This is a genomic window from Arthrobacter sp. GQ119 (genome assembly GCF_059759125.1).
In genome coordinates, this window is sequence record NZ_JCAXEA010000025.1 from 1 (window position 1) to 57,671 (window position 57,671).

Annotated in this window: 44 protein-coding genes and 1 pseudogene (1 of these 45 running past the window's edge); 34 read left to right on the plus strand and 11 right to left on the minus strand. The window is 67.1% G+C overall.

The genetic code is table 11. The features are described 5' to 3' along the window. Nucleotides 1-214: 214 nt before the first annotated feature. Nucleotides 215-1,588, plus strand: a complete 1,374-nt coding sequence (gene glmM / locus AC6CH3_RS19570) for a phosphoglucosamine mutase (protein ID WP_498134007.1) — start codon at nt 215-217, stop codon at nt 1,586-1,588. 179 nt (nt 1,589-1,767) lie between these two features. Further along, on the plus strand, nt 1,768-2,673 hold the full coding sequence (locus AC6CH3_RS19575; RefSeq protein WP_498134008.1) for a hypothetical protein: 906 nt from the start codon (nt 1,768-1,770) through the stop codon (nt 2,671-2,673). A gap of 49 nt (nt 2,674-2,722) precedes the next feature. Here AC6CH3_RS19575 and mscL read toward each other — a convergent pair whose 3' ends face one another. From mscL to coaA, 3 genes are all read right to left on the minus strand, one after another. Further along, complete coding sequence (mscL, locus tag AC6CH3_RS19580) at nt 2,723-3,118, minus strand: large conductance mechanosensitive channel protein MscL (protein ID WP_498134009.1); 396 nt, start codon at nt 3,116-3,118, stop codon at nt 2,723-2,725. Nucleotides 3,119-3,209: 91 nt separating this feature from the next. Beyond that, entirely contained in the window at nt 3,210-4,160 is a 951-nt protein-coding gene (locus tag AC6CH3_RS19585) for a M15 family metallopeptidase (RefSeq protein WP_498134010.1), read from the minus strand. Nucleotides 4,161-4,165: 5 nt separating this feature from the next. Then, nucleotides 4,166-5,131 (minus strand): type I pantothenate kinase, encoded by a 966-nt coding sequence (gene coaA / locus AC6CH3_RS19590; protein ID WP_498134011.1) that lies wholly within the window; start codon nt 5,129-5,131, stop codon nt 4,166-4,168. A 180-nt stretch (nt 5,132-5,311) separates the two neighbouring features. Between coaA and glmS the strand changes: the two genes are divergently transcribed. From glmS to AC6CH3_RS19630, 8 genes are all read left to right on the plus strand, one after another. Further along, a complete protein-coding gene (gene glmS / locus AC6CH3_RS19595; RefSeq protein WP_498134012.1) occupies nt 5,312-7,204 on the plus strand; it encodes a glutamine--fructose-6-phosphate transaminase (isomerizing) in 1,893 nt (630 codons plus the stop codon). 4 nt (nt 7,205-7,208) lie between these two features. Then, on the plus strand, nt 7,209-7,556 hold the full coding sequence (locus AC6CH3_RS19600; protein ID WP_400580217.1) for a holo-ACP synthase: 348 nt from the start codon (nt 7,209-7,211) through the stop codon (nt 7,554-7,556). Between the two features lie 18 nt (nt 7,557-7,574). Beyond that, entirely contained in the window at nt 7,575-9,146 is a 1,572-nt protein-coding gene (locus tag AC6CH3_RS19605) for an NAD(P)H-hydrate epimerase (RefSeq protein ID WP_498134013.1), read from the plus strand. A gap of 72 nt (nt 9,147-9,218) precedes the next feature. After that, entirely contained in the window at nt 9,219-11,684 is a 2,466-nt protein-coding gene (gene glgX / locus AC6CH3_RS19610) for a glycogen debranching protein GlgX (protein ID WP_498134014.1), read from the plus strand. Further along, on the plus strand, nt 11,681-14,008 hold the full coding sequence (gene treY, locus AC6CH3_RS19615) for a malto-oligosyltrehalose synthase (protein ID WP_498134015.1): 2,328 nt from the start codon (nt 11,681-11,683) through the stop codon (nt 14,006-14,008). The genes glgX and treY overlap by 4 nt, the downstream gene beginning before the upstream one ends. Then, nucleotides 14,005-15,795 (plus strand): malto-oligosyltrehalose trehalohydrolase, encoded by a 1,791-nt coding sequence (gene treZ, locus AC6CH3_RS19620; protein ID WP_498134016.1) that lies wholly within the window; start codon nt 14,005-14,007, stop codon nt 15,793-15,795. Before treY ends, treZ begins: the two co-directional genes overlap by 4 nt. Nucleotides 15,796-15,896: 101 nt before the next feature. Then, nucleotides 15,897-16,937 carry an L-glyceraldehyde 3-phosphate reductase gene (mgrA, locus tag AC6CH3_RS19625; protein WP_498134017.1) on the plus strand — a complete coding sequence of 347 codons (1,041 nt, stop codon included), beginning with the start codon at nt 15,897-15,899 and terminating at the stop codon, nt 16,935-16,937. Nucleotides 16,938-17,107: 170 nt separating this feature from the next. After that, a complete protein-coding gene (locus AC6CH3_RS19630; RefSeq protein ID WP_498134018.1) occupies nt 17,108-18,193 on the plus strand; it encodes an inositol-3-phosphate synthase in 1,086 nt (361 codons plus the stop codon). Between the two features lie 56 nt (nt 18,194-18,249). Here the strand turns inward: AC6CH3_RS19630 and AC6CH3_RS19635 are convergent, their stop codons facing one another. Beyond that, nucleotides 18,250-18,903: a MerR family transcriptional regulator gene (locus AC6CH3_RS19635; RefSeq protein WP_498134019.1), complete on the minus strand. Its 654-nt coding sequence runs from the start codon at nt 18,901-18,903 to the stop codon at nt 18,250-18,252. Between the two features lie 89 nt (nt 18,904-18,992). On the opposite strand from AC6CH3_RS19635, the gene AC6CH3_RS19640 reads away from it, so the two are divergent. Beyond that, complete coding sequence (locus tag AC6CH3_RS19640) at nt 18,993-19,547, plus strand: DUF2306 domain-containing protein (protein ID WP_498134020.1); 555 nt, start codon at nt 18,993-18,995, stop codon at nt 19,545-19,547. A 110-nt stretch (nt 19,548-19,657) separates the two neighbouring features. On the opposite strand, the gene AC6CH3_RS19645 is transcribed toward AC6CH3_RS19640, so the two are convergent. From AC6CH3_RS19645 to AC6CH3_RS19660, 4 genes are all read right to left on the minus strand, one after another. After that, nucleotides 19,658-20,617, minus strand: coding sequence for a DUF559 domain-containing protein (locus AC6CH3_RS19645; protein WP_498134021.1), 960 nt, complete (start codon nt 20,615-20,617; stop codon nt 19,658-19,660). Between the two features lie 209 nt (nt 20,618-20,826). Next, nucleotides 20,827-22,506, minus strand: coding sequence for a formate--tetrahydrofolate ligase (locus tag AC6CH3_RS19650; protein WP_498134022.1), 1,680 nt, complete (start codon nt 22,504-22,506; stop codon nt 20,827-20,829). Between the two features lie 46 nt (nt 22,507-22,552). Further along, a complete protein-coding gene (gene mshA / locus AC6CH3_RS19655; RefSeq protein WP_498134023.1) occupies nt 22,553-23,830 on the minus strand; it encodes a D-inositol-3-phosphate glycosyltransferase in 1,278 nt (425 codons plus the stop codon). A 162-nt stretch (nt 23,831-23,992) separates the two neighbouring features. Then, entirely contained in the window at nt 23,993-24,865 is an 873-nt protein-coding gene (locus AC6CH3_RS19660; RefSeq protein ID WP_498134024.1) for an SDR family oxidoreductase, read from the minus strand. Between the two features lie 99 nt (nt 24,866-24,964). Here AC6CH3_RS19660 and AC6CH3_RS19665 point away from each other — a divergent pair, with 99 nt between their 5' ends. Next, nucleotides 24,965-25,363, plus strand: a complete 399-nt coding sequence (locus AC6CH3_RS19665) for a winged helix-turn-helix transcriptional regulator (RefSeq protein ID WP_498134025.1) — start codon at nt 24,965-24,967, stop codon at nt 25,361-25,363. Here the strand turns inward: AC6CH3_RS19665 and AC6CH3_RS19670 are convergent. Further along, on the minus strand, nt 25,360-26,865 hold the full coding sequence (locus AC6CH3_RS19670; RefSeq protein ID WP_498134026.1) for a family 4 glycosyl hydrolase: 1,506 nt from the start codon (nt 26,863-26,865) through the stop codon (nt 25,360-25,362). The genes AC6CH3_RS19665 and AC6CH3_RS19670 overlap by 4 nt on opposite strands. 141 nt (nt 26,866-27,006) lie before the next feature. Here AC6CH3_RS19670 and AC6CH3_RS19675 point away from each other — a divergent pair, with 141 nt between their 5' ends. The 7 genes and pseudogenes from AC6CH3_RS19675 to AC6CH3_RS19705 all read left to right on the plus strand — a co-directional run bounded on the left by AC6CH3_RS19675 (nt 27,007) and on the right by AC6CH3_RS19705 (nt 33,917). Beyond that, complete coding sequence (locus AC6CH3_RS19675; RefSeq protein WP_498134027.1) at nt 27,007-28,101, plus strand: PfkB family carbohydrate kinase; 1,095 nt, start codon at nt 27,007-27,009, stop codon at nt 28,099-28,101. A gap of 59 nt (nt 28,102-28,160) precedes the next feature. Beyond that, nucleotides 28,161-29,381 (plus strand): alanine racemase, encoded by a 1,221-nt coding sequence (gene alr, locus AC6CH3_RS19680; RefSeq protein WP_498134028.1) that lies wholly within the window; start codon nt 28,161-28,163, stop codon nt 29,379-29,381. Continuing rightward, complete coding sequence (tsaE, locus tag AC6CH3_RS19685) at nt 29,378-29,968, plus strand: tRNA (adenosine(37)-N6)-threonylcarbamoyltransferase complex ATPase subunit type 1 TsaE (protein ID WP_498134029.1); 591 nt, start codon at nt 29,378-29,380, stop codon at nt 29,966-29,968. Before alr ends, tsaE begins: the two co-directional genes overlap by 4 nt. Further along, on the plus strand, nt 29,968-30,639 hold the full coding sequence (tsaB, locus tag AC6CH3_RS19690) for a tRNA (adenosine(37)-N6)-threonylcarbamoyltransferase complex dimerization subunit type 1 TsaB (protein WP_400578894.1): 672 nt from the start codon (nt 29,968-29,970) through the stop codon (nt 30,637-30,639). Before tsaE ends, tsaB begins: the two co-directional genes overlap by 1 nt. A gap of 53 nt (nt 30,640-30,692) precedes the next feature. Beyond that, nucleotides 30,693-31,112: pseudogene (gene rimI, locus AC6CH3_RS19695) on the plus strand (ribosomal protein S18-alanine N-acetyltransferase); the annotation flags it as partial. 161 nt (nt 31,113-31,273) lie between these two features. Then, nucleotides 31,274-32,386 carry a tRNA (adenosine(37)-N6)-threonylcarbamoyltransferase complex transferase subunit TsaD gene (tsaD, locus tag AC6CH3_RS19700; RefSeq protein WP_498134030.1) on the plus strand — a complete coding sequence of 371 codons (1,113 nt, stop codon included), beginning with the start codon at nt 31,274-31,276 and terminating at the stop codon, nt 32,384-32,386. Nucleotides 32,387-32,504: 118 nt separating this feature from the next. Then, entirely contained in the window at nt 32,505-33,917 is a 1,413-nt protein-coding gene (locus AC6CH3_RS19705; protein WP_498134031.1) for an HNH endonuclease, read from the plus strand. A 52-nt stretch (nt 33,918-33,969) separates the two neighbouring features. Here AC6CH3_RS19705 and AC6CH3_RS19710 read toward each other — a convergent pair whose 3' ends face one another. Beyond that, nucleotides 33,970-35,121, minus strand: a complete 1,152-nt coding sequence (locus tag AC6CH3_RS19710) for a glutamate--cysteine ligase (RefSeq protein WP_498134032.1) — start codon at nt 35,119-35,121, stop codon at nt 33,970-33,972. Nucleotides 35,122-35,569: 448 nt separating this feature from the next. On the opposite strand from AC6CH3_RS19710, the gene AC6CH3_RS19715 reads away from it, so the two are divergent. Then, nucleotides 35,570-37,006: a glycoside hydrolase family 3 N-terminal domain-containing protein gene (locus tag AC6CH3_RS19715; RefSeq protein ID WP_498134060.1), complete on the plus strand. Its 1,437-nt coding sequence runs from the start codon at nt 35,570-35,572 to the stop codon at nt 37,004-37,006. A gap of 66 nt (nt 37,007-37,072) precedes the next feature. After that, nucleotides 37,073-37,891 (plus strand): shikimate 5-dehydrogenase, encoded by an 819-nt coding sequence (locus AC6CH3_RS19720; RefSeq protein WP_498134033.1) that lies wholly within the window; start codon nt 37,073-37,075, stop codon nt 37,889-37,891. A 17-nt stretch (nt 37,892-37,908) separates the two neighbouring features. Here AC6CH3_RS19720 and AC6CH3_RS19725 read toward each other — a convergent pair whose 3' ends face one another. Then, nucleotides 37,909-39,138, minus strand: coding sequence for a class I SAM-dependent methyltransferase (locus tag AC6CH3_RS19725; protein WP_498134034.1), 1,230 nt, complete (start codon nt 39,136-39,138; stop codon nt 37,909-37,911). A gap of 52 nt (nt 39,139-39,190) precedes the next feature. Between AC6CH3_RS19725 and AC6CH3_RS19730 the strand changes: the two genes are divergently transcribed. From AC6CH3_RS19730 to AC6CH3_RS19790, 13 genes are all read left to right on the plus strand, one after another. Then, a complete protein-coding gene (locus AC6CH3_RS19730) occupies nt 39,191-39,622 on the plus strand; it encodes a hypothetical protein (RefSeq protein WP_498134035.1) in 432 nt (143 codons plus the stop codon). A gap of 229 nt (nt 39,623-39,851) precedes the next feature. After that, the gene (gene groES / locus AC6CH3_RS19735; RefSeq protein WP_498134036.1) at nt 39,852-40,145 is read left to right on the plus strand and encodes a co-chaperone GroES; all 294 of its coding nucleotides are present in this window, start codon (nt 39,852-39,854) and stop codon (nt 40,143-40,145) included. Between the two features lie 85 nt (nt 40,146-40,230). Next, a complete protein-coding gene (groL, locus tag AC6CH3_RS19740; protein WP_498134037.1) occupies nt 40,231-41,841 on the plus strand; it encodes a chaperonin GroEL in 1,611 nt (536 codons plus the stop codon). Nucleotides 41,842-42,111: 270 nt separating this feature from the next. Beyond that, nucleotides 42,112-44,184, plus strand: coding sequence for an acyltransferase family protein (locus tag AC6CH3_RS19745; protein ID WP_498134061.1), 2,073 nt, complete (start codon nt 42,112-42,114; stop codon nt 44,182-44,184). 185 nt (nt 44,185-44,369) lie between these two features. Next, nucleotides 44,370-45,881, plus strand: a complete 1,512-nt coding sequence (gene guaB, locus AC6CH3_RS19750) for an IMP dehydrogenase (RefSeq protein ID WP_494034892.1) — start codon at nt 44,370-44,372, stop codon at nt 45,879-45,881. 40 nt (nt 45,882-45,921) lie between these two features. Next, entirely contained in the window at nt 45,922-47,808 is a 1,887-nt protein-coding gene (locus AC6CH3_RS19755) for an ABC transporter ATP-binding protein (protein WP_498134038.1), read from the plus strand. Continuing rightward, on the plus strand, nt 47,792-48,928 hold the full coding sequence (locus AC6CH3_RS19760) for a GuaB3 family IMP dehydrogenase-related protein (protein WP_498134039.1): 1,137 nt from the start codon (nt 47,792-47,794) through the stop codon (nt 48,926-48,928). Before AC6CH3_RS19755 ends, AC6CH3_RS19760 begins: the two co-directional genes overlap by 17 nt. Before the next feature lie 91 nt (nt 48,929-49,019). Next, nucleotides 49,020-50,771 (plus strand): glycerol-3-phosphate dehydrogenase/oxidase, encoded by a 1,752-nt coding sequence (locus AC6CH3_RS19765; protein ID WP_498134040.1) that lies wholly within the window; start codon nt 49,020-49,022, stop codon nt 50,769-50,771. A gap of 49 nt (nt 50,772-50,820) precedes the next feature. Next, the gene (locus AC6CH3_RS19770; protein ID WP_400578872.1) at nt 50,821-51,309 is read left to right on the plus strand and encodes a PTS sugar transporter subunit IIA; all 489 of its coding nucleotides are present in this window, start codon (nt 50,821-50,823) and stop codon (nt 51,307-51,309) included. 60 nt (nt 51,310-51,369) lie between these two features. Then, entirely contained in the window at nt 51,370-52,212 is an 843-nt protein-coding gene (locus AC6CH3_RS19775; RefSeq protein WP_498134041.1) for an SURF1 family protein, read from the plus strand. Next, entirely contained in the window at nt 52,209-52,712 is a 504-nt protein-coding gene (locus tag AC6CH3_RS19780) for a DUF3817 domain-containing protein (RefSeq protein WP_498134042.1), read from the plus strand. Before AC6CH3_RS19775 ends, AC6CH3_RS19780 begins: the two co-directional genes overlap by 4 nt. Nucleotides 52,713-52,790: 78 nt before the next feature. Further along, nucleotides 52,791-54,380: a glutamine-hydrolyzing GMP synthase gene (guaA, locus tag AC6CH3_RS19785; RefSeq protein WP_498134043.1), complete on the plus strand. Its 1,590-nt coding sequence runs from the start codon at nt 52,791-52,793 to the stop codon at nt 54,378-54,380. 195 nt (nt 54,381-54,575) lie between these two features. Next, a protein-coding gene (locus AC6CH3_RS19790) for an AAA family ATPase (RefSeq protein ID WP_498134044.1) crosses the window boundary here: on the plus strand, nt 54,576-57,671 show its 5' portion. Its footprint extends 930 nt past the window's final position; 3,096 of the gene's 4,026 nt are visible here — the first part of the coding sequence; it begins with the start codon at nt 54,576-54,578; the stop codon falls past the right edge of the window.

Here is a 57,671-nt window from a genome sequence, read left to right on the forward strand (position 1 = left end):
ATCCCGCTTACGAAGCGCTGCCGCTTCACAGAAGCCCGTCCCGCCATTGGTGGGGCGGGCTTCTGCCGTTAAGCCCTTGCAGCGAGCTCGGCTTTGGCTGCCGTCGCTCGGTGACCCTGCTGAAGAGCCCGTGGTCAGGTCAAACGCAACCAGGCGGCTCTCCGCGCGCTGGCCGATGCAGGGAGGCGCACCTGCGTCGTCTAAACTTGACCCGATGTCTACATTATTTGGAACAGACGGTGTCCGGGGCCTGGCGAACGGCCTGTTGACCGCCGAGCTCGCAATGCAGCTGGCCCAGGCCGCCGCCGTCGTGCTCGGCCATGAACGCACCACTGAAGGTGCGCGGCCGCGCGCCGTGGTGGCGAGGGACCCTCGCGCCAGCGGCGAGTTCATCGCCGCCGCCGTGGAGGCCGGCCTGTCCAGCTCCGGCATCGACGTCTACGACGCCGGAGTCCTCCCCACCCCCGCGGCGGCCTATCTCGTGGCCGACCTGAAGGCGGACTTTGGCGTGATGATCTCCGCCTCCCATAACCCCGCTCCGGACAACGGCATCAAGTTCTTCGCCCGCGGCGGCCAGAAGCTCCCCGACGAGGTGGAGGACGCCATCGAGGAGCAGATGGGCAAGGAGCCGGTCCGGCCCGTCGGCGGCGAAGTCGGGCGCATCCAGCGCTTCTCCGACGCCGAGGACCGCTACATCGTCCACCTCCTGGGAACCCTGCCGCACAACCTGCACGGCCTGAAGGTGGTCCTGGATTGCGCCCATGGCGCCGCCAGCGGCTGTTCCCCGCAGGTCTTCAAGGACGCCGGCGCTGATGTCGTGGTTATCGGCGCGGAGCCGGATGGCCTGAACATCAACGACGGCGTTGGCTCCACCCATCTGGGCCCGCTCAAGGCTGCCGTGGTGGCGCACGGCGCGGATCTGGGCATCGCCCATGACGGGGACGCCGACCGCTGCCTCGCCGTTGACCATGAAGGCAACGAAGTGGATGGCGACCAGATCATGGCCATCCTCGCAATTGCCCTTAAGAACGCCGGCAAGCTCAGAGACAACGTTCTGGTGGCCACCGTGATGAGCAACCTCGGACTGAAGATCGCGCTCCGGAACGCCGGCATTGAGATCCGCGAGACGGGCGTGGGGGACCGGTATGTTCTCGAACAGATGCGCGACGGCGGTTTCAACCTCGGCGGCGAACAGTCCGGTCACGTGATCCTCGCCGACTACGCCACTACCGGCGACGGTGTCCTGACAGGCCTGCAGTTGGCAGCCCAGGTGGCGCTCACGGGCAGGCCGCTCAAGGAGCTGGCCACGGTGATGATCAAACTCCCTCAGGTCCTCATCAACGTGAAGGACGTGGACCGCTCCCGGGTCAAGGGCGATCAGGTCCTCGCCGCAGCCGTACGGGTTGCCGAGGCGGAACTCGGCGAGACCGGCCGCGTGCTCCTCCGCCCGTCCGGCACGGAACCTGTTGTGCGCGTCATGGTGGAGGCCGGAAGCCAGGAGACCGCACAGGTCATCGCCGAGCGCCTGGCGCACGTGGTCAAATCCGAACTGGCGCTGGGCAGCGCTCCGAGCGAGCTCGTCCCGTAGGCCGAGTCCCGCCGGACGTAAGGAACAATCACAAAGCGGTCCCCTCCCTTGGGAGGCGGACCGCTTTTGTCCGTTGGGGTGCCGGTTGATCTCCAGGACGGCCCCTTGTTCCGGACGCTGATTGCCGTAGACTCGCGTGTGCCGAAGGACGGTCGATGCTCGTGGGGGGATGGACGGCAATGGTGAAACACCGACTGAAGAAGCATGACTGTACTCTTCACACCACTGATGCTGTCGAGCGTCTGGGACTCCTCGTGCCACGCATCGCGGAGGAGGCGGACACACCGGTTCGGCCGGCCGAGCTGGCCGACTGGATCTCCGTCGAGGCCGAGAACGAACCCGAGATCGCCAACCACGGCTGGACGGTGGAACTGGACGACGGGGTCGGTCTGCTCGTCCGGCCCGATCACGACGACCTGGCGGACCTGTTGGGAGAACAGGTGGGTGTCCGCTCGGTTGTCCAGCTCGATCGCGAGGTGTTCGCCGTTGCCGCGCCCCGGCTGTGCGCCGATGGACTGCGCGCAGCCGTTATGCAGGCCGTCGCCGCTGCCAACAGGAGGGCTCATGACCCGCATTCGGCGGGCCAGCCGGACACCCGAGCCGGAGACGGTGGCGCCCCGACCGAGCAAGCCGCCACGGTTCAGACAACACAGTCGGCACAGGCGGAGGAACCTCCCGAAGACGACGACCTGTGCCGCCTGGTCTCCGGCGACGCCGCGAGTAATGGGCGGAGAGTTCAAGTATGGGTCAATCGCAACGGCATCCTCATCCTGCCCGCCGGCACCATCCCGCACGGCCCCCTGGACCAGAGCGAGAACCCACACTTTCAGCGCGCCACCGTTAAGTCAGCTCGAGCTGTCCGCCTTGCAAAGCTCCATGCCGGGAAATGGATCCCCTACTCCTCCCTCAGCAAGCTCCGGCTCCGCCGGCCCGGGCTGGTGCGACGCCGGTGGACAGCTACGGTCATCGAGCGAAGTGGCGCTTCTGTCCCGTTGAGCTGGCGCGGAACCCGTCCACACGCACTGTTGTTCTGGGGGTACGTCGTCGCCCGATGCGGCCTCGGCTCGGTGGACGGGCTGCCCTAAACAGACGAGCCGGGTAAGCAGGAGGCGTTGGTCGTCGAACGGAAGTTACTCACTTAGTGGAGTCGCTGCGCAGCGCGTCCCGGATCTCGGTGAGCAGTGCGATTTGCGGGTCTTCAGCGGCTTCCTCCTTGACGTCCTGGTTGATGCCGAGCTTGCGATTGCGGCGCTCGATCATGTGGTTCATCGGCACAATAATGACGAAGTAGATGGCCGCGGCAACCAGCAGGAAGTTGACTACCGCGGTGAGGAGCACCCCGAACCGTATATCGCCGAAGGCGAGGAAGTTGTCAAAGTTGGGCTCTCCCACCAGCAGGGAGATGAGGGGCATCATGACGTTCTTAACCAATGCGTCCACGACTGCACTGAAGGCAGCGCCGATGATGACGGCTACGGCAAGGTCAATGACATTGCCCTTGAGAATGAATTTCTTGAATCCGGTAAGCATGGGAACCAAGCTATAGCAATCGCTGTAGACCTGCGCACAGCAAAACGGAACGCCGGGGAAAAAGCCTGGGACTTTTGTTTGAACTCTTCCGTTATGGGTAACCCGGCGCCGCTTCGAGCCCGAAGTACTCCTCCAGCGTGGCGATCCCGCGCTTCCGCATGTCGGCCGCTGCCTCCACGCCGATGAACCGCAGATGCCAGGACTCGTAGTAGTAGCCGGTGATGGGATGCATCATCCACGGGTACCGCACCACGAAGCCGAACCGGTGGGCGTTGGCCTTCGCCCACACCCCGGCAGGCTGCTCGGCAAAACACGGCTGGAAGCTGCAGGCCCCGCCGCCGTCGCCGAGGTCGAACGCCCAGCCGGTCTGGTGCTCGGAATACCCCGGACGCGCTGAAACAGTGTCGGCGGCCGCCTGTCCGCGCACACTGACATGGCCGTTGTACGTCGCCGCCTGAGTGGCGTACGAACGGTAGCCGCTGGCCAGCGTCATGGTCACACCGTCCGCCGCCGCGGCGGCGAACATCCGTTCCGCGGCAGCCGCCGTCGTGCGGTTCAGGAGCGCCGCCTCGCCGGATACGGCGAGGGCGACCCGCGGCTGGATGAGGTCACGCGGGACATAGTTGGCGGGCTTCAGCGGGCGCCGTTTATTGACCACCAGCCAGGGGCTGGCCGGGTCGGTCAGCGAATACTGCCTGGGCAGGCGGGCAGCAACCGACGGCGGTGCTGGCGCCGCCGTCGCGGTGGCCGACGGCGGTGCTGACGCAGAGCGCGTGGCGGGCGTCGGTGATGCTGCCGCGGTCGGAGCCACCGAGGCAGAGGCAGAACCGGAAGAGGCCCCCGGCGGGCTGGACGCGGTCGGCAGTGCCGGCGTCGTCCCCGTTGTGGCGGGGGGAGCGGGCTGCGGACTTGCCGGAGCGCAGGCAGCCAGCGCGGACAGCCCCGCACCCGCGAAGAGCAGCCGTGCGACGACGCGCCGGCTGGGCACAGAAACCGCTTTATCTGCCGGGAGCTCCGGCGTGGGGGAACAGTCGTAGCACACGTGTGCTAGACCTTCCTTAGCAGCATGCGGCGAACGGAATGGTCCGCTTCCTTGGTCAGCACAAGCTGGGCCCGCCCACGGGTGGGAAGCACGTTCTCCTCAAGGTTCGGCTCGTTGATCCGCTTCCAGATGTCGCGGGCCGTAACTTCGGCTTCCTCGTCAGAGAGCGTGGCGTAGCGGTGGAAGTACGACTCCGGCTGCGCGAAGGCCGTGGAGCGGAGCTTGCGGAACCGGTCCACGTACCATTCCTCGATGTAGGAAGTCTTGGCATCCACGTATATAGAGAAGTCGAAGAAGTCGCTCAGCGCCAGCCCCTGGCGGCCGTCATGCCGGGGCCTCGCGGGGGCCAGGACGTTCAGCCCTTCCACGATGAGAACATCCGGGCGGCGGACCACCACTTCCTTGCCGGGGACGATGTCATAGGTGACGTGGGAATACCAGGGTGCCCGGACTTCCTCTGCTCCGCCCTTGATCTCGCTCACGAACCTCAGCAGTGCCCTGCGGTCGTAGGATTCCGGGAAGCCCTTGCGTTCGAGCAGCTGCCGGCGCTTGAGCTCGGCCAGCGGGTACAGGAAGCCGTCGGTGGTGATCAGTTCGACGTTGGGGGTCCCTGGCCACCGCCGGAGCATTTCCCGCAGCACGCGGGCGATGGTGGACTTGCCCACGGCCACGGATCCTGCGACGCCGATGACAAACGGCGTCCGCTGGGTCTGTTCGCCCAGGAACGTGGTGGTGGCGGCATGCAGCTGCCCGGCGGCTTCGACGTAAAGGTGCAGCAGGCGTGACAACGGCAGGTAAACCTCCCGGACCTCATCGATGTCAAGGGGGTCGCCGAGGCCACGAAGGCGCAGCACATCCTCTTTGTTAAGGGGCTGCTCCATCTGGGCTGCGAGCCGGGACCAGGTCTGCCGGTCCAGCTCCACGAACGGCGAGACACCTTCCCCGTTCGCTTCATTGCGTTGCGAAGTCACCCTAGAGATTCTGCCCCTCGCAACGCCGAGAGCGAAATGGGGCCCGCCGCGAAGCGCCTGATGACGGGCACTTTCCTGCCGCGGCGGGCCTTCTTCCAAGCGCTTTGGAGGCCCCTGCCGCTCGCCGTGCCGGAGCTTGTCCGACGTCGGTTCTCCGCAAAGCCGGTTAGGCTTATACCCATGTGTGGAATCGTGGGTTATGTAGGGCGTACGTCTGGCCGGGCTGATGCCGGCCACGGTGCGCTGGATGTTGTTCTTGAAGGTCTGCGCCGCCTGGAGTACCGGGGGTATGACTCGGCGGGCGTGGCCGTAGTGGCTGACGGGGAGATCTCCTCCCGTAAGAAGTCCGGGAAGCTGAGCAACCTGCTCGCTGAACTGGAGGCGCGTCCGTTGCCTGAGTCGCTGACCGGCATCGGTCACACGCGCTGGGCCACGCACGGCGGTCCGACGGACCAGAACGCGCACCCGCACCTGTCCGACGGCGGGAAGCTCGCGGTGATCCACAACGGCATCATCGAAAACTTTGCCGAGCTGAAGCAGGAACTGCTGTCCAAGGGCGTGGTCTTCGAATCGGAGACGGACACCGAGGTCGCGGCCGCCCTGCTGGGGGACATCTTCCGGAACAAGCTGGGCGGCGACGTCAGCGACGGCGGTCTGACCACCGCGATGCAGCTCGCCTGCCAGCGCCTGGAAGGCGCGTTCACCCTGCTGGCCGTGCACGCGGACCAGCCCGACGTCGTCGTGGCCGCGCGCCGGAACTCGCCGCTCGTGGTGGGTCTGGGCGAGGGGGAGAACTTCCTGGGCTCGGATGTCTCCGGATTCATCGACTACACCCGCCGTGCTGTGGAGCTCGGCCAGGACCAGATCGTGACGATCACCGCTGACACGGTGGAAATCACGGACTTCTTCGGCGCCCCGGCCAAGGGCAAGGAATACCACGTTGACTGGGATCCGGCGTCCGCCGAAAAGGGCGGCTTCTCGTCCTTCATGGAGAAGGAAATCCATGACCAGCCCGACGCCGTGGCCCAGACGCTGCTGGGACGGTCCGACCTGAACGGCAAGCTGACCCTGGACGAGCTGCGCATCGACCCGCAGCTGCTGAAGAAGGTCGACAAGATCATCGTGCTGGCCTGCGGCACCGCCGCGTACGCCGGCCTGGTTGCCAAGTACGCCATCGAGAACTGGTGCCGCATCCCCACCGAGGTGGAGCTCGCCCACGAATTCCGCTACCGCGACCCCATCGTTGACTCCAACACCCTGGTGGTCTCCATCAGCCAGTCCGGCGAAACGATGGATACCCTCATGGCCGTGCGGTACGCCCGGGAACAGGGTGCCATCACGGTGTCCATCTGCAACACCAACGGGTCCACGATTCCGCGTGAATCCGACGCCGTCCTGTACACGCACGCCGGTCCGGAAATCGCGGTGGCGTCCACCAAGGCGTTCCTGGCCCAGATCACCGCCGCATACCTGCTGGGCCTGTACCTGGCACAGCTGCGCGGGAACATCTTCTCCGGCCAGATCAAGGACGTGCTCGCCGACCTGGGCAAGATCCCGGCCAAGATCCAGAAGATCCTGGACAACGCGGATGAACTGCGCGAGCTTGCCCGCAGCATGAAGGACGAGAAGTCCGTGCTGTTCCTGGGCCGCCACGTCGGCTACCCGGTGGCCCTCGAGGGGGCGCTGAAGCTGAAGGAAATCGCCTACATCCACGCCGAGGGCTTCGCCGCCGGTGAGCTCAAGCACGGCCCGATCGCGCTGATCGATGAAGGCCAGCCGGTCTTCGTCGTCGTGCCTTCGCCGCGGGGCAGGGACTCGCTGCACTCCAAGGTGGTCAGCAACATCCAGGAGATCCGCGCCCGCGGTGCCCGCACCCTGGTGATCGCCGAGGAAGGCGACGAGGCAGTCCGGGACTACGCCGAACACGTCTTCTACGTGCCGGAAACGCCCACGCTGCTCATGCCGCTGCTGACCACGGTGCCGCTGCAGATCTTCGCCTGTGAACTTGCCGCTGCCAAGGGCTACGACGTGGACCAGCCGCGCAACCTGGCCAAGAGCGTCACCGTAGAGTAAGCCCATGATTATTGGCATCGGCGTTGACGTCGTGGACATTGAGCGCTTCGGCCGCCAGCTGGAACGCACCCCAGGGCTGCGCGACAGGTTGTTCGTGCCGGCAGAGCGTGAGCTGAACACCCGCTCCCTGGCAGCACGCTTTGCCGCCAAGGAAGCAGTGGCCAAGGTCCTGGGCGCGCCCGCCGGCATGAACTGGCAGCACTGCTGGATCGGACTCGACGAGAACGGCCCCACCATCCAGGTCAAGGGGACGGTGCTGGCCGTGGCGGACGCCAAGGGCGTCAAACGCTGGCATCTGTCCATGAGCCACGATGGCGGCATCGCCACCGCGACCGTCCTGGCCGAGGGCTGACCCCCTCCGGACTCACCCATGATCAGCGCCTATACCGGAACCCAGATCAGGGAGGCTGAAAAGCCCCTTGTGGATTCCGGTATGGGCGCTGTTCTCATGCAGCGGGCAGCCTACGGCCTTGCCAACGCGGTGGTCTCAGAACTGCGGGCCCGTGGCCGGCGGCTCTACGGCGCCAGCGTTGTGGTTCTCACCGGCAAGGGCAACAACGGCGGCGACGGCCTCTTTGCGGCCGCGCACCTCGCCGGACGGGGAATGCGGACGACGGCGGTCCTCGCCGCGGACAGCGCCCACCCCGAAGCGCTGGCCGCCTTTGAGCGGGCCGGCGGCCGCCTCATCCATTTGACCGAAGCCAACGCCGGTGACCTGGCAGCGCAGGCCGGCCGGGCCGACGTCGTCATCGACGCCCTGCTGGGGACCGGCGCCCAGGGCGGACTCCGTGGCAGCGCCGCCGCCCTGGTGTCCCTGCTTGCTGACCAGCCGCCACGCCTGGCCGTCGCCTGCGATGTTCCCAGCGGACTGAACTCCGACACCGGAGAAACAGCGGGACCGGTGCTGCGTGCCGATCTCACCGTCACCTTCGGCGCCGCCAAGGCCGGGCTGCTGGCCGACCCCGGAGCAGACTTCGCCGGCGTGGTCCGGGTGGTCCCGATCGGAATCGAGAAGGGGCTTCCCTGGCCGGCGCTGCGGCGGCTGGAGGCCTCTGACCTCGCCACGCTGCTCCCGAATCCCGAGCGGCGCTCGCACAAGTACTCCCGGGGTGTCCTCGGTGTGGTGGCGGGGTCCAGCGCGTACCCGGGGGCTGCGGTGCTTGCCTGCCGCGGGGCACTCGCCGCTGGCGTGGGCATGGTGCGCTACCTCGGCCCGCCGGACGTCGCCGACCTCATCAGGCAAAGCTGCCCGGAAGTGGTGTGCAGCACCGGAACAGTCGCCGACACGCATGTCCAGGCGTGGCTCGTGGGGTCCGGGATGGACGGGTCCGACGACGAGCAGATGCAGCACGTGCGCGACGCCGCCGACTCCGGTCTGCCCACCGTCGCTGACGCGGGCGCCCTCCCGGGGCTGCCGGACGTCCTGGCGCCGCAGGTGGTCCTGACTCCGCACGCGGGAGAACTTGCCACCCTGCTGCGGCGCCTCGGGGCCGGCCTGGACCGTGAGGCCGTGGAAGCCGCGACCCTCTCGGCGGCCCGCCAGGCCGCGGGCCTGACGGAGGCCACGGTCCTGCTCAAGGGCGCCACCACCCTGGTGGCCTCGCCCTACCAGGACTTCTACAGCCAGTCCGACGGCACACCCTGGCTGGCCACCGCCGGCAGCGGTGACGTGCTGGCCGGCGTCATCGGTGCGCTGCTCGCCCAGGTGGGGCCCGACGTCGGCCGCTTCCGGGCGGCGGGCATCGATCCGGACGAGCGCTGGGCGGCCATTGCCGCCATGGCGGCGAGCCTTCACGCGCGCGCCGGAGCGGCCGCCGCGGACGGCGCGCCGCTGACCGCAGGCCGGATTGCGGACGCCTTACCCGGAATTTGGGGTAAAGTCAGCACGCTTAGTAATCAGCGGACCGGCAACCGTAATAGTCACCGCCACCCGCTACGGTAAGACCGAGCCCGCCGCGGGTGGTGCACGACACACCCGCCGGAGGCAATGTTGGACAACGTAATAGGAGCACGAATGGAAATCTGGCCCGGATCGGCGTATCCCCTTGGCGCCACCTTCAACGGAACCGGAACCAACTTCGCATTGTTCAGCGAACGGGCAGACAAGGTTGAACTGTGCCTCTTCGACGACGACGGCACAGAGACCAGAGTGGACGTCGCGGAAGTGGACGGGTATGTGTGGCACTGTTACCTGCCGCACGTGCAGCCCGGCCAGAAGTACGGCTACCGCGTCCACGGGCCCTACGACCCCTCCTCCGGAAACCGCTTCAACCCGAACAAGCTCCTCCTGGACCCGTACGCCAAGGCAGTGCACGGCCAGATCGACTGGGATCCCGCCCTCTTCTCCTACAACATGGGCGACCCCACGTCCCGGAACGACCAGGACTCCGCACCGCACATGATGATGGGCGTGGTCATCAACCCGTTCTTCGACTGGGACGGCGACCACCTCCCGCGCATCCCGTACCACCAGTCCGTCATCTACGAAGCCCACGTCAAGGGCCTCACGCAGCTCCACCCCGAGATCCCCGAGGAGCAGCGCGGCACCTACGCCGGCGTGGCACACCCCTCCGTCATCTCGCACCTGCAGAAGCTGGGCGTCACGGCGATCGAGCTCATGCCGGTGCACCAGTTCGTGAACGACGGGATCCTGGAGGACAAGGGGCTCAGCAACTATTGGGGCTACAACACCATCGGGTTCTTCGCGCCGCACAACAGCTACAGCTCCACCGGGGACACCGGGCAGCAGGTCCAGGACTTCAAGGCCATGGTCCGCACGCTGCACCGCGCAGGCATCGAAGTCATCCTTGACGTGGTGTACAACCACACGGCAGAGGGCAACCACCTCGGGCCCACCCTGTCCTTCAAGGGCATCGACAACCAGGCCTACTACCGGCTGATGGAGGGGGACCTCCAGCACTACATGGACTACACCGGCACCGGCAACTCGCTGAACGTCCGCCATCCGCACTCCCTGCAGCTGCTCATGGACTCCCTGCGCTACTGGGTGACCGAAATGCACGTGGACGGCTTCCGCTTCGACCTCGCCTCCACACTGGCCCGCGAGTTCTACGACGTCGACAAACTCTCCACCTTCTTCGAACTCATCCAGCAGGACCCGGTGGTCTCGCAGGTCAAGCTGATCGCGGAGCCGTGGGATGTCGGACCCGGCGGCTACCAGGTGGGCAACTTCCCGCCGCAGTGGACGGAATGGAACGGAAAGTACCGCGACACCGTCCGTGACTTCTGGCGCGGCGAGCCGGCAACGCTGGGCGAGTTCGCCTCGCGCATCACGGGCTCCGCAGACCTCTATGAGCACTCCGGCCGCCGGCCCGTGGCCTCCATCAACTTCGTCACGGCCCACGACGGCTTCACGCTGGCAGACCTGGTGTCCTACAACGAGAAGCACAACCACGCCAACGGCGAAGGCAACAACGACGGCGAATCCCACAACCGCTCCTGGAACTGCGGGGCCGAAGGCCCCACCGACGACGCCAAGGTCCTCGCCCTCCGCGCCCGGCAGCAGCGGAACTTCATCGGCTCGCTTCTGCTCTCCCAGGGCGTGCCCATGCTGCTCCACGGCGACGAACTGGGCCGGACGCAGCAGGGCAACAACAACGGCTACTGCCAGGACTCGGAACTGACCTGGATCAACTGGGACAACGTTGACCAGCCCCTGATCGAGTTCACGGCCGCCGTCAACTCACTGCGGGCCAAACACCCCACGTTCAGACGCAGCCGCTTCTTCGACGGCAGGCCCGTCCGCCGGGGCGAAGGCGAACGGCTGCCGGACATCGTCTGGCTGGACCCCGACGGCTCCGTCATGCAGCCGGAGGACTGGGACAGCGGCTTCGGCCGTTCAGTCGGTGTCTTCCTCAACGGTGACGGCATCCAGGGCAAGGACAGCCGCGGGCGGCGCATTCAGGACGTCAACTTTGTGCTGTACTTCAATGCGCACGACGGCGACGTCGAGTTCAGGCTGCCGCCGGACGAGTACGCCCCGGCCTGGGACATCATCATCGACACCGCCGGGGAAGGCGCGGACTCCGGGCCGGTGGCCGCCGGCAAAGGGCTGACCGTCGCGGCGAAGTCACTCGTGGTGCTGCGTGCCCACAGCGCTCCGGAGGAGGAGCCCGACCACTCCGTGGCCGCCTCGCTGGCGGCGCTGACGCACTCGGCAACCGCAGAGACGGCTGCGCTCACAGCCCCCGCCACGCCGGAGCCGCGTACAACAAAGAAAGCGGCGCCGAAGATCGTCCCGGAGCCAGGCCCGGAGCCAGCGGAGGAACCAGCAGAGCAGCCGGTTGAGCAGCCGGCGGAAGAACCGGCGGAAGAACCGGCAGAGAAGCCGGCACAGAAACTGGCGGAGAAGCCGCTGGAAAAACGCGCCGGACATCATTCCGGAAAGCACTCAGGGAATAGTGCCGGGAAGCGCACTGGGAAACCGAAGGCAGGCAGGCAGGCAGGGGAGGACGCATGAGGACGCCCGTCTCCACCTACCGCCTCCAGATCAGGCAGGGGTTCACCCTTTTTGACGCCGCCGAAACCGTGCCATACCTGCACTCACTGGGCGTCGACTGGATCTACCTGTCGCCGGTGCTCAAAGCCGAGAGCGGTTCAGACCACGGCTATGACGTCACGGATCCGTCCGTGGTGGACCCGGAGCGCGGCGGTCCCGAGGGCCTGGCGGCCGTGTCCCGGGCGGCCCGTGCTGCCGGCATGGGCGTCCTGATCGACATCGTGCCCAACCATGTGGGCGTGGCCACGCCGGCCCAGAATCCGTGGTGGTGGTCGCTGCTCAAAGAGGGCCGCGGGTCCCCCTACGCGGAGGCGTTCGACGTCGACTGGGACCTTGCCGGCGGCCGCATCCGGATTCCGGTGCTGGGCAGTGACGACGACCTCGACCAGCTCGAGGTCAAGGACGGTGAACTGCGGTACTACGACCACCGCTTCCCGCTGGCCGAGGGCAGCTACACCGAGGGTGATTCCCCCCGGGATGTGCACGCCAGGCAGCATTATGAACTCATGGGCTGGCGCCGTGCGGACAACGAGCTGAACTACCGCCGCTTCTTCGCCGTGAACTCGCTGGCCGGTGTCCGCGTCGAGCTGCCGTCCGTCTTCGATATGGCCCACGGGGAAGTCGTGCGCTGGTTCCGCGAAGGACTTGCGGACGGACTGCGGATCGACCACCCGGACGGCCTCGCTGACCCGGAGGGCTACCTGAAGCGGCTCCGGGAGGCAACCGGCGGCGCCTACCTGCTGGTCGAAAAGATCCTTGAGGCAGGGGAGCAGCTGCCCGCCAGCTTCGAATGCGAAGGGACCACCGGCTACGACGCCCTGGCCGACGTCGACCGCGTGTTTGTCGATCCGCAGGGACGCGACGTGCTGGACCGGATCGACGCCCGGCTGCGCGGCGGCGAACCTGCCGACTACCACGAGATGATCCGCGGAACCAAGCGCCGGATCACGGACGGCATTCTTCGCTCCGAGATCCTGCGGCTCGCGCGGCTGGCCCCGGACGGTTCGGGCGTTTCCGCGGAGGCGGCAGCCGATGCGATCGCTGAAATCATCGCGGCGTTCCCCGTCTACCGCACCTACCTGCCTACGGGCGGGGAAGTCCTGAAGGAAGCCTGCGAGCTCGCTGCACGGTGGCGTCCTGAGCTGGACCAGGCCATCCGGATTCTGCACCCGCTGCTGCAGGACACGGATCTTGAACTCTCCCGCAGGTTCCAGCAGACCTCTGGCATGGTCATGGCCAAAGGCGTGGAGGACACCGCGTTCTTCCGCTACAACAGGCTCGGCACGCTCACGGAAGTAGGCGCGGACCCCACGGAGTTCTCGCTCGACGCCCAGGAATTCCACCGCCGGATGTCCCGCCGCCAGGCGGAGCTGCCGCTCTCCATGACCACGCTCAGCACCCACGACACGAAGCGTAGCGAGGACACCCGGGCACGGATTTCGGTCATCCCGGAGGTGGCGGCCGACTGGGAGAAGGCCCTTGACAGGCTCAACGCCCTGGCGCCGCTGCCTGACGGACCGCTGTCCGTCCTGCTGTGGCAGGCCATTGCCGGCGTGTGGCCGGCGGACAGGGAACGCCTCCGGTCCTACGCACTCAAGGCGGCCCGCGAGGCCAGCAACTCCACCACCTGGACCGATCCCGATCGAGCCTTCGAGGAGAAGCTGACGGCTGCCGTCGACGCCGCGTTCGACAATCCGGAGGTCCGCTCCGAACTGGAGGCCCTCGTGGACCTCCTGGCACCCTACGGCGCCTCGAACTCGCTCTCGGCGAAGCTGGTGCAGCTGACTATGCCCGGCGTGCCCGATGTGTATCAGGGCACCGAGTTCTGGGACCGCTCTCTGACCGACCCGGACAACCGCCGCCCGTTCAGCTTCCCGGACCGGATACGCGCCCTGGAACAGCTGGACGCCGGCGAACGGCCGGAGTCCTTCACCGACGAGCGGGCCAAGCTGCTGGTGACCTCCCGGGCCCTGCGGCTGCGCCGGGACCGGCCGGAGCTGTTCGCCGGGTACCGCCCGGTGCAGGCCAGCGGCCCCGCGGCCGCGCACCTGCTGGGCTTCGACCGCGGAGCCGGGGGAGCGCCGGGCGCGGTGACCCTGGCGACCCGGCTGCCCCGCGGACTGGAACAGTCGGGCGGCTGGCGGGACACCGCCGTCGAGCTTGAGACCGCCATGAAAGATGAACTGACCGGTACGGGCTTCGGCCCCGGGCCGGCGGCGCTATCGGAGATCTTCCGGGCCTACCCGGTGGCGCTGCTGGTTCCTGAGACAGGAGAAAAGTCATGACGCAGCAGAATTACGCGGCCAAGCCCGTCCACGGGCCGCAGCGGTTCGACATCTGGGCACCCAATGCAGGCTCTGTGACGCTGCTGGCCGGCGGGGAGCGCTACCCGATGACCGGCCGGACCGGCACCGGGCCGGAGGACGACGGCTGGTGGACGGCCGCGGAGGCACCCGCAACCGGTGAGGCCGACTACGGATACCTGCTCGACGGCGACGAAACGCCGCTGCCCGATCCCCGGACCCGGCGCCAGCCGCAAGGCGTCCACGCCCTGTCCCGCACGTTCGATCCCGGAACCTACCAGTGGCAGGACACGGGGTGGCAGGGCAGGGCGCTCCAGGGGGCCGTGATCTACGAGCTCCACCTCGGAACCTTCACGTCGGAGGGGACACTCGACGCCGCAGCCTCAAAGCTGGACTATCTGGCCGGGCTGGGAATCGACTACGTGGAACTGCTGCCCGTCAATGCCTTCAACGGAACGCACAACTGGGGCTACGACGGCGTGCAGTGGTTCGCCGTCCACGAGGGCTACGGCGGGCCGGCCGCGTACCAGCGGTTCGTGGACGCCGCCCACGCCGCCGGCATCGGCGTCATCCAGGACGTGGTCTACAACCACCTCGGGCCGAGCGGAAATTACCTCCCCAGGTTCGGGCCGTACCTCAAGCACGGCGAGGGCAACACCTGGGGCGAATCCGTCAACCTCGACGGGCCTGGCTCGGACCACGTGCGCCGGTACATCCTCGACAACGTCGCGATGTGGCTGCGCGACTACCGGGTGGACGGCCTCCGCCTGGACGCCGTCCACGCGCTGAAGGACGAGCGTGCCGTCCACATCCTGGAGGACTTCGGCGCCCTGGCCGACGAGATCTCGGCTGAGGTGGGCCGTCCGCTGACCCTGATCGCAGAGTCGGACCTCAACAACCCGCGCCTGCTGTACCCCCGGAATGTCAACGGTTACGGCCTGGCCGGGCAGTGGAGCGACGACTTCCACCATGCCGTCCATGTCAACGTCAGCGGGGAAACCACGGGCTACTACGGCGACTTCGCTTCGCTGGGCGCCCTCGCCAAGGTGCTGCGGGACGGGTTCTTCCACGACGGCAGCTACTCCAGCTTCCGCGAACGCCGCCATGGCCGCCCGATCAACTTCAGCGCCGTCCATCCGGCGGCACTGGTGGTCTGCTCGCAGAACCATGACCAGATCGGCAACAGGGCCACCGGGGACCGGCTCTCCCAGTCGTTGCCGTACGGCAGCCTGGCCCTCGCGGCCGTGCTGACCCTGACCGGCCCGTTCACGCCCATGCTGTTCATGGGTGAGGAATACGGTGCCACGACGCCCTGGCAATTCTTCACATCCCATCCCGAGCCCGAGCTTGGCAAAGCCACCGCGGAAGGCCGGATCAAAGAGTTCGAACGCATGGGGTGGGATCCCGCCGTCGTGCCCGATCCGCAGGATCCGGAAACGTTCACGCGCTCCAAACTGGACTGGGCGGAAGCTTCCACGGGTGACCACGCCCGGCTGCTGGAGCTGTACCGGGCGCTCATCCGGCTGCGGCGTTCCACGCCGGACCTCACCGCCCTGGGCTTCGAGGACACCGACGCGGAGTTCGACGACGAGCCCCGGTGGCTGCGCTTCCGCCGCGGCGGCGTGCAGGTGCTGCTGAACTTCGCCGAACACTCCGTCACCCTCGACAGGGCGGGCACCGAGCTGCTCCTGGCCACCGATGATGCCGTCCGCATCGAGGGGGGCAAGGTGGAACTGCCGGGGCTGAGCGCGGCGGTCCTCGGAGACTGACCTTCTGCCCTCCCGGCTGCTGTGTGGGCCGGTGCCCGTCACCCTGACCGGATGATGGACACCGGCCCCAGCGCGTCTGTGTGGCTGGCAGGATGGAGCGTATGACTTATTTGGCTGCAGACCACCGCTACGAAACCATGCCATACCGCCGTGTCGGACGCAGCGGCCTTAAGCTGCCGGCCATCTCCCTCGGCCTCTGGCACAACTTCGGCGACGACAAGCGCTTCGACGAACAGCGCGCCATCCTGCGCCGTGCCTTCGACCTGGGCGTAACCCACTTCGACCTCGCCAACAACTACGGCCCTCCGGCCGGATCGGCAGAGACCAACTTCGGCCGGCACCTGCGCGAGGATTTCAAGCCGTACCGCGATGAACTGGTCATTGCCACCAAGGCCGGCTACCACATGTGGCCCGGCCCGTACGGCGAGTGGGGCTCCCGCAAGTACCTGCTGTCCAGCCTGGACCAGTCCCTGCAGCGCATGGGACTGGACTACGTGGACATCTTCTACAGCCACCGCCCCGACCCCGAGACGCCCCTTGAGGAAACCATGGGCGCGCTGGACCAGGCAGTGCGCTCCGGTAAGGCCCTCTATGCCGGCATCTCCTCCTACACTCCCGAGCAGACGCTGGAGGCGGCCCGGATCCTCAAGGAACTCGGCACCCCGCTGCTCATCCACCAGCCCAGCTACTCCATGCTGAACCGCTGGACCGAGGACGGCAGCCCCAACCTGTACGAGGCGCTTGACCAGGTGGGCGCCGGGTCCATTGCCTTCTCGCCGCTGGCCCAGGGCATGCTGACCGACCGCTACCTCCACGGCATCCCTGCCGATTCCCGTGCGGCCAAGGACCGGTTCCTCTCCGAATCGAGCATTAGCCACGACAAGCTGGAGCGCGTCCGCGGGCTGAACGGGATCGCCGCCGGCAGGGGCCAGTCCCTCGCGCAGATGGCCATCGCCTGGATCCTCCGGGACCAGCCCAAGGGATCCCCGGTGACCTCAGCCCTGATCGGCGCGTCCAGCGTGGCCCAGCTCGAAAACACCCTCGGAGCCATCAACAACCTGGAGTTCGACGCCGAGGAGCTGGCCGCCATCGACGAATTCGCCGTCGAATCGGACATCAACCTCTGGGCACAGAGGGTGTGAGTAACGGCGCTCGGTAATGAAGCGGTCGGAGCGGCCGGGAATAACAGCGGCTCCGGCGCTGTTTAGTTACACTGATAAGCGCGCCGCGTGGCGCCGTGTCCGTCAGACGCCGTCGTACAACCAGGTACAGATGCGCAGGGCACGTGAAGTTTTGTTCTCAAAGGAGTTCCGTGTCTTCAAATCCGATTCGTGTTGCAATCGTCGGGGTGGGTAACTGCGCCGCTTCGCTGGTCCAGGGTGTCCAGTATTACCGGGATGCGGACCCGCAGGCTACGATCCCGGGTCTGATGCACGTGGAGTTTGGCAAGTACCACGTCAATGATGTCCAGTTTGTGGCCGCGTTCGATGTGGATGGCAAGAAGGTCGGTGTGGACCTGGCCGATGCGATCCTGGCCAGCGAAAACAACACCATCAAGATCGCGGACGTGCCGCCCACGGGTGTGACGGTGCAGCGCGGGCACACGCTGGACGGGCTGGGCCGGTATTACCTGGAGACGATCGAGCAGTCCACGAAGGATCCGGTGGACGTGGTCCAGGCCCTGAAGGACGCCCGGGCTGATGTGATGGTCTGTTACCTGCCGGTCGGGTCCCAGGAGGCGGCGGAGTTTTACGCCCAGTGCGCGATCGATGCCGGGGTGGCGTTCGTGAATGCGTTGCCGGTGTTCATTGCGGGCACGAAGGAGTGGGCTGACAGGTTCACGGCGGCGGGTGTGCCGATCGTGGGTGATGACATTAAGAGCCAGATTGGTGCCACGATCACGCACCGTGTGATGGCGAAGCTGTTCGAGGACCGTGGTGTGACGCTGGACCGCACGTACCAGCTGAATGTCGGTGGGAACATGGACTTTAAGAACATGCTCGAGCGTGACCGGCTGGAGTCCAAGAAGATCTCCAAGACCCAGGCCGTGACCTCCAACGTCGAGGGTGAGCTCGCCGCGAAGGATGTGCACATTGGCCCGTCCGATTATGTGCAGTGGCTTGATGACCGCAAGTGGGCCTTCGTGCGTTTGGAGGGCCGGAACTTTGGTGACGCGCCGGTGTCGCTGGAGTACAAGCTGGAGGTCTGGGACTCGCCGAACTCGGCCGGTGTGATCATCGATGCGATCCGTGCGGCGAAGATCGGCCTGGACCGCGGCATCGGCGGGCCGCTGCTGTCCGCGTCGAGCTACTTCATGAAGTCCCCGCCGGAGCAGTTCAACGACGATCTCGCCAGGGAGAAGGTTGAGGCCTTCATCCGCGGCGACATCGAGCGCTAACCCCCTTCCGACCCTTCCTCACTTCCTGAAGGGTTTGGTCCCGACGCTCCCTCACCTCACGGGTGGGGGAGCGTCGTGCTTTCGGCGTCCTTCCTGTAGCGCCCAATGGCGTGGCTCGCCTGCGCCAAGGCAAGAAGTTTGAGCACCAGCTGACTATGCAGGTGCATGCCGACGGCGGCCGTCAGGATCAGCTCGTTCGTGTCCTCCGGCGCCGCGGTCGCATTGATGTCCCGGTCGGCGATCGAGTCCAGCGCCTTGCTGTAGGCATCCAAGAGTTCGGTGGTCACCGGCACGCCGAGGCTTTCCATCTGCGAGACATGCGCGTCCAGTGCCGCTCTGGCGTCGCTGGGCGCGTCCGGCCAGTTTCGCAGGCGTACGACGGCGTCACCCGCCCGGGTGTGGATGTCACCGTGCCCGGTGCTCACCGGGGTAAGCCCCAGTAACAGTACCGTTCGCTGCACCGCAGCAAGAAGCTCAAGGCGGGGCGCGCCGTCGTCGGCCAGTTTCACCAGCGTTCGGATCTGATCGATGTTGAGCCCCACCACTGCCCGCAGGGCCTGGATCAGTCTTAGGCGGCTGACATGGCGAGAGGAGTACCTGGCCCGCGTGGCGTGAACCGACTCGCCGGCGGGCAGCAGTCCCTCGCGGAGATAGAACTTAATGCTCGCCGCGGAAACCCCGGAGCGCTCGCTTAGCTCTTTAAGCTGCACCCTGCCTCCCCGTCCTGCCGGTTGGATAGCAAAACCAGCGCCCACTATCTTGATGTACAAGCGTTGGATAGTGCTCCTATCCTAAAGCTATGGAGTCCTGGAACGCACTGCTTGCAAGTCACGTGATCGCCGCGCTTTTTGTGCTTGCGATCGGGCCGCTGCAAATATTCCGGCGGCGCCGCGACCGGATCCACCGCAGCATGGGATACCTCTGGGTTGCTGCCATGTACTACGTCTGTGCCAGCAGCTTCTGGATCGTCACCGAGGGACACTTCACCTGGCTGCACGGGCTGTCCGCCTTCACTCTGGTAACGGTCACCCTTGGACTGGTCAGCGCCATCCGTGGCAACATCCCTGCCCACCTCGGGAACATGGTGGGCAGCTATGTGGGCATTGCCGTGGCGTTTGTCTTCGCCGTCGCGGTGCCCGGCCGGACCATTCCCCGCCTCCTGGCCGACGACGCGCCCACCGCCCTTTACGTTGCCGCCGTCGTTGTCCTTACCGTCGCCGTCATCTTCGCCTCCCTGAAGCTCGGCGGCCGGTCCGGTTCTCTGGCGAGGAAGCGGGGGAACCCGGTGGGGCCGGCGGCCGGTCCGGGCCTGGATCAGCCCGGCCGGGATGCTCCCTCAGTTTTGGCTGGCTGACAGGTGACGCTCCCTCAGTTTTGGCTGGCTGACAGGTGACGCTCTTTCAGTTTTGACTGGCTGACAGGTGACGCTCCCTCAGTTTTGGCTGGCTGACAAGCGACGCTCCCTCAGATCGCGTCGGCAAAACCTGCCGCCTGGGGATGGTCCATCCAGGCGGTGCGCAGTGCTCGTTTGATCTTTCCGATAGCCAGCTGGAAACCGTCCGCCAGATCGTCCTTGCCAAAAATCAGGACAGTCCACCCGGCGGTTTCGAAGGCTTTGTCACGCCGTCGGTCGCTGAATGCCTGGGCATCGAGAAGGTGATGGCCGCCGTCGTACTGAATGGCCAGGCGCCGCTGCCTGTAGCCGAGATCCGCCGTGGGGGACATAGAGTCGTGGATTCTTAAGGCCACCTGGAGATCCGGTTCCGGGAGGCCTGCGTCGGTCATGGCCAGCCGCAGCAGCGTCTCGGGGGCGGAATCGGCTCCAACGCGCATCATGTCCAGTGCTTGCCTGGCGCGCACAACGCCCTGCAGATTCGGATGACGGTCCACAAGGGAGCGCAATCCCGCAATCGTTGCGAATGGCTCGGTGCGGTCCTCGAACTGCACCCGGGGAGTCCGGATCAGTTGGTCACCCATGCAGACCAGTTCGCTGACTGACAGGCGCCTAGCCATATCCAGCCACGTCCGGGATCGGGTGCTGATGCGGATGCCATCCACGAATTCGATCTCCTCCTCCCAGGCCAGAACCGAATGACCGCAGACCCCCTTACGCCGCACTTCGGGCAGAGCCCGCGGCTTGCTCAAATGAAGTTCCGTAGAGTCGGACAGCCAGGCAGGCAAAATCTGGCAGCGGATGCGCGCCGCCGTGACGTGGGAGATCCAAGCGCCTGGGGACACTGCAGACAATGCCCGCGCCGCGGCCTCAAGGTCGAAGTCCCAGTCCGCCGGCCGGTACAGTCCGCGGCCCACGTGGGCGACGTCGGCCCGGCGCAGTCGGCTTGTCGAAACGCCGGATGCTCTCGCTGTCTCCCATGTGAACGGACCCGACAGGAGGGTCTCCGGCAGATGATTGCGCATTTGCATACCCGCATTGTGACCCGAATTGCGCCGGTCCCGCAGAAGTTATCCACAGGCAATGGGAGGCCGGCGGGGAGCGAGGGAGGGTTTGGGATGGGGCGGCGGGAGGTGAGGGAGCGTCGGGGATGGGGCGGCGGGAGGTGAGGGAGCGTCGGGGATGGGACGGGAGGAAGTGAGGGAGGGTTTGGGAAGGGGCGGCGGGGAGTGAGGGAGTGTCAGAAGAGGCCCACCGGGTTGCCGTCGTCGTCCACGTCCATCCGCATGGCGGCCGGAACGGCCGGCAGGCCCGGCATGGTCATCACGGCACCGGTCAGGGCCACGATGAAGCCGGCGCCGGTCTTGGGGATGAGGTCGCGCACATGGATGGTGAAGCCCTTCGGTGCGCCCAGCCGCGAGGCATCGTCCGTGAACGAGTACTGGGTCTTGGCCATGCAGACCGGCAGCCCCGCCCAGCCGTTCTTCTCAATGTCCGCAAGCCGCTTCAACGCCGGCACGGAGAAGTCCGCGCCGTCCGCGCCGTAGATTTCCTGCACAATCGTCCGGATCTTCTCTTCCAAAGACAGCTCCAGCGGATACAGGTGCCGGAACGAGCCGGGCCCGGCCACCGCCGCCGCAACCTTGGCCGCCAGGTCATCCCCGCCGTCGCCCCCGCCGCCGCGTCCCCAGACATCCGCCACCGCGGCCTGGATGCCTTCGCCGGCGCACCAGTCGAGGAGCCAGTCGAGCTCCGCCTGCGTGTCGGTGGCGAACCTGTTGATCGCCACCACGGGGGTGACGCCGAACTTCTCAACATTCCGGACATGCCGGCGCAGGTTGGCCACACCCGCCGCCAGGGCATCCACGTTCGGCTCCTTGAGCTGGTCCTTGGCAATCCCGCCGTGCATCTTGAGGGCCCGCACCGTGGCCACCACCACCACGGCGGAGGGCGCCACGTCCGCTACCCGGGCCTTGATATCCATAAACTTCTCGGCGCCCAGATCCGCGCCGAAACCCGCCTCCGTCACCACAATGTCAGCAAGCCGGCGTGCGGTCTGCGTGGCTATGAGCGAGTTGCAGCCGTGGGCGATATTGGCGAACGGGCCGCCATGGACCAGCGCCGGAGTCCCCGCGATAGTCTGCACCAGGTTGGGCCTGATGGCGTCCTTCAGCAGCAGGGTCAGTGCCCCCTGTACGCCCAGGTCCGCCACTGTGACAGGGCTTCGGTCATAGGTGTACCCAAAGGTGATGCGGCCCAGCCGATCACGCAGATCTGCCACATCCGCGGCGAGGCAGAACACCGCCATGATCTCCGAAGCCACGGTGATGTCGAAGCCGTCCTGGCGCGGGATGCCCTGGGTCGGACCGCCAAGCCCGATCACCACTTCCCGGAGGGCGCGGTCATTCATGTCCAGCACCCGCTTGAACGTCATGCGGCGAGGGTCGATGTTCAGCTCGTTGCCCTGGTAGATGTGGTTGTCCACCAGCGCCATCAGCGCGTTATTGGCGGACGTCACGGCGTGGAAGTCGCCGGTGAAGTGCAGGTTGATCTCGTCCATGGGCACCACCTGGGAATATCCGCCGCCCGTGGCCCCGCCCTTCATGCCCAGGATCGGGCCGAGCGACGGCTCCCGCAACGCGATCATCACCTTGTGGCCGGCCTTTGCCAACGAATCGGCCAGCCCTACCGTCGTGGTGGATTTTCCTTCGCCCGCCGGCGTGGGGGACATCGCCGAGACCAGAACCACTTTCCCCGACGGTGCCCCGGCGGAGAGCTTCGCCGGATCGATCTTTGCCTTGTGGCGGCCGTAGAGTTCCACTGCCCCGGCATCGATACCGGCGGCGGCCGCAATCTCCTCGATGGGCCGCAGCACGGCGTTACGGGCTATCTCGAGATCGCTCAAGGTGCTGTCAGACATCGTCGTCCTTCATCGTTGGGGTCAAACCGGGGCGTACCGGCTGCACTCAGCCGGTGAGCCGCGGGGCATAGCCGGCAGGAACCGTGCGGCCCGCCGAAAATTCTTCGGCTGCGGCATGGTAGCTTTCCAGCGTAATGGTCGCCGTGCGATGCCATCCGGAGCTCTGCGCATGGACGGACGCTGCGCGGCCCATGTCCTCCCTCGTGGCGGGATCGTCGTAGAGGGCCTCGAGGGCGTCGGCCCAGTCGGCGGCGCGGTGGCCGTCGACGAGCAGGCCTGTGCGGCTGTCAAAGACGGCGCGGGAGAGGCCGCCCACCCTGGTGGCCACCACCGGCGTGCCGCAGGCCTGGGCCTCCAATGCCACGAGACCGAAGGATTCGCTGTACGAGGGCATCACCACAACGTCCGCCGCGCGGAACCATGCCGCAAGCTCGGCCGGGGCAACCGGCGGACGGTGCGTGACGACGTCGTCCAATCCGGCGGAGGTGACCAGCGACTTCAGGTTGAAGTCTTTGGCGCCGCTCAGGGCGCCCAGAATGGTCAGCTTCAGGTCGATGTCCGGACGGCGCTCGCGGAGCAGCGCCGCCGCCTTCACCAGGATCTGCGGACCCTTGAGGCGCTGGATCCGGCCGGCAAATACCAGATGGAACGTGCCGGGCCGGATGCCCCGCTCGGAGCGCGCGCGGCTGCGGAAGGCGGGCGTGAAGACCGAGAGGTCGACGCCGGGGGGAGCGACGTCGATGTGGTCGAAGTCCGCGTTGTAGTGGGACACGAGTTCGGCGGCTTCGGCCGTGGTGTTGGCGATGAGCCTCGTCGCCCCGTCCACGATGTGGTGCTCGCCCACTTCGCGCCGGCGCGGCTCGGGCTTTTCGCCGGACTGCAGCAGGAGGTTCTTGACCTTGGCCATGGTGTGCATGGTGTGCACCAGCGGCACATTCCACAGCCCGGACAGTTCCAGGCCGGCCACCCCGGACACCCAGTAATGGGAATGAATGATGTCGTAGCGGCCGTGGGGCTGGCGCTCGCGGATCCGCTCGATTTCGGCCACCATGCTGTGGAGCAGTTCCGGCAGTTCCTCCTTGGGCAGCTTCCGCGGTGGACCGGCGAAGACGTTGTGGACGCAGACTCCGGGGTCCGGATGTTCGACGGCGGGCTGTCGGGCGTCCGTGGACCGGGTGAAGATCTCCACTTCCACGCCGATTTCGGCGAGGGCGGAGGCCAGGCCCCGGATGTAGACGTTCATGCCGCCGGCATCACCGGAACCGGGCTGCTCCATCGGAGAGGTGTGCAGGGACAGGAAGGCCACACGCTTGACCAGGGTCATGGCTCTCCTCTCGGTCTACGGGAACGCATCCTTCCCGGTGCCACAGCGGCGCCCAACCGGGAACTGCATCCGGTAAAACACTACTCCTCAAGGTGGAGCTGCACCCGATGAGACGGGCGCCCTGAGGCGGCGGGGCCCCGAGCAAAGCCCCGCCGCAACAGCTCATGAGCCCAGGTGGCCCCGCACGGCAGCCTGCACGGCGTCGCGCATCGGAGTGGAGGGCCGGCCGATGAGCCGGCTGAGGTCCCCGCTGGTCACGAGCAGGTCGCCCCGGGCGATGCCGAGATCGCTGTCCGCCAGAATGGCCGCGTAGTTTTCCGGCAGGCCGGCGTCCACCAGCACCTGCGTGTACTGCTCCGCAGGCAGGTCCTGGTACTTCACGGGCCGGCCGGCGGCCGCGCTGACTTCGCCGGCCAGCTCACTCAGGGTGAACGGCACGTCGCCCCCGAGTTCGTAGACCTTTCCTTCCTGGCCCTCGCTGAGCAGCACGGCCGCGGCGGCCTGGGCGTAATCAGCCCGGGCAGCGGCACTGACACGGCCGTCACGGGCGCTGCCGAGCACGGCTCCATGCTGGAGCTGAACGGAGACATGATCCGTGTAATTCTCCAGATACCAGCCGTTGCGGAGCAAAACGAAGGGGAGTCCGGAATCGCGGAGCGCGTCTTCCGTGGCCTGATGTTCCGCGGCCAGCTGCATCGCGGTGCTGTCGGCGTTGGCGACGCTGGTGTAGGCGATCAGGCCGACGCCGGCCTCTTTAGCCGCGCCGATCGCGTTCCGGTGCTGGGGGAGACGCTGGCCAACTTCACTCCCGGACACCAGCAGGACCTTCTCGGCGCCCGTAAAGGCCTCGCGGAGGGAACCGGCGTCGTCATAGTCGATCCGGCGGACCTGGACGCCGCGCTCGGCGAGATCGGCGATCTTACTGAGATCACGGCCGCCCGCGACGATCTGCCCGGCGGGAACATTACGGCTGAGGAGTGCTTCGACGACGAGGCGGCCGAGCTGGCCGGTGGCGCCGGTGATGACGAAGGTCATGGTGGTCCTTTCACGGTGGATGACTGTCACCTGTGCCAACCGGACCAGATGCCACTTACTTCCCCAAAGAGAGTACGCACTTTAAGGTAAGGTACTGATATGAAAGTAAGTACCCAGGAGAAGGGGCCCGCTTTCCCGTTCGCGGACGGGATTTTTCCTGCAGGATGCCCCAGCAGAACCGTCCTTGACCATGTCACCAGCAAGTGGGGTGTCCTGATCCTGGTAGCGCTCTCCGCGGGGCCGCAGCGGTGGAGCGAACTGCGCCGGCGCGCTGAAGGGATCAGCGAGAAAATGCTGGCCCAGACCTTGAAGACCCTCGAAGCCGATGGATTTGTCCGCCGCGAGGCACAGCCGATCATTCCTCCGCGGGTCGATTACAGCCTGACCGGCAGCGGGCAGGAGCTTGCCTCGCTGCTGCTGCCGCTGGTCTCCTGGATCGCGGGGCACGCTGATTCCATTCTCGGGCGGCCCGGGAAAGCAGCAGGCGCAGGGAGCTAGGCGGACCCCTGCCACAGCCTCGCCAGCTCCGGGAATGCTGCCTCGTAGCCGGCCAGCAGCCGGCCGGCGAGCTGCTTGGACCCCACCAGCGGGTGTTGCGCGAAGGCCTCCAGTGCGGCTTGCCGGTCGCCATGGCTCGCCGCCCGGACGGCCAGGAGCTCCACCCGCTTCACCCGCTGCATGAGTTCCAACTGCGGCCCGGCCGGAAGGTCCTGGCGGATTGGTTCCGCCCCCGCGGCCGTCACCGTGCAGGGAACTTCGACGACGGCGTCCGCCGGCAGCCCGGGAATCGCCGGCCCAGTAGCAGCCGGCCCAGTAGCAGCTGGCCCAGTAGCAGCTGGCCCAGTAGCACCCTGCCCGCTAACGGCCGTGTTCCGTGTGTTGAGGATGAGTTGGGTGCCGCCCGACCCCGCGTGGGGATCCGGTGCCTGAGCTGTGAGCGCCCGCATCACGGCCAGGGCCACCTGTTCGTAGCCGCCGCCGGCAAGGTCCTCGGCGTCGCGTGCCTCCTCAGCGCTGCGGGCTTCGGCCAGGTAGCCCTCCTCGCGGGATCGGCGCGCGGCGTCCCACAGCTCAAACGCCTCTGCCCCGGCCGCGGCGAGCCGGGGGTACAGCTCCGCTTGCTGGCCGTGGATCGACTCCCCGCGGGTGGCATCCATGGCCCGCATGGCCGAGGCTGCCCGGGCGGTCTCGTAGTAGTAGAACAGGTATTCGTTGGGCAGGACCCCGCGTTCCTGCAGGAACGGCTGGGGGAACAGCCGGCCTTCCTCAAACCCTGCCAGCGCGCCGGCATCCGCCAGCAGGTCCGGAAGCAGGTCCCGCCCGCCGGACTCCAGCCGGTACAGCCATCCGAGGTGGTTCAGCCCGTAGTAGCCCACGCCGTCGAGCCTTCCGGGCGGCAGCGGCGCGCCGGCCGCGCGGGCGGCGCGGTGGACGAGGGCGCTGGCGGAGTCGCAGATACCGATGACCTTCCGTCCCAGCACGGGCATCAGCGCCTCGGTGACCATGCCCGCCGGGTTTGTGAAGTTGACCAGCCAGGCATCGGGGCAGTGCGTCCGCATCGACCGCGCGAGCTCCAGCATGGCGGGGATGGAGCGCAATGCGTACGAGATGCCGCCCGCTCCGGTGGTTTCCTGGCCGAGCAGCCCCAGGTCCTGGGCGACGCGTTCGTCGGCTATCCGCCCCGCCGTCCCGCCCGGCCTGATGGCCGCGAACACCACATTGGTGCCGGTGAGCGCCTCGCGGAGCGACGTGGTGGCGGTGACAGTTGGGGGATGCCCGACGGCGGCACTGCCGTCCGGCGCGGACCGCGCCGACGCTGAGGAGCGCAGTGAGCCCGCTGTGGGCATGGAGCGCAGCACCGCGGTGATGGCCGCGAGGCGGCCGGGGTCGACGTCGAACAGCACCAGTTCCCGGACCAGCCCGGCATAAGGGCCGGCGCAGAGCGCACGGTAGACGAGGGGAACCCGGAATCCGCCGCCGCCGGCGATCATGAGCCGCATGGAATGGAGTCTATGCGCAGCCACCGGCAACGCAATTCGGCCGCCCCCGGAAACCGAGGGTGTGGCAGCCGGTTCCGGCTCTCCCCGTACCCCCAGATTTCGGGGTTCCAACCCCAGAGCACACGGCGTAGTGTGCCGAACATGGATGCGATTCCCGCAGGCCGCTTCGATCCGCTCGCCGCCGTCCGAACACCATCGGCCGGTCGCTTTGACCTGCTGCTGGCCGGCACCGTGTTCCAGGACATCATTTTCACGGGGCTGCCGCACGCGCCGCAGCCGGGGACCGAAATCTGGAGCGAGGGAATGGGAAGCTGCCCCGGCGGCGTGGCGAACCAGGCCATCGCGGCGGCCCGGCTGGGCCTGCGGACCGGGCTTGCAGCTGCCTTCGGCGACGACGGCTACGGGGATTACAACTGGAAGATCCTCGCAGGGCAGGAGCACGTCGACCTGTCGCTGTCCCGGCGCGTTGCCGGCTGGCACTCCCCGGTGACGGTTTCCCTCAGTGTGGACCACGACCGCTCCATGGTGACGCACGGCCATCCGGCTCCCGTAACGTCATCCGAGCTGATCGGGCAGCAGCCGCCACCCGCGCTGGCGGCCGTGGCGGACCTGGGCCATGAAATGGAACCGTGGGCGCTGGCGGCCCACTCCGACGGCGTGAAGCTCTTCGGCGATGTGGGCTGGGATCCCAGCGGGGAGTGGTCGCAGGCACGGCTGGAAAACCTGCAGTACTTCCACGCCTTCATGCCCAACCAGCGCGAGGCCATGGCCTTCACCGGCAAGGAGAATCCGTGGGCCGCGCTGTATTCACTGGCCGACCGTGTGCCCGTGGCCGTGGTGACGCTCGGGCAGCAGGGAGCCATGGCTGTGGACTCGGAGAGCGGCGAGGAGGAATGGGTGCCCTCTCTTCCGGTGACCGCGTATGACCCCACGGGTGCGGGGGACTGCTTTGGCGCTGCGTTCGTCGTCGGCTGCCTGGCGGGGTGGCCGCTGGGGGACCGCCTGCGTTTTGCCAACCTGTGCGCGGCGCTCGCCGTGCAGGAGGTGGGCGGCTCGCTCGCCGCGCCGGGCTGGGGTGACATCGCGGACTGGTGGAAACGTGCGAACTCCCGGCCGGAGCGCCGCGGCAGCCAGTGGCTCCGCCGCTATGCCTTCCTGTCCGAAATTGTCCGGGATGTGCCCCCGGAAGCCCAGCGGCGGGCGGCAGCCACGATTGCGCACCTGTCCGACGCCTAGCCCCACCGGCCGGGGGCAGGAATTATCCGGCCCCGGACGCCAGCACTAGAATCACTAGAGTGAATTACCCCGCAGCAACAGGAGACCTACCCCCGGCAGCAGGGCCGGTGCCGCCGCTCTCCCAGGAACGCTCCTCCCAGGAACGGTCCGCCATCGTGGACCTGGAGGCCATCCGGCATAACGTCCGGAGGCTCGCCGCTGCCGCGTCCCCTGCGAACGTCATGGCTGTGGTCAAGGCAGACGCGTACGGCCACGGTGCGGTGCCGGTGGCCCGGGCCGCCCTCGAAGCGGGAGCCGGCTGGCTGGGCGTTGCCCACATCTCCGAGGCGCTGGCCCTCCGCGCGGCCGGCATCGACGCGCCGCTGCTTGCCTGGCTGCACACCCCGGAGAGCAACTTCGGCGCGGCGGTGGCCGCCGGCGTCGACATTGGGTGCTCGGGCTGGGAACTGGATCGGATCGTTGCTGCCGCCCGGGAGCAGGAGCGTCCGGCGCGCGTCCACCTGAAAGTGGACACCGGCCTTGGCCGGAACGGCGCCCCCGTGGAGGTGTGGGACCGCCTCGTGGGCGAAGCCGTGGAGTACCAGGACCAGGGCCTGCTGCGCGTGGTGGGCATCTTCTCGCACCTCGCCGTGGCCGATGAACCAGAGCGGCCGGAAACCGACGACCAGCTCGCGGCGTTCCGCGAGGTACTCGCCATCGCCGAGGACGCCGGAGTGGACCCGGAAGTCCGGCACCTGGCGAACACCCCGGCCACGCTATCCCGGCCGGACACCCACTTTGACCTCGTCCGCGTGGGCCTGGGCATCTACGGACTCTCACCCTTCGAAGGGCAGACGTCCGCCGAACTGGGGCTCCGCCCGGCCATGACCCTGCGCACCGTGGTGTCCCACTGCAAGGACGTCCCCGCTGGCCAGGGCGTTTCCTACGGCTTCAACTACCACACCTCCGGTGCCAGCACGCTGGGACTCATCCCCCTCGGCTATGCGGACGGCGTGCCCCGCGTGGCGACCGGCGGCCCGGTACGCGTGGAGGGCGTGACCTACCCGGTGGTGGGCAGGATTGCCATGGACCAGATGGTGATCGACCTCGGTCCGCGGCACGTCTCCGCTGGCGGGCACAGTGTCCTTGGGGCCGAGGCGCAGCTTTTTGGCGACGGTGCCGACGGCGGCCCCACCGCTGACGACTGGGCACGCGCCGCGGGCACCATCAACTACGAGATCGTCACCCGGATCAGTCCCCGCGTGCCCCGCACGTTCATCAACGAAACGCCGGCGCTGTGAGCGTGCCGGCAGCCGCTGACCCGCCCCGCTGGGTCCGGAACCTGAAGGTTACGACGGCGGAGCAGACCCACGCGCTCGGCGCGGCCCTCGCGGAGGTGCTTCGGGCGGGGGACCTGCTGGTCCTCACCGGCGAACTGGGCGCCGGGAAGACGACGTTCACCCAGGGCCTTGGCGAAGGGCTGGGCGTGCGGGAGGGCATCATTTCGCCCACGTTCGTGCTGGTCCGGATCCATCCCAACCTTCCTGACGGCCCGAATCCCGGCGGTCCGGACCTGGTGCATGTGGACGCCTACCGGCTGGGAACGGCGTCGGAAATTGATGACATCGACCTCGAAAACACGCTGGACTCATCTGTGACCGTGGTGGAGTGGGGACGCGACCGGGTGGAGCACCTGAGCGACAGCCGTCTTGAGGTGGAACTTCACCGTTCAACCGGAAACGGGGCAGTCGGGGCGCCGGAGACGGACGGCGTTTTGGACTTCGACGCCGAGGACGACGACGAGCCCCGCACCATCATCATCCGCGGCTTCGGCCCCCGCTGGGCCGACCAGCCGGTCCTGAACCTGGCGTCCGAAGGGATCTCCTGATGCTCATCCTTGCGATCGATACCTCCGCCGTGGCGAGTGCGGCACTGGTTTCCGACGATGCACTCGAAGGAGTGGTGGGCAGCTTTTCCACCGAAGACACGCGCAGCCACGCCGAGGTGCTCGCCCCGGGCATCGAGAAACTGCTGGCCGAGGCCGACGTCACGGGCGCGGACATCGACGCCATCGTCGTCGGCGTCGGGCCCGGTCCCTTCACCGGGCTCCGCTCAGGGATCGCCACCGCCAGGACCCTTGCCTTCGCCTGGGGCAAGCCGCTGCACGGGCTGATGAGCCTGGACGCCGTCGCCCTGGAAGTGGCCGAGTCCACCGACGCCCCGGGGGAGTTCCTGGTGGCCACCGACGCCCGGCGCAAAGAGGTGTACTGGGCCCGATACACGCTGCAGGAGGGGCAGCTCCCCAGGCTCGTCGACGGACCGCACGTGGGCTTCGCCTCGGACCTTCCCGACCTCCCTGCCTACGGGGCCGGTGCCGGCCTCTACGCCGACGTGCTGCGGGCGGACCCGGATTTCAGCGCGGAGCAGCCGGATGCGCTGTACCTGGGGCAGTTCGCCCTGGTGCGCCTCGCGGGAGGGGAGGAACTCCCTGACTCCACGCCCCTCTACCTCCGTGAATCCGATGCGCAGGTACCCGGCCCCCGGAAGCGTGCCCTGTGAGCGGCCAGTCCGGACAGGATCCGCTGATCGGCCCGGGTATATCGGTGCGGGACATGGTGCCGGCCGATATTCCGGCAGTCCATGCGCTGGAGGTGCAGCTCTTTCCCGTGGACGCCTGGCCGTTGGAGATGTTCGTGAACGAGCTGTCGCGGCCCGAGACGCGCCGCTACCTGGTGGCAGAGGCAGCCGACGGCATCGTCGGCTACGCCGGCCTGATGTGCATCGAGCCGGTCGCGGACGTCCAGACCATCGCCGTCGTCCCGGAATACGAAGGCAGGGGCATCGGAACCGCCCTGCTTACGGAACTCATCAGCGAAGGCCGGCGGCGCGGCGCGGCGGACGTGCTGCTTGAGGTGCGGGCCGACAACCCCCGTGCGCAGCAGCTTTACCGGCGGTTCGGATTTGAGCAGATCCACGTCCGGCGGAGATACTACCGCGACGGCGTCGACGCCCTGATCATGAGGCTCGAGCTGGCCGATGTCCTCACCGTGCACCAGGACATCGTGCCTCAAGACATCGTGCCCCAAGACATTGTGCACCAGGACACGGTTCACGGGGAGGCCGGCCGATCCGGCCCCGGACAGCCTGACGCCGGGCAGCACGCCCAGACCACCCCCACGGAGGCAGACCAGCAATGAACCGTTCCCAGCCGCTCGTGCTCGGCATTGAGTCCTCCTGCGACGAAACAGGCGTCGGGATCGTCAGGGGAACGGATCTCCTGACCAACACTGTGTCCTCCTCCATGGACGAACACGTCAGGTTCGGCGGAGTCATCCCGGAGATCGCCTCCCGCGCCCACCTCGATGCTTTCGTGCCCACGCTCCAGGCAGCGCTCGCCGAAGCCAACGTGACCCTGGCCGACATCGACGCCATCGCCGTCACATCCGGTCCCGGACTGGCGGGCGCCCTGATGGTGGGCGTGTGCGCGGCGAAGGCACTGTCCGTGGCCACGGGAAAGCCGCTGTACGCCATCAACCACCTCGTGGCCCACGTGGGCGTCGGCCTGCTGGACGCCAAAGCCGGAGCCCGACTGCCCGGGAATCTCGGCGCCCTGCTCGTCTCCGGCGGCCACACCGAAATCCTGCGGATCGGACGCATCACCGACGACGTCGAAATGCTCGGTTCCACTATTGACGACGCCGCCGGGGAAGCCTACGACAAGGTGGCAAGGATCCTTGGCCTGGGGTACCCCGGCGGTCCCGCCATTGACCGGATCGCCCGTGAGGGCGACGCCAAGGCTATCCGCTTCCCGCGGGGACTCACCCAGCCCAAGTACATGGGCACCGCCGGGGAGCCCGGCCCCCACCGCTACGACTGGTCCTTCAGCGGGTTGAAGACGGCCGTGGCCCGTTGCGTGGAGCAGTTCGAGGCGCAAGGCGAACCCGTCCCCGTGGCGGACATAGCGGCGGCGTTCCAGGAAGCTGTGGTGGATGTCATCACGTCCAAGGCCGTCCTTGCCTGCCGGGAGCAGGGCATCACCAACGTCCTGCTGGGCGGCGGCGTGGCAGCCAATTCGCGGCTCCGCCAGCTCACGGAACAGCGCTGCTCCGCCGCAGGCATCACGCTGCACGTCCCTCCGCTGCATCTCTGCACGGACAACGGGGCGATGGTGGCGGCCCTCGGTGCGCAGCTGGTGATGGCAGGGATTGCGCCCAGCGGCATCGCCTTCGCCCCTGATTCGTCCATGCCTGTGACCACCGTGTCAGCGCCGGCGCCCGAGCCGGTAAGGACGGCCGCCCGGGCCTAGCAGCCGGTGCAGTTGGGAACGGTGCCGGGACCACGGCCTTTTAATTTCAGGGGTCACTGGAACACTGTGTCTATGGACGGTACTCGGGAAGCCCAGTTGAAGGTGGCGGAGGCGCCATGTGGCGGTGCCCTTCCCCGGCACCAGCGTTCCGGCTGCCCCTGTCCCGAATGCCGCCGATTCTTGGCTGAGTGTGGAGGACCTGATTGCCGCGGCGGGGTCGCTGCGGCTGTCCTCGGATAGTGCCGGGCTGATCGATCAGCTCAGCGGGCTGGAGGAGCTGAAGTCTGCGGTCGCCGGTTTGCAGGCGAGGATCGCTGTGGCTTTCGATGCCGCCCAGCGCCGTGCCCAGGCCGAGGTTGGGGTCCCGGTGGCGGAGCGGGGCCAGGACGTCGCCGCGCAGATCGCCTTGGCACGGCACGAATCCCCGGCCCGCGGCTCCCGGCTGCTGGGTTTGGCGAAGGCCTTGGTGACCGAGATGCCGCACACCCTCGCCGCCCTGGAGACCGGGCAGTTGAATGAATGGCGCGCCACCCTGCTGGTGAAAGAAACGGCGTGCCTGTCGGCGGCGGACCGGTGCGCGGTCGACGAGGAGCTCGCCGCGGACACCGGAACCTTCACCGGTTCAGGCGACCGGGCCATCGTGGCCGCGGCCAAGGCTGCAGCGTACCGCAGGGATCCCCGCTCGGTCACCCAGCGGGCCAGCCACGCCGCAGCGGAGCGGTGCGTCAGCCTGCGCCCGGCACCTGACTCGATGACGTACCTGACCGCTCTGCTGCCCGTGGCACAGGGTGTGGCCGTGTATGCCGCGCTCAGCCGGCAGGCCGATACGCTGCGCTCCGACGGCGACTCCCGTTCCCGCGGCCAGATCATGGGCGACACCCTTGTCGAACGGACCACCGGCACTCCCGGCGGGGTCAGCGGCGTCGAGATCCAGCTCGTCATGACCGACCGCACCCTCTTCCAGGCCGACAGCGAACCGGCCCGCCTCACCGGCTACGGCATCGTCCCGGCCGGTTGGGCCCGCACCCTGGTCCGGGCAGGAGAGGAGGCGGCCGGTCTGCAGCAGGACGCTGGCGGGGCCTCCGGCGGGCAGGAGCCCGACCGGGGCGAGGCCGCCAGCCGTCAGGCGCTCAAGGTGTGGCTCCGCCGGGTCTACACCGCCCCCGGAACTGGGGAACTGGTGGCGATGGACTCCCGCGCCCGGCTGTTCCCGGCAGGATTGCGCCGCTTCATCCAGGCCCGCGATGACACCTGCCGCACCCCGTACTGCGATGCTCCCATCCGGCATCACGACCACATCATCCCCTGGCACGGCGGCGGGACCACCAGCCTGGCCAATAGCGCGGGCCTGTGCGAAGCCTGCAACCACGCCAAAGAAAAACCCGGCTGGAGCGCTCAGCCACGGCCCGGGCCCCGGCACACGTTCAAACTCCAGACGCCCACGGGCCACAGCTACTACTCCACGGCACCGCCGCTGCCCGGAACCAGCCCCGGAACCAGCGTGACAGAACGGCTGCCGCGCGCCTCCTGAATTAGGGGCGAGCTGTATTAGGGAAAGGCGCCGCCCAGCTGCAATGACCTGGCTAGGCCGTGGGGCCGTTTCGCATCTGCTTCACCAGGTCCAGCACCACGGCCTGGAGGTTCCCGCCGTTTTCGGCGGCCACACGGCGCTGGCGCTGATACCCGGCCCCGCGTTTGATGATTTTCTCGACGTCGGCGAGCTCATCCGGACAGCCGAGCCTTGCCGCGATGGGTTCGAGCCGGTTCAGTGTTTCGAGCACGTGGTCGGTGACGAGCTGCTCGTTGCCCTGCGCGTCCAGGATGATGATGGCCTCCATCCCGTACCGGGCGGCACGCCACTTGTTTTCCTGAACATGCCACGGAGGCATGGTGGGAATCGTGCCTCCGCTGTCCAGCGTGGTGGAGAATTCGTGGACCAGGCACTGGGTGAGGGCGGCCACGGCGCCCACTTCCTCCAAGGTCGCCAGGCCGTCGCAGATGCGCATCTCAATGGTGCCCAGGTTCGGCACCGGCCGGATGTCCCAGCGGATCTCGGAAAGCGTGTCGATCACGCCGGTGGTAAACATGTCCTGGACGTAGGACTCATACTCTTCCCAGCTGGGGAACTGGAACGGCAACCCGGCCGTGGGCAGCTGCTGGAACATGAGGGCGCGCTGGGAGGCATAGCCGGTGTCCTCGCCGCCCCAGAACGGGCTCGATGCGGACAGCGCCTGGAAGTGCGGAAAGTAGTTGACCAGGCCGTCCAGGACCGGGAGCACTTTGTCCCGCCGGTCGATCCCGACGTGGACGTGGACGCCGTAGATCACCATCTGGCGGCCCCACCACTGTGTGCGGTCGATCAGCTTGGCGTACCGTTCCTTGTCCGTGACGGTCTGCAGCTGCGGAGGGCTGAAGGGGTGGCTTCCTGCGGAGAAGACCTCAACGCCCATGGGGTCCGTGACTTCACGGACGGCGGCAAGGGACCGGTTCAGGTCCTCCTTCGCTTCGCCGGCGGTTTCGCAGATCCCGGTGACCAGTTCCACAGTATTCAGCAGCAGTTCCTGCTTGATGTGCGGGTGTTCGTCGTCCTCATTTAGTTCCGGGTGCTTCGCAGCGACTCCCCGCAGAACCTGGTTCGCCACGGAGGCAAGTTCACCGGTCTGCGCATCAACCAGCGCGAGTTCCCATTCCACACCAAGAGTTGATTGCCGGGATGAAGCGAAATCAATCTTCATGTGTTCCTCTCGCTCTTCTGCTGTCCGGTTGCTGGCCGCTTCTGGCAGAACGGCTGGCAAGCGAACGGTCTTTCAAGTCTAGTGCAGGGGTAGCATCGGAATGATGGCCTGGCTACAGAGAGCGCGTGACAGTTTTCACAGAGCGTCTTCCGTCAACCCCTCCTACAACAGACCCAATAACGGACCAGCCGCGGCTGCAGCAGCTGTGGCGGTACTGCTCGCGTCGGCATCCTGCACGTCCGCACCGCCGTCGCCTCCAACGGAAACGTCCGGTTCCACCGCGACGCCCAGTTCGCCGGCAACGCCCAGTTTCCGGCAACAGCAGACGACGGCGGCACCCCCGCGGCCGGCACCCCCGCCGAAGACTGCGGCCGGGAAGGGTTCTGCGCCCCTGGGCTGGGGACCGCAGCAACGCGATCAGGATGCAGCGGCGGCGGCCGTGAACCGGATGACGCTGAGCGAGAAGGCCGGGCAGGTGCTCCTGCCGTCCTACACGGGTCTCAACCACGAAACCCAGGCGGCTACCGTGGAGCGGCTGCATCTTGCCGGCTCCATCATCATGGGCGACAACGTGCCCCGCACTGCCGCGGGGCACGTTGACGTCCGGAGCATGATGGCCGCCACCCGGAGGCTGGGGGAGGCATCCCGATCCGGCGGCAGGACGTGGCCCGGGCTGATTGCCGTGGACCAGGAAGGCGGAATGGTGTCCAGGCTGGGTGCCCCTCTCACCCGATGGCCGGCGCCCATGAGCTACGGGGCAGCCGGAAGCGTGCCGCTGGCGACCGAGGCGGGCAAGGCCCTGGCCGGAGAACTCGCCGCCCTCGGGTTCACCGTGGACTTCGCTCCGACCGCGGACACTACCCTCGGTCCGGCCGACCCCACCATCGGCGCCCGTTCCATGTCGTCCGATCCGACGGCGGCGGGCAACCTGAGCATCGGCTTCTCCCGAGGCATGCTGGCAACCGGCGTGCTGTCCTCCGTCAAGCATTTTCCCGGCCATGGTTCCGTGACCGTCGACTCCCATAAGGACCTGCCGGTCCAGACAGCGACGGCGGCACAGCTGAAGGCCCGGGACTGGAGACCCTTCCAAGCTGCCATCGCGGCCGGCACCCCGATGATCATGACCGGACACATCGCTGTCCCGGCCCTTGAGCCGGGTGTTCCGGCGTCCCTGTCCAAGGCAAGCTATGCAGCGCTGCGGGGGATGGGGTTCAAAGGAGTGGCCGTCACGGACGCCCTGAACATGAAGGCGGTGAGCGCCCGGTATCCCCGGGGATCCGAAGCCCCGGCTGCACTTGCCGCCGGCGCGGACCTCCTGCTGATGCCGGCCGACGTGAACGCGGCCCACTCCGCCATCGTCAACGCCGTCGGGGCTGGCAGGCTTCCGCAGCCCCGGCTGGAGGAAGCCGCCCGCCGCGTGGTGACCATGATGATCTGGAGCGCCCGCACTGCTCCCCGGCAGCAGCGGGCCGCCCCGGGCAGCGCGGAGGGCGTTTCGGCAAAGGTGTCTGCCGCTGCCGTCACCGTTCTTTCGGGCCCGTGCCGCGGACCGCTGGTGCCGGGCCGGCTCCGCCTGTCGGGTGGCACCGCCCTGGACCGGGCCCACTTTGCCGCGGCCGCGAGGGACGCAGGCATCACGCTCGGTGCCGGCCCGCTGGTGAGCCTCATCGGTTACGGCGGCGCCCCGGCGGGCGGAGACATCGCCGTGGCCCTCGATGCGCCCTGGCCGCTGGCCCGCTCAGCCGCACCCACGAAGGTGGCACTCTATGGACGGACGCCGGGGGCCTTCAAAGCGCTGCTGGCCGTGCTGGCCGGCAAGGCGACGGCCCCCGGCAAGCTGCCGGCCGCCGTCGGGCCCTACCGCCACGGCACCGGCTGCCGCTGACACGCAACACTCAGGCGATTCCTTCGCCGTCCCGCCCGCCGGGCCGAAAGCCCGTTTAATGGAGGGGTGCCGATTCTGAACAAAGACATGACCCTGTGCATCTCGCTCTCGGCCCGGCCGAGCAACAACGGGACCCGCTTCCACAACTACCTGTATGACCAGCTGGGACTGAACTGGATCTACAAAGCCTTCGCGCCTACTGACCTCGCCCAGGCGATCGCCGGCGTCCGCGGCCTCGGCATCCGGGGCTGTGCCGTCTCGATGCCCTACAAAGAAGACGTGATCGCCCTCGTCGACGCCATGGACCCGTCGGCGAAGGCCATCGACTCGGTGAACACCATCGTGAACGACGGCGGCCGCCTCACCGCCTACAACACGGACTACACGGCGATCGAGCAGCTGCTGGAGCGCAACGCCGTTCCCAGCGAATCCTCGGTGCTGCTCAGGGGCGCGGGCGGCATGGCCAAGGCCACCGCGGCCGCCCTGCGGGATGCCGGCTTCAAGAATGTAACGATCATCGCCCGGAACGAGGCTGCGGGCCGGGCGCTCGCGGACCTCTACGGATTCGGGTGGCGTGCCGAGCTGGGCGACGCCACGGCCGACATGATCATCAACGTCACGCCGGTCGGCATGGCCGGCGGCGCCGAGGCCGGCTCACTGTCCTTCCCCATCGAAGCGGTCCAAGCCGCGAAGGTCGTCTTCGACGTCGTGGCCCTGCCGCCGGAGACGCCGCTGATCAAGGCCGGCCGGGAAGCCGGTAAGCAGGTCATCACGGGCGCGGAAGTGGCCACCATCCAGGCGCTCGAGCAGTTCGTGCTGTACACCGGCATCCGCCCCACCGACCAGCAGGTGCGGGACGCCGAGGCGTTCGTTCGCGCCCAGTAGCTCCAGGTGCAGCAGCCCTAGACCGGTTCCACGGAGACGGCCACCCGATCGTCACCGATCCTGGTGAGAACCAGGGTGGCTGTCTTTTTGCCGGCCTTCTTCCCGCTGCCCTTGCCCGCCGGGAGGAGCTGCTTCCGGAGCTCCTCGGGGGTGACGGACGTGCCGCGCTTCTTGATGTCCAGCACGCCGATGCCGTTCTCCTTCACCCAGGCCTTGAGCCCCTTCACGCTGTACGGCATGACCTCCAGGACTTTGTAGGCCCGGGCGAAGGGGGTGTCCACTGCATCCGGCGCGCAGATGTACGCGATGTGCTCGTCCACGAGGTGCCCGCCCAACTGCAGGGCCAGGTCGGCCACGAGACCCGCGCGGATCACGGCGCCGTCGGGTTCGTAGATGTATCCCTGGACGGGCCCGACCGGTGCCGCAGGGCCGCCGTCAAAATCCTCCGCGCTGGTGAGTTCGGCGGCACCCTGCGGACCGAGCAGCAGAGCGGCCCTCCGGATCCCCGGCCGGGCAACGGCGTTGAACCAGAGCGTTACCTCGGTGACGTCGCCGCCCACCGAAACCCACTGGGCCTCGCAGCCGGCCGGGATGGAATCGTGCGGCATGCCCGGCCCCATCTTCACGCCCACAGCGAGCCCGGAGGCCGCGAGTGATTCCACGAACGACAGCGGCGGCGAGAAGGCCTCCGGGTCCCAGATCCTCGTGGTCCCGGACGTGGATGTGGTGCGCCGGGCCGGATCCAGCCACACGCCGTCGGCGTCACCGAGAGGAACGGAAGTCGCATCCGAATGCACCACCGTGGCGTGCGGAAACGGAATGAGGTTGATGGTGGCGCACGCGGCGGTTGTTTCGTCGACCTCCACGGCCGTGACGGCGATATCCAGCGACGCCAGCGCCATGGCATCCGCGCCCAGGCCACACCCGAGGTCGGCCACGTGGCGTATACCAGCCTCGGCGAAGCGCTGGGCATGCCTGGCCGCCACATTGAGCCGGGTTGCCTGCTCGAGGCCGGCCTGGGTGAAGAGCATCTGGCGGGCGAATTCGCCGAATTTGGCTTCGGCCCTGGTCCGCAGCCTGGACTGGGTAAGCACAGCGGACACCAGATCGGGGGAGTGCCCCTTCTTCCGGAGGCTGGAATTAAGCGCGAAGGACTCATCCTCGCGGTAGGGCCCCAGCGAGGCCAGCAACTGCCATCCTTCTTCAGTGAGGAGATGTGCGATCTGGTCCTGCGGTGCGTCAGACATGACTTCAAGCCTAGTGGAGGGTCCGGCGGGCTTGCCCGATAGGGTGGATTGAATGGACTCCAGTGCAACTCCCAGCCAAGACCAGCCTGCCGGTTCTCCCGATAGCCCTGCCGGTTCTCCCGATAGCCCTGCCGGCGTGGCCCGCTACCAGGGACTATTCCGGTACGCGCGCCCGGCGCTGATTGCCGGGGTGGCTGTGGCCATCGTCTGCCTCGTGCTGCTGGTGATCATCTTCCTGCTGGACTCGTTCAACTCCACCGTCTACTCGGTGGGCGGCAAGGACATCCACGACGCGACCGACGAAGCCCGGCAGATCAGGGACCTGTATTCGGGCGCACGCGCCGGAGGCGTGGTGGTCCTGGTGGCCTCGGCCCTGACCGCCGCGGGGGCCGCCGTCGTACTCGTCCGCCAGCGTAAGAATTCGCCAAAAAGCGACGACGACGGCGGCGAGGATGTCGGGTTCGACGCCCTCGCCGGCCGCTGAACAGCGGCTTTCCGGCGCTTAGGCGTGTTCACCGCAGATGAACATCTGGCACTCACCTTGACCGAGTGCTAACCCCTTACATAGAGTCATCATTAGCACTCTCCCTAGGAGGGTGCTAACCCAAGAAGAACTGCCAGCCTGGCTGCTGCCGGCACCGCGACGACGGTCTGCCGCCAAGGCACCACAGTTTTACTGCCCATGAATTTGCTGACGAAAAGGAGAGGTCCGAGTGTCGGTCTCTATTAAGCCTCTTGAGGATCGTATTGTTGTCCGCCCGCTCGAAGCCGAGCAGACCACGGCTTCCGGCCTGGTCATCCCGGACTCCGCGCAGGAGAAGCCGCAGGAAGGCGAAGTTGTCGCAGTAGGCCCCGGCCGCTTCGAAGACGGCAACCGCGTTCCGGTCGACGTAACCGTCGGCGACGTCGTTATCTACTCCAAGTACGGCGGAACTGAAGTCAAGACCGGCGGCGAAGAGTACCTCGTGCTGTCTGCCCGCGACGTTCTGGCGATCGTCGTTAAGTAACTCTCTGGATCCCCGTGCCGCTGATCCTGTCTGGTTTTCATCAGACCGGTCGGCAGCACGGGGTTCTGTCTTGAAAGGACAAACCATGGCAAAGCAGCTTGCATTCAACGACGCTGCCCGCCGGTCTCTTGAAGCCGGCATCGACAAGCTCGCCAATACGGTCAAGGTGACGCTTGGTCCCCGCGGCCGCAACGTCGTGCTGGACAAGAAGTGGGGCGCCCCCACGATCACCAATGACGGCGTGACCATCGCCCGTGAAATCGAACTGGATGACCCCTACGAAAACCTTGGCGCCCAGCTTGCCAAGGAAGTAGCCACCAAGACGAACGACGTCGCCGGCGACGGCACCACGACGGCTACCGTGCTCGCGCAGGCCCTGGTCAAGGAAGGCCTGCGCAACGTTGCCGCAGGTGCCGCTCCGGGCCAGATCAAGCGCGGCATCGAGGTTTCCGTCGAAGCCGTTGCTGCACGCCTGCTCGAGAACGCCCGCCCCGTCGAGGGCACCCAGGTGGCCAACGTGGCCGCTATCTCCGCGCAGAGCGACGAGGTCGGCGAGCTGCTGGCCGAAGCGTTCGGCAAGGTCGGCAAGGATGGTGTGATCACCATCGAGGAGTCCTCCACGACCCAGACCGAGCTGGTCCTCACCGAGGGCATGCAGTTCGACAAGGGTTACCTGTCCCCGTACTTCGTCACCGACGCAGAGCGCCAGGAGGCCGTCCTCGAGGACGCCCTGATCCTGATCAACCAGGGCAAGATCTCTGCTGTCCAGGAATTCCTGCCGCTGCTCGAAAAGGCTCTGCAGAGCTCCAAGCCGCTGTTCATCATTGCCGAGGACATCGAGGGCGAGGCCCTGTCCACGCTGATCGTCAACCGCATCCGCGGCACCCTGAACGTCGTTGCCGTCAAGGCTCCGGGCTTCGGTGACCGCCGCAAAGCCATGCTGCAGGACATCGCCACCCTCACCGGTGCACAGGTTGTCTCCCCGGAGCTGGGCCTCAGCCTGGACTCCGTCGGCCTTGAGGTGCTGGGTACCGCCCGCCGCATCACGGTCACCAAGGACAACACCACCATCGTTGATGGCGCCGGATCGGCCGAGGACGTAGAGGCACGCGTTGCCCAGCTGCGTGCCGAGCTGACCCGCACCGACTCCGACTGGGACAAGGAAAAGCTGCAGGAGCGGCTGGCCAAGCTGGCCGGCGGCATCGGCGTAATCAAGGTTGGCGCTGCCACCGAGGTTGAGCTGAAGGAAAAGAAGCACCGCATCGAAGATGCCGTGTCCTCCACCCGCGCTGCCCTCGAAGAAGGCATCGTGGCCGGTGGCGGTTCCGCGCTGATCCACGCCCTGAAGGCACTCGACGAGGACCCGGCCGTCACCGCCCTCGAAGGCGACGCAGCAGCTGCCGTTGGCATCGTCCGCCGCGCCCTGGTCCAGCCGCTGCGCTGGATCGCCCAGAACGCCGGCCACGACGGCTACGTCGTCACCGCCAAGGTTGCCGAACTCGAAACCAACAACGGCTTCAACGCCAAGTCCGGCGAGTACGAGGACCTGATCGCAGCGGGCGTCATCGACCCCGTCAAGGTCACCCGTGCAGCCCTCCGCAACGCGGCTTCCATCGCCGCGCTGGTTCTCACCACCGAGACCCTTGTTGCCGAGAAGCCTGCCGAGGAAGACGAGCACGCAGGCCACAGCCACTAGGCTGCAGCCCCGCACGGCGGCAACGCCAGAAAAGAGCCGGTCCAGCCTAGCTGGGCCGGCTCTTTTGCTGTGGGAATCCCTGCTGTGGAACTCCCCGAGGTGGAAATCCGCTCTCCCGCAAGGTGATTCTGCCGCCGGCCCTGCCGCCGGCCCTGGAGAGGGACACGCCGCACGCAGCTGCCGGTTTGGCCGCAAAGATCACGAATTGGTAACATGGATGTTTTGTGTGCCACCGGCTTTGAGGGGATGTTTGTGCCAGTAGCGAGAATGATGGGCCAGCGGGGGAACGAGTCCCGCCACGCCGGTGAAGTCACACGCTCCGCTCAGGTCAAGGCCAAGCAGGGCTACCGCCCCGAGGTCCAGGGGCTCCGCGCCCTCGCCGTCCTCATGGTGGTCACCTACCACGTCTGGCTGGGACGAGTCTCCGGCGGCGTGGATATCTTCCTGCTGATCTCAGCCTTCCTGCTCACGCTGTCCTTTGTCCGCAAGGTCGAAAACGGCAGGCCGCTGCGCCTGGTCAACCACTGGCTGCACCTCTTCAAGCGGCTGATTCCTGCCGCCGTCGTGGTGATTCTCGGTGTCCTGGCGGGCACCTGGCTGGTCATTCCGCAGAGCCGCTGGCCGGACGTTCTCAACGAGGCCTGGGCCTCACTGCTGTACCGGCAGAACTGGCTGCTCGCGGACACCGCGGTGGACTACTACGCCCAGAACCACGCGGGCGCCAGCCCGCTGCAGCATTTTTGGTCCCTGTCCATTCAGGGCCAGGTGTTCATTCTGTGGCCGCTCATCTTCGCCGGGGCCGCCCTCGTGTGGCGTCTGCTCCGGCGCCGGCGGGACATCAGCTACCGGCTCATCCTCCTCGTGGCCTTCGCCGGCATCTTCATCGCGTCCCTCATCTTCTCCATCGAGCAGACCGCCACCAACCAGGCCTACGCCTACTTCGACACCCGGACCAGGCTCTGGGAGTTCGCGCTCGGCTCGCTGCTAGCGCTGTCCCTGCCTTACCTGAAGCCCGGCAAGGCTATGCGCGTGGTGCTGGGCTGGGCCGGGCTGGCGGCCATGATCTCCTGCGGCCTGGTGCTGACCGTGGACCGGTCCTTTCCCGGCTTCATCGCCCTGTGGCCCACGCTGGCCGCCGCAGCCATCATCGTCGCCGGCCAGAGCGGCAGCCGGTTCGGCGTGGACCGGATCCTGAGCTCCAGGCCGCTGGTTGCACTCGGGGACAACTCCTACGCGCTGTATCTCTGGCACTGGCCGCTCCTGGTTTTGGCCCTTGCCGGCACCGGAATCGACAAGCCCAACCTGGCGCAGGGCCTGGCCATCGTGGCTGCCTCCGTGGTCCTTGCCGTGCTCACCACCCGCTTCGTGGAAAAGCCGCTGCGGGAATGGCACTGGCCGCAGCTGCGGGCCTGGCGGACCGCCGTCGTGATCATTGCCTGCGGCGCCTTGCTGGCCGGCCCCGTGGCCGTCTGGCAGACCAAGCTGACGGCGGACGAGGCGGCTGCCGCAGCGCAGCCGCGCGAACTGACCCCCGGCGCCGCCGCTCTCGCCCCCGAAAACGCCGGCAAGCCCACCCCAAAAGCCACGGTCATTCCTGCCCCCGCGGCCATGAAAAACGAATGGGCCGACATCGACGGCCTGTGCACGGATGGAAACGTCCCCACCGATCCGCTCCTCGCGGGATGCCTGCAGAACAGCCGGCCGGAGCACGTGAAGAAGCGGATCGTGGTGCTGGGGGATTCCCACGCCCAGCAGTACATGGCCGCGCTGGGGCCGATCGCCCGGGACCACGGCTGGGAAGTTGTCACGCTGCTGAAAGGCAACTGCCGCTTCGGTGCGGAATCGCCGGAGCGCGATGCCGAGTGCAACGCGTTCAACCGGGCCAGTGCCGCCTACGTGATGGAACACAGGCCGGATGCCGTGTTCACGGTGGCGTCGCTGACCCACAAGGAGGCGCCGTTCGAAACCGAAGTGCCCGGCTATGTAGAGGGCATCAAGCCGTTCACTGACGCCGGAATCGACGTTGTGGGCATCCGGGACAACCCCCGCTTCGCCATCAACATGCCGGAATGCGTCCAAAAGTATGGAGCCCAGGCGCCCGAGTGCAACGCCCCGCTCGCCGAGTCCCTCGCATTGTCATCACCCCTGGATGACTACCGGGGCAAGGTGGACGGGCTCCACCTGATGGACATGAGCGACTTCATCTGCGCCGACGGCACCTGCCCGGCGGTGGTCGGCAACGTCTACGTCTACAAGGATGACAACCACCTCACCAAGACGTACGTGCAGTCCATGATCCCGATGTTCGAGAAGCGGCTGCTTGCCGCCACCGGCTGGAAATAGCAGGCTCTGAGGAACCGGCGGCGGCCGCCGCCGCGTGCCATTGCTCACAAAGCCGTTCCGGAATATGGGGATCGGCGCGGAGGTTCTAGAATTTATTCAACACTTCTGCACAGGCCAGTCCCGTAATGACGGGCTGGTCATCAGCTGCAACCCCTGAACCCATACCCAAGGTAAGAGGCGCACTCATGACCCAGCCCGAGCATGACCCCTTCGGCTTCATTGGCCTGACCTACGACGACGTCCTGCTGCTTCCCGGCCACACCGACGTCATCCCGTCGGATGCCGACACGTCCTCCCGGATCTCCAAGCGGATCACGGTGCAGACCCCGCTGCTGTCCGCCGCGATGGACACCGTCACCGAGTCCCGCATGGCCATCGCCATGGCACGCCAGGGAGGCCTGGGCGTGGTGCACCGCAACCTGTCCATCGACGACCAGGCCGACCAGGTGGACCGCGTCAAGCGCAGCGAGTCGGGCATGATCACCAACCCGCTGACCATCCGCCCCGAGGCCACGCTGCAGGAACTCGACGATCTCTGTTCCCAGTACCGCGTTTCCGGCCTGCCGGTGGTCGACGAGGGCAACCGGCTGCTCGGCATCGTCACCAACCGGGACACCCGCTTCGTGCCGGAATCGGACTACCCGATCCGCCTCGTCAGCGACGTCATGACGAAGATGCCGCTGGTCACCGGCCACGTGGGGATCAGCCGCGATGAAGCGTCGCACAAGCTGGCCACCAACAAGATCGAGAAGCTGCCGCTCGTTGATGAGCAGGGCCGCCTCAAGGGCCTCATCACCACCAAGGACTTCACCAAGGCCGAGCAGTACCCGCTGGCCACGAAGGATGACGAGGGCCGGCTGCGCGTCGGTGCCGCCATCGGCTTCTTCGGCGACGGCTGGGAGCGGGCCATGAAGCTCGTCGACGCCGGCGTGGACGCCCTCTTCGTGGACACCGCCAACGGCCACTCCCAGGGCGTGCTGGACATGATCCGCCGGCTCAAGTCGGACCCCGTCGCGGCACACGTGGACATCATCGGCGGCCAGGCAGCCACGCGCGAAGGCGCCCAGGCGCTCATCGACGCCGGAGCCGACGGCATCAAGGTGGGCGTCGGCCCGGGCTCCATCTGCACCACGCGTGTAGTGGCCGGTGTGGGCGTTCCCCAGATCACCGCCATCTACGAGTCAGCCAAGGCTGCCATTCCGGCCGGCGTTCCGCTGATCGCCGACGGCGGCCTCCAGTACTCGGGCGACATCGGCAAGGCGCTGGTCGCCGGCGCCGACACCGTGATGCTCGGTTCCCTGCTGGCCGGCTGCGACGAGTCCCCGGGCGAGCTGATCTTCGTCAACGGCAAACAGTTCAAGAGCTACCGCGGCATGGGCTCGCTGGGCGCCATGCAGTCCCGCGGCAAGAACACGTCGTACTCGAAGGACCGCTACTTCCAGGCTGACGTCTCCGGTGACGACAAGCTCATCCCCGAAGGCATCGAAGGCCGCGTGGCCTACCGCGGGCCGCTGGCCTCTGTCGCCTACCAGCTCGTGGGCGGCCTCCGCCAGACCATGTTCTACGTGGGCTCCCCGTCCATCGCCGAACTCAAGGCGCGCGGCAAGTTCGTCCGGATCACGCCGGCCGGTCTGAAGGAATCCCACCCGCACGACATCCAGATGACCGTCGAGGCGCCGAACTACGGCTCACGCTAATCCCCGGGTTCCCAGCGGTGGTGCGGACTAGGCTGAAGCCATGTCCGCACCACGCCATCCCGCCGAACTCAACCCCAAACGGGACGCCCGGCGCAAGCTTGCGGTAAGGCCCTACGCCCGCGCCGTGGCTCAGGTGCTGCGGGTCAGCTTCCGGGCGTCGCCGGCGGCTGTCGTCATGAAGGTCGCCGGCTCACTGATTTCCGCGACACTGCCCCTCGTCACAACATACTTCGCGGCCCTGACCACCACGGCACTGGCCGCGGCGTATTCCGGCGACCCGTCCGCCGGCCAGCAAGCGATCGTCTATGTCATCATCACCGCTGCCCTGGGACTGTTCTGGGGCGGCTTCAGCAGCGTGGACCGCTACATCCAGCAGCTCATGAGCTTCAAGGTGGGCGCGATCGTGGGCGACCTCATGTATGAGCGCTTCCTTGCCCTGGAATTCTGGCGCTACGACGACAAAGAAACCGTGGACCTCTACGACCGCGCCAAGAGGTTCTCTGATTCGTATGCCAGGGTCCTGGACCGGATCGCCGCGATCTTCACGCAGCTGGTTTCCGTGATCCTGGCGGTGGGCGCCCTCCTGCTGGTCAGCTGGTGGATCGCCGTGATCGTCCTGGTCGCCATCGTGCCCAGTGTCTACCTGCAGTTCAAACTGTCCCGCGAGCAGATTGCCCACTGGAACACCCAGGTGGATTCCCGCCGCCAGCGCAGGATGATCGAGACCAACCTGCTGCGCCCGCAGCACATTGCCGAAATGCGGCTGTACGGGATAGTGGGCTACCTCATGGACCTTCGCTCCCGGCTGCGCGACGCGGACGAGCGGCGCCGGCTTGATTTCCAGAAGCGCTACATCCCGAAACAGCTGGCGGCTGACGCCCTGCAGTACGGCGCGGAAGTGGTGTCCCTGATCTGGGTGGTGGGCCAGATCATCGCGCGGGCCCAGCCGGTGGGGCAGTTTCTGTACGTGCAGCAGATCGTCAGCCGTGCGCTGTCCACCGCGAACAGCCTGGTCTCCTCCCTCAGCTCCATCGACGAGGACCTCGCCAACCTCAAGGACTATGAGCTGTTCATGGCGCTGCCGGTGCACTCCGACCATTCGCCGCCGCTGCTCAACGCGCCGGAAAAAGTTGAACTGCGCGATATCCGGTTCACCTACACCGGCAGCGAGCTGGAGGTCATCAAGGGCATCTCCCTGACGATCAGGGAGGGGCAGCACATCGCGATCGTGGGGGAAAACGGTGCCGGCAAGTCCACCCTGATCAGGATCCTGGCGGGGCTCTACCGGCCCGATTCGGGACAGGTGCTGCTCGACGGCGTTGACCTCGCCGCCGTCGACGTCACCTCCTGGCACCGCCATCTGGCGGTCCTCAGCCAGGAGTTCCTGAAGTATGAGTTTGCCACCGCAGCGGAGAACATCTTCTTCGGCGATGTCGACTCACTCCGCGACGACGCGCGGATCCGCCAGGCCGCGGCGGACGCCGAAGCACTCGACTTCATCAACAAGCTTCCCAACGGCCTGGACAATCACGTCAGCAACTGGATGGAGGACCCGCGGGGACGGAAGGGGAGCGGGCTCTCCGGCGGGCAGTGGCAACGGCTGGCGATGGCCCGCAACTTCTACCGGAACGCCTCCTTCATGGTGATGGACGAGCCGACCTCCGCGATCGATGCCCTGGCCGAGCACCGCATTTTCACCCGGCTCTTCGCGGACCGGAGCAGCACCATCATCGCCATCAGCCATCGCCTTGCCACCATCGAGAAAGCGGACATCGTCTACATGCTGGAGGACGGCCGGATCGTGGAGCAGGGCACGCACAAGGAACTCGTGGCGCTCCACGGACGCTACTTCAGGATGTTCGAATCGCAGCTGAGCCAGGGAGCCGGCACCGGTCAAGTAAAGTGGTCACGTGACTTACGAGATTGAGATTGGCCGTGGCAAGCGTGGGCGTCGTGCCTACTCCCTGGATGACATCGCGATCATCCCCAACCGTCGTACGCGTGATCCCAAGGACGTTTCCGTCTCGTGGCAGATTGATGCCTACCAGTTCGACATGCCGGTCATCGCCGCTCCGATGGACTCCGCCATGTCACCCGCTACGGCCATCGCCCTCGGCCGTCTCGGCGGCCTGGGAGTCCTGGACCTCGAAGGGCTCTGGACCCGGTACGAGGACCCGCAATCGGTGCTGGACCAGATCGCGGAGCTCGACGACGAAAGGAACAGCCCCGCCGTCACCCGAAAGATGCAGGAGCTGTACCGGGCACCCATCCAGCCTGACCTGATCACGTCCCGGCTGGCAGAAATCCGGGCCGCCGGCGTTACGGTCGCGGGATCGTTGACGCCCCAGCGCACTCAGGAACACTACAAAACCGTGGTGGCCGCCGGCGTCGACATCTTTGTCATCCGCGGAACCACGGTCTCCGCCGAGCACGTGTCCAAAGACCACGAACCGCTGAACCTCAAGCAGTTCATCTACGAACTCGACGTGCCCGTCATCGTGGGCGGCGCGGCAGGCTACACGCCCGCTTTGCACCTCATGCGCACCGGTGCTGCCGGTGTCCTCGTCGGTTTTGGCGGCGGCGCCACCAGTACCACCCGTCGGGCCTTGGGGATCCACTCGCCCATGGCTTCCGCCATTTCCGACGTCACCGCCGCGCGCCGGGACTACATGGATGAATCAGGCGGACGGTACGTCCACGTGATTGCCGACGGCGGAATGGGCAGTTCCGGCGCCATCGTCAAGGCGATCGCCATGGGCGCCGACGCCGTCATGCTCGGCACCGCACTGGCCCGGGCCGACGAAGCGCCAGGCAGGGGCTGGCACTGGGGCCAGGAGGCCCACCACCTCGAATCGCCGCGCGGCGACCGCGTCAACGTCGGTACGGTCGGTCCCCTCGAAGAGGTACTCTTCGGGCCCGGCCACCACACCAACGGCACGTCGAACCTGATCGGGGCGCTGCGGCGCTCCATGGCGACCACCGGCTACTCGGACCTCAAGGAGTTCCAGCGGGTCGACGTCGTCGTGGCGCCCTACGCGGGGTTGTGACCCCTCATACCCCTCAGCCGCGCCCTGCCCATCGGCAGGGGTAACAAGTAGTCTGGTGAACTACGACGTTCGATGAGGTAGGAGGCGCATCATGACCAGTTTCGCCGGCGGTTCGACCGCGCCCAGGGGAGCCCTGGGGCCGGAGGCCAGGGAAGCCTCCGTCGCGGCACTCAAGGCCACGACGCAGCCTGGCAAGGAACTCGACATTCTCATCGTCGGCGGCGGAATCGTCGGTTGCGGCGCGGCGCTCGACGCGATCACACGGGGCCTCAGCGTCGGCATCGTGGAAGCCAGCGACTGGGCGGCGGGCACCTCCTCCCGCTCCTCCAAGCTCATTCACGGCGGGCTCCGGTATCTGGAGATGCTGGACTTTGGGCTCGTCAAGGAGGCGCTGCAGGAACGCGGGCTGCTCCTGTCGGAGCTGGCGCCGCACCTCGCCCGCCCGGTGCCGTTCCTCTATCCGCTGACCAGGCCGTTCCTGGAGCGGCCCTATGTCGGGGCGGGCATCGCCCTCTACGACATCATGTCCATCTCCGGAGGCCACAAGCGCGGTGTCCCGTTCCACAAGCACCTGACGCGGCGCGGCACCCTGCGCGCGGCGCCGAGTCTCAAGGACGACGCCTTCGTGGGCTCCATCCGGTATTACGACGGGCAGGTGGACGACGCCCGATACGTGGCCAACCTCGTCCGCACGGCGGCTCATTACGGTGCCCATGCCGTGAACCAGATGGCCGTCGTCGACTTCCTCCGCGAAGGCGAACGCGTGGTGGGCGCCAAGGTGGTCAACCATGAGGACGGCTCCAGCTTCAAAATCCGGGCCAAGCAGGTCATCAACGCCACCGGCGTCTGGACGGATGAAACCCAGGCCATGATCACCGAGCGCGGCCAGCTCCAGGTCCGCGCCTCCAAAGGCATCCACCTGGTGGTTCCGCGGGACCGGTTCCAATCCACCGTCGGCCTCATCCTGCGCACGGAGAAGTCCGTGCTGTTCGTCATCCCCTGGGGAAGGCACTGGATCATCGGCACCACGGACACCGACTGGCGCCTGGACAAGGCACATCCTGCGGCGTCCAGCAAGGACATCGACTACGTGCTCGAGCACGTGAATACCGTCCTCAAGCGACCGCTGACACGCGAGGACGTGGAGGGCGTCTACGCGGGCCTGCGGCCGCTGTTGGCGGGGGAGAACGATTCCACGGCCAAACTGTCCCGCGAGCATGTGGTGGCCCATCCCTTGCCGGGTCTTGTGGTGGTGGCCGGCGGCAAGTGGACCACCTACCGGGTCATGGCCAAGGACGCCGTGGATGAGGCCACGCGGAGCATGGACGAACGCGTGCCGCCGAGCTGCACGGAGACCATCCCTCTCCTGGGCGCCAGCGGCTTCAAGGCGGCGTGGAACCGCCGCAACAGGACCGCCGAGGAAACCGGCGTCCATGTGGCACGCGTGGAGCACCTGCTCAACCGGTACGGGGCCATGACGCCGGAGGTGCTGGCACTCATTCACGACAACCCGGACCTGGCGGAGCCGCTGCCCGGAGCAGACGACTACCTGCAGGCCGAGGCGGTCTACGCGGCCAGCCATGAAGGTGCCAGGCATGTGCAGGACGTGCTGACCCGGAGAACCCGCATTTCCATCGAGTCCTGGGACCGTGGTGTTTCTGCTGCGCCGGTAGTCGCTAAACTTATGGGAGAAATTCTTGGCTGGAGCGATGCGCAGCGGGAAAGCGAAATCAAGCATTACCTTGCGCGGGTGGAAGCCGAAAGACTCAGCCAGCAGCAGCCGGACGACGAGTCGGCGGACGCTGCCCGCCTGGGTGTAGAGGACATCGTGCCGCTGCGCTGATTTCGCCATCCGCCGCGCAAGGGGCCACGCCTCACCGAAGGGACACCACTTGGCGGAAGCACTGGACCGTTACGATGCGGAGCTCACCACACCGGACATGGTGATTCTGGAGATGGACGCGACGGACAAGCTGGATGCGTCACAGCAGCTTGCCCGCAGACTCTACGACGCCGGCCGGATCTCGGACCTTGCAGGCTTCCTGGAGCACGTCAACGCCCGCGAGCACCAGCTGGCCACGGGGCTTCCCGGGGGAGTGGGACTGCCCCACGCCCGCAGTGAGTTTGTCTCGCGGACCTCCATCGCCATTGGCATTGCCAAGTACGGAAGGGCCCTCGATTTCGGCGCCGCAGACGGTCCGGCCGACGTGGTGCTGCTCATTGCCACGCCCGCGAGCTCGTTCTCTGACCATCTGGAAGTGCTGGCCACCCTCGCGAGGTCCCTCTCCAAGGAATCCTTCCGGGACTCGCTGCGCAGGGCCTACGACGCAGAAGTGATCGCGGAGCTGATTAACTCGAGCCTGGTGTTCTTCGACCACTGAACGCAGCTGCCTCAACCAGCCGTTTCGTTGTTCTACACAGAGACGAAGTACGGTTAAGGGGTGTGGAAAACAGCCCTCCAGCCCCGGTGGATCGCAGGCCTGGTCTTTGCGATCGTCGTCTCCGGTGTGTTCGTGCTGCTCAGCCAGTGGCAGTTCGGCAGATCCACGCAGCCCGAGGTGCCCGTCAGCCCGACCACCGAGGAAGTCAAGGACCTCACGGGGCTGCTGCAGCCCGGGGAATTCTTCCGCGGCTCCGTCGCCGACCAGATGGTCACGGCCACGGGCAGCTATGACGCCGCCAAACAGGTGATCATTCCGGGCCGGCTCCATAGCGGGAGGACCGGCTACTGGATCGTGTCGGCCTTCGCCGTCGACGGCGCCCCCGCGCTCAAGGGCGCGGCAGTGTCCCCGAAAACCTGGATACCGGTGGCCCGCGGTTGGGTGGCTGACCCCGCCGAGGCCGAAGACCCGCCGTCGGGCACCATCCGCCTGACCGGACGGCTCCTGCCGTCCGAGGCACCTGTTCCCGGCAAGGCCCCCGCGCCGGGACAGGCGTCCGCCGTTTCCGTGGCCGAGCTCATTAACGTCTGGAACGTCAGCAGCTACCCTGCCTTCGTTTCCGCCACGGCGGAGATTTCCGGAACGTCCGACGTCGGTGCTGCCGCCGCCGCAGGGGGCCTCGAACCGCTCAACATCGAGGCCCAGCCTCCGCCGGCAAAGGTCAACTGGCTCAATCTTTTCTACTCCGTGGAATGGATCGTCTTCGCCGGTTTCGCCCTCTTCATCTGGTGGCGGCTGGTCAAGGACGACTACCAGCGCAGCCTCGAGGAGCACGAGGACCACGGCCATGCCGGACCGGAACCCACTCAACCAAACGAGACCCAACAAAAGGTACAGCCATGATTGAACCCAAGCCTGCCGTGCAGCCGCCGAACTCAACGGGATCGGGAGCGAAGAAGCGCCGCTTCGGCGGCACGCAGGCGCAGATCCGCTCCGCCCTGAAGTTCTACAAGGTCATGGCCTACCTCACCGGTGCCATGCTGCTGCTGCTCTGCGCGGAGCTGGTGGCACGCTACGGCTTCGGCCAGTACCTGTTCGCCGGCGGAACCAACGCCGTGACCGGCCAGCCGTTCGGTTTCGGATTTGCCGACGCCGAACCCAAGGGCGTCCTCGGCGGCGTGAACCTGTCCGTGACCGTGCTGATTGTCCACGGCTGGATGTACGTGGTGTACCTCATGTCGAACTTCCGGCTGTGGACCCTCATGCGCTGGCCCTTCGTTAAGATGATCCTGCTGGCGCTCGGCGGCGTGGTGCCGTTCCTGTCCTTCATCGTGGAGAAGAAATTCCACGCCGAGGTGGAAGCCGAGCTCGCAGCCAACCCGGAGTCGGCCAGCCGCTACTAGGCCGGCGGTGACGTTTCGTGCGTCACAGCGGGGCCTCTCAAGGTGCGTCGGGGCAATGGCGCAAAGTAGTCTAGAACGGTGACTACTCCCACTGCATCCCAGACTTCCCAGAAGCCGGTGCTGGTTGTTGACTACGGTGCCCAGTACGCGCAGCTGATTGCCCGCCGCGTCCGGGAAGCGAATGTGTATTCGGAAGTGGTTCCGCATACCTACACCACCGAGCAGCTCCTGGCCAAGAACCCCGCCGCCATCATCCTCTCGGGCGGACCCTCCAGTGTCTACGCCGACGGCGCTCCGAGCGTCGGCGCCGACCTCTTCGAGGCGGGCGTCCCGGTCTTCGGCATCTGCTACGGCTTCCAGGCGATGGCCAATGCCCTGGGTGGCAAGGTGGACAAAACCGGCCTGCGGGAATACGGGTCCACGCAGACCACCATCCTTGGCGAAGGCCGGTCCGTGCTGGAAGGGATGCCCCAGCACCAGAACACGTGGATGAGCCACGGCGATTCCGTGCACGAAGCCCCGGAGGGCTTTGAAGTACTCGCGACGACGGCGGGCGCTGAAGTTGCGGCGTTCGCCAATGAAGAGAAGTGCCTGTACGGCGTGCAGTGGCACCCGGAGGTCAAGCACTCGGCCTACGGCCAGCAGGTTCTGGAGAACTTCCTGTTCAATGGTGCCAAGCTGGAACCGAACTGGACCACCGGCAACATCCTTGAAGAGCAGGTCGAACGGATCCGCAAGCAGATCGGCGACGCCCGGGTCATCTGCGGACTCTCCGGCGGCGTGGACTCCGCCGTCGCCGCCGCGCTGGTGCAGCGCGCCGTCGGGGACCAGCTGACCTGTGTCTTCGTGGACCACGGCCTGCTGCGTGAGGGCGAGGCCGAACAGGTCGAACGCGACTTCGTCGCCGCCACCGGCGTCAAGCTATACGTGGCCAACGAGCAGGAGCGCTTCCAGGCTGCCCTTGCCGGAGTCAGCGATCCTGAGACCAAGCGCAAGATCATCGGCCGCGAATTCATCCGCGCCTTCGAAGAAGCCGAGCTGGCCATCATCGCCGAGGCCGCGGCCCACGGCGAGAAGATCAAGTTCCTGGTGCAGGGCACCCTGTACCCGGACGTCGTCGAATCCGGCGGCGGCGAGGGCGCTGCGAACATCAAGAGCCACCACAACGTGGGCGGGCTGCCGGAGGACCTGCAGTTTGAGCTGGTCGAACCGCTGCGTGCCCTGTTCAAGGACGAGGTGCGCGCCGTCGGCGCCCAGCTCGGACTGCCGCAGGAAATCGTTGGCCGCCAGCCGTTCCCCGGACCCGGTCTCGGGATCCGGATCGTCGGTGAGGTCACCAAGGAACGCCTGGACCTGCTGCGCAAGGCGGACGCCATCGCCCGCGCCGAGCTGACGGCCGCCGGCCTCGACAACGACGTCTGGCAGATGCCCGTCGTGCTGCTCGCGGATGTCCGCAGCGTGGGTGTCCAGGGTGACGGACGGACCTACGGCCACCCGATCGTGCTGCGCCCGGTGTCCTCCGAGGACGCCATGACGGCCGACTGGTCCCGCCTTCCGTTCGACCTGCTGGCCCGGATCTCCAACCGGATCACGAACGAGGTGGACGGCGTCAACCGCGTGGTGCTGGACGTCACCAGCAAGCCGCCGGGAACCATCGAGTGGGAATAGCAGTTTGAGCGGCCGGTCTCCGGAAGGAGGCCGGCCGCTCCGCTTTTGAGACCACACCGTGGGACCGTGCCCTGTGGCCGCTGTTGACCCCGCGCTTGCCGCCCACGGGCAGCACTGGGTGAAATGCGCCGCAACTTAGCCAGTTCCAGTGTTGCGGTCTCTCACGGGCGGCGGTTTCCGGCTACGCTCGAAACTATGCCCGTATGGTCCATGGCGTCACGTGCAAGCGCAGAAAAGAAGGCAGTAGTGTCAGTTGGTCAGGCCGACCCGGAAGGTTCGGAAGAGCTCAAAAAGTGGCTCTCCGGGCTCAAGCCCGTCACCGGGGCGGACACGATGCTGCGCTTCACCAAAACCCCCGAGGGTTCCATCGACCTGACGCACGCCCACCCCTCTGGCCTTGCCCAGCTCATGGCCGGACGCCGCACCAGGCTGTCCACGCTGATCCGCGACCAGCAGCAGTACGTCGTTGCCGCCCGCGCGTCCCGGAACCTTCGCTCCAAGATTTTCGAGCTGGCCAACGACCGCGGCATCGAAGCCGGATACCTGTCCGCCGGCACGGTGGTGTGGACATCGGCCGTCGGGGGCAAGCCGCAGCGCGTCTCGGCGCCGGTCATGCTGACCGCCATCTCACTGACCATCAGGCCCGGGGAGGATGACTACGAACTGCAGCTCACCGAGCAGGCCCGCATCAACCCGGCGCTCATCCGTCACCTGAAGACCATCCACGGCATCGTTTTCGACGTCAACGCGGTCACCAGGATGGCGTACAGCACAGCACGCTTCGACCCCCAGCCGGTACTGGACAGACTCAGCACGCTCGTCAAGCCCATCCACGGCGCGGAGGTGGAGCACAACCTGCTCGTGTCCACGTTCGCGGACCTTGCGGGCAACCTCGACGATCCCTGGATCAACCAGCAGAATGCCCTCGTGGCCTCCTTGGCCCGGGCCGCTGCCGGCGAGGTGCAGGAGGTGCCTGCGCTGCGGCCGGGGCGCTTCCCGAGCGTGGACGAGCGGGATCCCGCCGACGAACTGCTGCTGCTCGACGCCGACGCCGACCAGCAGTACGTGATCGACGCCGTGCGGGCAGGGGACTCGCTGCTGGTCAGCAGCCCGCCGGGCACCGGCCAGGCCCAGACCGCCATCAGCACCATCGGCGCGCTGGTGGACGAAGGCAAAACGGTCCTTGTGGTGGGGGACCGGCGTGCCAGCCTCAACGAAGTCGCCGCGAAGTTCGAAGGCCTGGGCCTGGAGTCCGTTCTGTTCCAGCTCTCGGGCAGCGCAACACCGCAGCAGCTCAAGGGGCAGCTGGTCCGGGCCATCATGCGGAACGAGAAGTCAGCCGAGCCGCACCTGGGCAACCTGCACAGGACCCTCACGGAGCACCGCCACGCCCTGATGGACCACGTGGCGTCGCTGCACAACGTCCGTGAACGGTGGGGCTGCTCGCCCTACCAAGCGATGCAGTCCCTCGCTGAGCTGACCTCAATCCAGCCCGCCCCGGCCACTACCGTGCGCCTGAAGCGCAGCGTGCTGGACAGCATCCGGGACCGCGAGGAACTCGCCGGCAGGCTGAAGCGGGCTGCGGAACTCGGCAGCTTCAGCAAGTCCTCGACGTCGAGCCCGTGGCACGGCGCCCGTCTCGTGACGCGCAAGGAGACCGAAGAAGCCCAGGACCTGGCGCGCGCGGTGGAGAAAAAGCTGCCTGTGCTGCACGGCCGCATGAAGGAAGTGGCGGACCACGCCGAGATCCGGCTTGGCACGAACTTCGCCGAGTGGGGCGCCCAGCTCAGGTTGCTCGTGGCCGTCCGCGAAAGCCTGGACAAGTTCACCCCGGACATCTTCGACCGGCCTGTCCATGACCTCATCTCCGCCACCGCCTCCTCGGCCTGGCGCCGGGAACGCGGCATTGACATGCCCTCCATGCAGCGGTCGCGCCTGCGGCGGGTGGCCAAGGAGTACGTCCGCCCGGGCGTGCACATCTCCGACCTTCACAGCTCGCTGGTGCTGGTCCAGGAGCAGCGCGCGCTGTGGTCCGACTACGCCACGACGCAACGGCATCCGGCGGTGCCCTCGGGCCTTGCCGAGCTCAGCATCATGTACCGCGGCCTCACCCGGGAACTGAAGCTGCTCGGGGACGCGCTGCGGCACACGGCGGCCGGCGGGGCGCTCGAAAAAACCGCCTATCCGGAACTGATGGAGCGGCTCGAGCGGCTCGTGGCCGACTCCCAGACCCTCAAGACACTGCCGGAGCGCACACTCCTCATCGAGAACATGCGCGAGCACGGACTCGGCGAGCTGCTCGCCGACCTGTCCGAACGGGAGGTTCCGGCCGAATCCGTCGCCGCGGAGCTCGACCTTGCCTGGTGGCAGTCAGCGCTCGAAGCAATGATCAGCGGCGACGACTACCTCGCGATGTCCGACGGCGAAGCCCTGCGCCAGCTCGAAGCCGAGTACCGGCTCGCCGACAACGCACACATCGCCAGCGGCGCCGGACGCCTGCGGTGGCAGCTGGCCGAGCGCTGGCGTGCGGGGATCGCGGAGAACCCGCGCCAGGCGGACCTTCTCCGGAGCCTCCTCAAGGACGGGCGGGTCACCCTTGCGGCGCTGACAGCCCAGGCTCCCGCGCTGGTTCCCATGCTGGTGCCGGTCTGGTCGGTCAGCCCCTACCTCATGACCGGGCTCCTCCCGGCCGAGCAGAAGTTCGACGCTGTGGTGATCCTGGACGCCGAGGCGACCTCGCTCCAGGCTGTCCTGCCTGCCGTGGCCCGCGCCAAACAGGTTGTCGCCTTCGGTGACGACAAGATCGCCAGCCCCCGCACGTTCACGGTGGCGGTGGAGCGGCTCGCCGCCGGTGAACCGACGCACCAGAGTGTGGAGAGTGCCTTCAGCGCCCTGTCAGAGGTCCTTCCGACGTGGCGGCTGCACTCCGTCTACCGCGCGGTGGACGAAGACCTGGTGCTGCAGCTGAGCAAGGGCTTTTACGACGGCGGTCTCCGCCGCCTGCCCGAAGGCCAGTCCGCCACGGGCCTGGACCGGGCCCTGCTGGTTGAGTACCTGCCGGACGGCACCGGGCTGCCCAGCGCCGACCACGAGGGCGTGGAGTCAGTCGTGGCCGAGGTCAACCGCGTCGTGGAATTGGTGTTCGAGCACGCCCGCCTCCGCCCGCGCACATCCCTGGCCGTCGTCACTGCCAGCCTGCGGCATGCCGCGAGGATCGGCGAGGCAATCCGCCTGCAGCTTCCCAACTATCCGGGGCTCTCCGGATTCTTCACGGCCGGCGAGGAATCGTTC

Coding starts and splice junctions, on each gene's coding strand:
- glmM (WP_498134007.1), top strand. CDS start 215: ATGTCTACATTATTTGGAACAGACGGTGTCCGGGGCCTGGCGAACGGC.
- AC6CH3_RS19745 (WP_498134061.1), top strand. CDS start 42,112: ATGGGCCAGCGGGGGAACGAGTCCCGCCACGCCGGTGAAGTCACACGC.
- mgrA (WP_498134017.1), top strand. CDS start 15,897: ATGACTTATTTGGCTGCAGACCACCGCTACGAAACCATGCCATACCGC.
- AC6CH3_RS19645 (WP_498134021.1), bottom strand. CDS start 20,617: ATGCAAATGCGCAATCATCTGCCGGAGACCCTCCTGTCGGGTCCGTTC.
- AC6CH3_RS19715 (WP_498134060.1), top strand. CDS start 35,570: ATGACGCTGAGCGAGAAGGCCGGGCAGGTGCTCCTGCCGTCCTACACG.
- AC6CH3_RS19665 (WP_498134025.1), top strand. CDS start 24,965: ATGAAAGTAAGTACCCAGGAGAAGGGGCCCGCTTTCCCGTTCGCGGAC.
- AC6CH3_RS19675 (WP_498134027.1), top strand. CDS start 27,007: ATGGATGCGATTCCCGCAGGCCGCTTCGATCCGCTCGCCGCCGTCCGA.
- AC6CH3_RS19710 (WP_498134032.1), bottom strand. CDS start 35,121: ATGAAGATTGATTTCGCTTCATCCCGGCAATCAACTCTTGGTGTGGAA.
- mshA (WP_498134023.1), bottom strand. CDS start 23,830: ATGACCCTGGTCAAGCGTGTGGCCTTCCTGTCCCTGCACACCTCTCCG.
- AC6CH3_RS19600 (WP_400580217.1), top strand. CDS start 7,209: ATGATTATTGGCATCGGCGTTGACGTCGTGGACATTGAGCGCTTCGGC.
- AC6CH3_RS19650 (WP_498134022.1), bottom strand. CDS start 22,506: ATGTCTGACAGCACCTTGAGCGATCTCGAGATAGCCCGTAACGCCGTG.
- AC6CH3_RS19780 (WP_498134042.1), top strand. CDS start 52,209: ATGATTGAACCCAAGCCTGCCGTGCAGCCGCCGAACTCAACGGGATCG.
- AC6CH3_RS19725 (WP_498134034.1), bottom strand. CDS start 39,138: ATGTCTGACGCACCGCAGGACCAGATCGCACATCTCCTCACTGAAGAA.
- mscL (WP_498134009.1), bottom strand. CDS start 3,118: ATGCTTACCGGATTCAAGAAATTCATTCTCAAGGGCAATGTCATTGAC.
- tsaB (WP_400578894.1), top strand. CDS start 29,968: ATGCTCATCCTTGCGATCGATACCTCCGCCGTGGCGAGTGCGGCACTG.
- AC6CH3_RS19605 (WP_498134013.1), top strand. CDS start 7,575: ATGATCAGCGCCTATACCGGAACCCAGATCAGGGAGGCTGAAAAGCCC.
- guaB (WP_494034892.1), top strand. CDS start 44,370: ATGACCCAGCCCGAGCATGACCCCTTCGGCTTCATTGGCCTGACCTAC.
- glmS (WP_498134012.1), top strand. CDS start 5,312: ATGTGTGGAATCGTGGGTTATGTAGGGCGTACGTCTGGCCGGGCTGAT.
- tsaD (WP_498134030.1), top strand. CDS start 31,274: ATGAACCGTTCCCAGCCGCTCGTGCTCGGCATTGAGTCCTCCTGCGAC.
- AC6CH3_RS19730 (WP_498134035.1), top strand. CDS start 39,191: ATGGACTCCAGTGCAACTCCCAGCCAAGACCAGCCTGCCGGTTCTCCC.
- treY (WP_498134015.1), top strand. CDS start 11,681: ATGAGGACGCCCGTCTCCACCTACCGCCTCCAGATCAGGCAGGGGTTC.
- AC6CH3_RS19660 (WP_498134024.1), bottom strand. CDS start 24,865: ATGACCTTCGTCATCACCGGCGCCACCGGCCAGCTCGGCCGCCTCGTC.
- groL (WP_498134037.1), top strand. CDS start 40,231: ATGGCAAAGCAGCTTGCATTCAACGACGCTGCCCGCCGGTCTCTTGAA.
- treZ (WP_498134016.1), top strand. CDS start 14,005: ATGACGCAGCAGAATTACGCGGCCAAGCCCGTCCACGGGCCGCAGCGG.
- AC6CH3_RS19670 (WP_498134026.1), bottom strand. CDS start 26,865: ATGCGGCTCATGATCGCCGGCGGCGGCGGATTCCGGGTTCCCCTCGTC.
- AC6CH3_RS19755 (WP_498134038.1), top strand. CDS start 45,922: ATGTCCGCACCACGCCATCCCGCCGAACTCAACCCCAAACGGGACGCC.
- AC6CH3_RS19765 (WP_498134040.1), top strand. CDS start 49,020: ATGACCAGTTTCGCCGGCGGTTCGACCGCGCCCAGGGGAGCCCTGGGG.
- AC6CH3_RS19575 (WP_498134008.1), top strand. CDS start 1,768: ATGGTGAAACACCGACTGAAGAAGCATGACTGTACTCTTCACACCACT.
- glgX (WP_498134014.1), top strand. CDS start 9,219: ATGGAAATCTGGCCCGGATCGGCGTATCCCCTTGGCGCCACCTTCAAC.
- AC6CH3_RS19640 (WP_498134020.1), top strand. CDS start 18,993: ATGGAGTCCTGGAACGCACTGCTTGCAAGTCACGTGATCGCCGCGCTT.